General features: G+C 69.2%; 55 protein-coding genes (1 of these 55 running past the window's edge). 25 read left to right on the top strand and 30 right to left on the bottom strand.

The genetic code is table 11. From position 1 onward, the window contains the following. Positions 1-89: the 5' portion of an EamA family transporter gene (locus AC0685_RS25465; RefSeq protein WP_478227925.1), read on the bottom strand. It extends 706 nt beyond the left edge of the window; the window shows 89 of its 795 coding nt (coding positions 1-89); it begins with the start codon at positions 87-89; its stop codon lies beyond the left edge, outside the window. A 339-nt stretch (positions 90-428) separates the two neighbouring features. On the opposite strand from AC0685_RS25465, the gene AC0685_RS25460 reads away from it, so the two are divergent. From AC0685_RS25460 to AC0685_RS25450, 3 genes are all read left to right on the top strand, one after another. Further along, on the top strand, positions 429-608 hold the full coding sequence (locus tag AC0685_RS25460; protein WP_016332937.1) for a DUF7455 domain-containing protein: 180 nt from the start codon (positions 429-431) through the stop codon (positions 606-608). Positions 609-712: 104 nt separating this feature from the next. After that, the gene (locus AC0685_RS25455) at positions 713-1,576 is read left to right on the top strand and encodes an alpha/beta fold hydrolase (protein ID WP_478227808.1); all 864 of its coding nucleotides are present in this window, start codon (positions 713-715) and stop codon (positions 1,574-1,576) included. Further along, positions 1,557-2,162, top strand: a complete 606-nt coding sequence (locus AC0685_RS25450; RefSeq protein ID WP_478227807.1) for a TetR/AcrR family transcriptional regulator — start codon at positions 1,557-1,559, stop codon at positions 2,160-2,162. Before AC0685_RS25455 ends, AC0685_RS25450 begins: the two co-directional genes overlap by 20 nt. Before the next feature lie 57 nt (positions 2,163-2,219). Here the strand turns inward: AC0685_RS25450 and AC0685_RS25445 are convergent, their stop codons facing one another. From AC0685_RS25445 to AC0685_RS25425, 5 genes are all read right to left on the bottom strand, one after another. Continuing rightward, positions 2,220-3,401 (bottom strand): ROK family protein, encoded by a 1,182-nt coding sequence (locus tag AC0685_RS25445; protein ID WP_478227806.1) that lies wholly within the window; start codon positions 3,399-3,401, stop codon positions 2,220-2,222. An 11-nt stretch (positions 3,402-3,412) separates the two neighbouring features. After that, positions 3,413-4,873 carry a sugar ABC transporter permease gene (locus AC0685_RS25440; RefSeq protein WP_478227805.1) on the bottom strand — a complete coding sequence of 487 codons (1,461 nt, stop codon included), beginning with the start codon at positions 4,871-4,873 and terminating at the stop codon, positions 3,413-3,415. 23 nt (positions 4,874-4,896) lie between these two features. After that, positions 4,897-5,670 carry an ATP-binding cassette domain-containing protein gene (locus tag AC0685_RS25435; protein ID WP_005164482.1) on the bottom strand — a complete coding sequence of 258 codons (774 nt, stop codon included), beginning with the start codon at positions 5,668-5,670 and terminating at the stop codon, positions 4,897-4,899. 79 nt (positions 5,671-5,749) lie between these two features. Beyond that, positions 5,750-6,883: a sugar ABC transporter substrate-binding protein gene (locus AC0685_RS25430; RefSeq protein WP_192745403.1), complete on the bottom strand. Its 1,134-nt coding sequence runs from the start codon at positions 6,881-6,883 to the stop codon at positions 5,750-5,752. Positions 6,884-7,207: 324 nt separating this feature from the next. Next, positions 7,208-8,962, bottom strand: coding sequence for a DEAD/DEAH box helicase (locus AC0685_RS25425; RefSeq protein WP_478227804.1), 1,755 nt, complete (start codon positions 8,960-8,962; stop codon positions 7,208-7,210). Positions 8,963-9,226: 264 nt separating this feature from the next. Between AC0685_RS25425 and AC0685_RS25420 the strand changes: the two genes are divergently transcribed. After that, positions 9,227-10,351 (top strand): YihY/virulence factor BrkB family protein, encoded by a 1,125-nt coding sequence (locus tag AC0685_RS25420; RefSeq protein ID WP_478227803.1) that lies wholly within the window; start codon positions 9,227-9,229, stop codon positions 10,349-10,351. Between the two features lie 121 nt (positions 10,352-10,472). After that, the gene (locus AC0685_RS25415; protein WP_478227802.1) at positions 10,473-13,601 is read left to right on the top strand and encodes an efflux RND transporter permease subunit; all 3,129 of its coding nucleotides are present in this window, start codon (positions 10,473-10,475) and stop codon (positions 13,599-13,601) included. Between the two features lie 217 nt (positions 13,602-13,818). Here AC0685_RS25415 and AC0685_RS25410 read toward each other — a convergent pair whose 3' ends face one another. Both AC0685_RS25410 and AC0685_RS25405 read right to left on the bottom strand, forming a co-directional pair. Then, positions 13,819-14,655, bottom strand: a complete 837-nt coding sequence (locus AC0685_RS25410; protein WP_478227801.1) for a hypothetical protein — start codon at positions 14,653-14,655, stop codon at positions 13,819-13,821. Between the two features lie 120 nt (positions 14,656-14,775). After that, the gene (locus AC0685_RS25405) at positions 14,776-15,018 is read right to left on the bottom strand and encodes a DUF3039 domain-containing protein (RefSeq protein ID WP_007033595.1); all 243 of its coding nucleotides are present in this window, start codon (positions 15,016-15,018) and stop codon (positions 14,776-14,778) included. Between the two features lie 58 nt (positions 15,019-15,076). Here AC0685_RS25405 and AC0685_RS25400 point away from each other — a divergent pair, with 58 nt between their 5' ends. The 4 genes from AC0685_RS25400 to AC0685_RS25385 are packed head-to-tail and all read left to right on the top strand — an operon-like array spanning position 15,077 to position 18,323. Next, positions 15,077-15,883 carry a sporulation protein gene (locus AC0685_RS25400; protein WP_478227800.1) on the top strand — a complete coding sequence of 269 codons (807 nt, stop codon included), beginning with the start codon at positions 15,077-15,079 and terminating at the stop codon, positions 15,881-15,883. Then, entirely contained in the window at positions 15,883-16,527 is a 645-nt protein-coding gene (locus AC0685_RS25395) for an HD domain-containing protein (protein WP_478227799.1), read from the top strand. Before AC0685_RS25400 ends, AC0685_RS25395 begins: the two co-directional genes overlap by 1 nt. Before the next feature lie 9 nt (positions 16,528-16,536). After that, on the top strand, positions 16,537-17,454 hold the full coding sequence (locus tag AC0685_RS25390; RefSeq protein WP_478227798.1) for a pseudouridine-5'-phosphate glycosidase: 918 nt from the start codon (positions 16,537-16,539) through the stop codon (positions 17,452-17,454). Continuing rightward, on the top strand, positions 17,451-18,323 hold the full coding sequence (locus tag AC0685_RS25385; RefSeq protein ID WP_340685186.1) for a carbohydrate kinase family protein: 873 nt from the start codon (positions 17,451-17,453) through the stop codon (positions 18,321-18,323). The genes AC0685_RS25390 and AC0685_RS25385 overlap by 4 nt, the downstream gene beginning before the upstream one ends. Before the next feature lie 80 nt (positions 18,324-18,403). Here AC0685_RS25385 and AC0685_RS25380 read toward each other — a convergent pair whose 3' ends face one another. Then, on the bottom strand, positions 18,404-18,757 hold the full coding sequence (locus AC0685_RS25380) for a DUF3099 domain-containing protein (protein ID WP_340688462.1): 354 nt from the start codon (positions 18,755-18,757) through the stop codon (positions 18,404-18,406). Between the two features lie 17 nt (positions 18,758-18,774). After that, complete coding sequence (locus AC0685_RS25375) at positions 18,775-20,040, bottom strand: amidohydrolase (protein ID WP_478227797.1); 1,266 nt, start codon at positions 20,038-20,040, stop codon at positions 18,775-18,777. 27 nt (positions 20,041-20,067) lie between these two features. Here AC0685_RS25375 and AC0685_RS25370 point away from each other — a divergent pair, with 27 nt between their 5' ends. The 4 genes from AC0685_RS25370 to AC0685_RS25355 all read left to right on the top strand — a co-directional run bounded on the left by AC0685_RS25370 (position 20,068) and on the right by AC0685_RS25355 (position 25,515). Next, positions 20,068-21,564 (top strand): DUF7782 domain-containing protein, encoded by a 1,497-nt coding sequence (locus tag AC0685_RS25370; RefSeq protein WP_478227796.1) that lies wholly within the window; start codon positions 20,068-20,070, stop codon positions 21,562-21,564. Beyond that, positions 21,564-21,989, top strand: coding sequence for a D-aminoacyl-tRNA deacylase (gene dtd / locus AC0685_RS25365; RefSeq protein ID WP_340685184.1), 426 nt, complete (start codon positions 21,564-21,566; stop codon positions 21,987-21,989). Before AC0685_RS25370 ends, dtd begins: the two co-directional genes overlap by 1 nt. A 246-nt stretch (positions 21,990-22,235) precedes the next feature. Further along, complete coding sequence (locus AC0685_RS25360) at positions 22,236-23,267, top strand: sigma-70 family RNA polymerase sigma factor (RefSeq protein WP_255632714.1); 1,032 nt, start codon at positions 22,236-22,238, stop codon at positions 23,265-23,267. 589 nt (positions 23,268-23,856) lie between these two features. Beyond that, positions 23,857-25,515: a fumarate hydratase gene (locus AC0685_RS25355; protein WP_478227795.1), complete on the top strand. Its 1,659-nt coding sequence runs from the start codon at positions 23,857-23,859 to the stop codon at positions 25,513-25,515. A gap of 75 nt (positions 25,516-25,590) precedes the next feature. Here AC0685_RS25355 and AC0685_RS25350 read toward each other — a convergent pair whose 3' ends face one another. The 9 genes from AC0685_RS25350 to AC0685_RS25310 all read right to left on the bottom strand — a co-directional run bounded on the left by AC0685_RS25350 (position 25,591) and on the right by AC0685_RS25310 (position 33,140). Beyond that, complete coding sequence (locus AC0685_RS25350) at positions 25,591-26,001, bottom strand: hypothetical protein (RefSeq protein WP_478227794.1); 411 nt, start codon at positions 25,999-26,001, stop codon at positions 25,591-25,593. A 172-nt stretch (positions 26,002-26,173) separates the two neighbouring features. Next, on the bottom strand, positions 26,174-26,644 hold the full coding sequence (locus AC0685_RS25345) for a hypothetical protein (RefSeq protein WP_478227793.1): 471 nt from the start codon (positions 26,642-26,644) through the stop codon (positions 26,174-26,176). A 36-nt stretch (positions 26,645-26,680) separates the two neighbouring features. Further along, positions 26,681-27,478 carry an ABC transporter permease gene (locus AC0685_RS25340; protein WP_478227792.1) on the bottom strand — a complete coding sequence of 266 codons (798 nt, stop codon included), beginning with the start codon at positions 27,476-27,478 and terminating at the stop codon, positions 26,681-26,683. Beyond that, positions 27,456-28,310 carry a 2-aminoethylphosphonate ABC transporter permease subunit gene (locus AC0685_RS25335; RefSeq protein WP_125675330.1) on the bottom strand — a complete coding sequence of 285 codons (855 nt, stop codon included), beginning with the start codon at positions 28,308-28,310 and terminating at the stop codon, positions 27,456-27,458. The genes AC0685_RS25340 and AC0685_RS25335 overlap by 23 nt, the downstream gene beginning before the upstream one ends. After that, positions 28,307-29,368, bottom strand: coding sequence for an ABC transporter ATP-binding protein (locus AC0685_RS25330; protein WP_478227791.1), 1,062 nt, complete (start codon positions 29,366-29,368; stop codon positions 28,307-28,309). Before AC0685_RS25330 ends, AC0685_RS25335 begins: the two co-directional genes overlap by 4 nt. Continuing rightward, positions 29,365-30,384: a 2-aminoethylphosphonate ABC transporter substrate-binding protein gene (locus AC0685_RS25325; protein WP_478227790.1), complete on the bottom strand. Its 1,020-nt coding sequence runs from the start codon at positions 30,382-30,384 to the stop codon at positions 29,365-29,367. Before AC0685_RS25325 ends, AC0685_RS25330 begins: the two co-directional genes overlap by 4 nt. 16 nt (positions 30,385-30,400) lie before the next feature. Next, complete coding sequence (locus AC0685_RS25320) at positions 30,401-31,075, bottom strand: phosphonatase-like hydrolase (protein WP_478227924.1); 675 nt, start codon at positions 31,073-31,075, stop codon at positions 30,401-30,403. Continuing rightward, positions 31,069-32,181, bottom strand: a complete 1,113-nt coding sequence (locus tag AC0685_RS25315) for a TIGR03364 family FAD-dependent oxidoreductase (RefSeq protein ID WP_478227789.1) — start codon at positions 32,179-32,181, stop codon at positions 31,069-31,071. The genes AC0685_RS25320 and AC0685_RS25315 overlap by 7 nt, the downstream gene beginning before the upstream one ends. 182 nt (positions 32,182-32,363) lie before the next feature. Further along, complete coding sequence (locus tag AC0685_RS25310) at positions 32,364-33,140, bottom strand: GntR family transcriptional regulator (protein ID WP_007033614.1); 777 nt, start codon at positions 33,138-33,140, stop codon at positions 32,364-32,366. A gap of 349 nt (positions 33,141-33,489) precedes the next feature. On the opposite strand from AC0685_RS25310, the gene AC0685_RS25305 reads away from it, so the two are divergent. Continuing rightward, complete coding sequence (locus AC0685_RS25305; RefSeq protein ID WP_465452166.1) at positions 33,490-34,296, top strand: S1 family peptidase; 807 nt, start codon at positions 33,490-33,492, stop codon at positions 34,294-34,296. 229 nt (positions 34,297-34,525) lie between these two features. Here the strand turns inward: AC0685_RS25305 and AC0685_RS25300 are convergent, their stop codons facing one another. Both AC0685_RS25300 and AC0685_RS25295 read right to left on the bottom strand, forming a co-directional pair. Beyond that, a complete protein-coding gene (locus AC0685_RS25300) occupies positions 34,526-35,632 on the bottom strand; it encodes an NAD(P)H-dependent flavin oxidoreductase (RefSeq protein WP_340685176.1) in 1,107 nt (368 codons plus the stop codon). An 8-nt stretch (positions 35,633-35,640) separates the two neighbouring features. Further along, a complete protein-coding gene (locus AC0685_RS25295; protein ID WP_478227788.1) occupies positions 35,641-37,257 on the bottom strand; it encodes an acyl-CoA synthetase in 1,617 nt (538 codons plus the stop codon). A gap of 70 nt (positions 37,258-37,327) precedes the next feature. On the opposite strand from AC0685_RS25295, the gene AC0685_RS25290 reads away from it, so the two are divergent. Then, positions 37,328-38,116 carry a crotonase/enoyl-CoA hydratase family protein gene (locus tag AC0685_RS25290; protein ID WP_478227787.1) on the top strand — a complete coding sequence of 263 codons (789 nt, stop codon included), beginning with the start codon at positions 37,328-37,330 and terminating at the stop codon, positions 38,114-38,116. 68 nt (positions 38,117-38,184) lie between these two features. Here AC0685_RS25290 and AC0685_RS25285 read toward each other — a convergent pair whose 3' ends face one another. Beyond that, positions 38,185-39,744: an acyl-CoA synthetase gene (locus AC0685_RS25285; protein ID WP_478227786.1), complete on the bottom strand. Its 1,560-nt coding sequence runs from the start codon at positions 39,742-39,744 to the stop codon at positions 38,185-38,187. Positions 39,745-39,797: 53 nt separating this feature from the next. Between AC0685_RS25285 and AC0685_RS25280 the strand changes: the two genes are divergently transcribed. Genes AC0685_RS25280 through AC0685_RS25270 form a run of 3 tightly spaced genes read left to right on the top strand, consistent with a single transcriptional unit; the run spans position 39,798 to position 43,047 of the window. Beyond that, positions 39,798-40,826, top strand: a complete 1,029-nt coding sequence (locus AC0685_RS25280; RefSeq protein ID WP_478227785.1) for a Zn-ribbon domain-containing OB-fold protein — start codon at positions 39,798-39,800, stop codon at positions 40,824-40,826. 8 nt (positions 40,827-40,834) lie between these two features. Beyond that, entirely contained in the window at positions 40,835-41,890 is a 1,056-nt protein-coding gene (locus AC0685_RS25275) for a thiolase domain-containing protein (RefSeq protein ID WP_478227784.1), read from the top strand. Further along, entirely contained in the window at positions 41,887-43,047 is a 1,161-nt protein-coding gene (locus AC0685_RS25270) for a thiolase domain-containing protein (protein WP_478227783.1), read from the top strand. The genes AC0685_RS25275 and AC0685_RS25270 overlap by 4 nt, the downstream gene beginning before the upstream one ends. A 7-nt stretch (positions 43,048-43,054) precedes the next feature. Here the strand turns inward: AC0685_RS25270 and AC0685_RS25265 are convergent, their stop codons facing one another. The 4 genes from AC0685_RS25265 to AC0685_RS25250 form a co-directional block, all read right to left on the bottom strand. Further along, on the bottom strand, positions 43,055-43,261 hold the full coding sequence (locus tag AC0685_RS25265) for a hypothetical protein (protein WP_478227782.1): 207 nt from the start codon (positions 43,259-43,261) through the stop codon (positions 43,055-43,057). A gap of 15 nt (positions 43,262-43,276) precedes the next feature. Then, the gene (locus AC0685_RS25260; RefSeq protein WP_478227781.1) at positions 43,277-44,299 is read right to left on the bottom strand and encodes a YhjD/YihY/BrkB family envelope integrity protein; all 1,023 of its coding nucleotides are present in this window, start codon (positions 44,297-44,299) and stop codon (positions 43,277-43,279) included. A 223-nt stretch (positions 44,300-44,522) separates the two neighbouring features. Further along, positions 44,523-45,311: a transglutaminase-like domain-containing protein gene (locus AC0685_RS25255; protein ID WP_478227780.1), complete on the bottom strand. Its 789-nt coding sequence runs from the start codon at positions 45,309-45,311 to the stop codon at positions 44,523-44,525. 41 nt (positions 45,312-45,352) lie between these two features. Next, the gene (locus AC0685_RS25250; RefSeq protein ID WP_478227779.1) at positions 45,353-46,579 is read right to left on the bottom strand and encodes a cytochrome P450; all 1,227 of its coding nucleotides are present in this window, start codon (positions 46,577-46,579) and stop codon (positions 45,353-45,355) included. Between the two features lie 243 nt (positions 46,580-46,822). Between AC0685_RS25250 and AC0685_RS25245 the strand changes: the two genes are divergently transcribed. Beyond that, positions 46,823-47,986: a steroid 3-ketoacyl-CoA thiolase gene (locus tag AC0685_RS25245; RefSeq protein WP_478227778.1), complete on the top strand. Its 1,164-nt coding sequence runs from the start codon at positions 46,823-46,825 to the stop codon at positions 47,984-47,986. Here AC0685_RS25245 and AC0685_RS25240 read toward each other — a convergent pair. Together AC0685_RS25240 and AC0685_RS25235 are read right to left on the bottom strand one after the other, a co-directional pair. Further along, positions 47,983-48,468 carry a pyridoxamine 5'-phosphate oxidase family protein gene (locus AC0685_RS25240; protein WP_478227777.1) on the bottom strand — a complete coding sequence of 162 codons (486 nt, stop codon included), beginning with the start codon at positions 48,466-48,468 and terminating at the stop codon, positions 47,983-47,985. The genes AC0685_RS25245 and AC0685_RS25240 overlap by 4 nt on opposite strands. A 40-nt stretch (positions 48,469-48,508) precedes the next feature. After that, on the bottom strand, positions 48,509-49,354 hold the full coding sequence (locus AC0685_RS25235; RefSeq protein WP_478227776.1) for an SCO6745 family protein: 846 nt from the start codon (positions 49,352-49,354) through the stop codon (positions 48,509-48,511). A gap of 63 nt (positions 49,355-49,417) precedes the next feature. Here AC0685_RS25235 and AC0685_RS25230 point away from each other — a divergent pair, with 63 nt between their 5' ends. After that, complete coding sequence (locus AC0685_RS25230; protein ID WP_478227775.1) at positions 49,418-50,287, top strand: GNAT family N-acetyltransferase; 870 nt, start codon at positions 49,418-49,420, stop codon at positions 50,285-50,287. Positions 50,288-50,433: 146 nt separating this feature from the next. On the opposite strand, the gene AC0685_RS25225 is transcribed toward AC0685_RS25230, so the two are convergent. Both AC0685_RS25225 and AC0685_RS25220 read right to left on the bottom strand, forming a co-directional pair. Next, complete coding sequence (locus tag AC0685_RS25225; RefSeq protein WP_478227774.1) at positions 50,434-51,339, bottom strand: SDR family oxidoreductase; 906 nt, start codon at positions 51,337-51,339, stop codon at positions 50,434-50,436. Continuing rightward, positions 51,336-52,133 carry an SDR family oxidoreductase gene (locus AC0685_RS25220; protein ID WP_478227773.1) on the bottom strand — a complete coding sequence of 266 codons (798 nt, stop codon included), beginning with the start codon at positions 52,131-52,133 and terminating at the stop codon, positions 51,336-51,338. Before AC0685_RS25220 ends, AC0685_RS25225 begins: the two co-directional genes overlap by 4 nt. A gap of 91 nt (positions 52,134-52,224) precedes the next feature. Here AC0685_RS25220 and AC0685_RS25215 point away from each other — a divergent pair, with 91 nt between their 5' ends. Genes AC0685_RS25215 through AC0685_RS25195 form a run of 5 tightly spaced genes read left to right on the top strand, consistent with a single transcriptional unit; the run spans position 52,225 to position 56,422 of the window. Then, on the top strand, positions 52,225-52,974 hold the full coding sequence (locus AC0685_RS25215) for an enoyl-CoA hydratase family protein (protein WP_478227772.1): 750 nt from the start codon (positions 52,225-52,227) through the stop codon (positions 52,972-52,974). Next, on the top strand, positions 52,974-53,834 hold the full coding sequence (locus tag AC0685_RS25210; protein ID WP_478227771.1) for a CoA transferase subunit A: 861 nt from the start codon (positions 52,974-52,976) through the stop codon (positions 53,832-53,834). The genes AC0685_RS25215 and AC0685_RS25210 overlap by 1 nt, the downstream gene beginning before the upstream one ends. Further along, entirely contained in the window at positions 53,831-54,556 is a 726-nt protein-coding gene (locus tag AC0685_RS25205) for a CoA-transferase subunit beta (protein WP_478227770.1), read from the top strand. Before AC0685_RS25210 ends, AC0685_RS25205 begins: the two co-directional genes overlap by 4 nt. Further along, positions 54,553-55,599 carry an NAD(P)H-dependent flavin oxidoreductase gene (locus tag AC0685_RS25200; protein ID WP_478227769.1) on the top strand — a complete coding sequence of 349 codons (1,047 nt, stop codon included), beginning with the start codon at positions 54,553-54,555 and terminating at the stop codon, positions 55,597-55,599. The genes AC0685_RS25205 and AC0685_RS25200 overlap by 4 nt, the downstream gene beginning before the upstream one ends. 31 nt (positions 55,600-55,630) lie before the next feature. After that, the gene (locus AC0685_RS25195; RefSeq protein WP_478227768.1) at positions 55,631-56,422 is read left to right on the top strand and encodes an alpha/beta fold hydrolase; all 792 of its coding nucleotides are present in this window, start codon (positions 55,631-55,633) and stop codon (positions 56,420-56,422) included. Positions 56,423-56,618 lie beyond the last annotated feature (196 nt).

The following is a 56,618-nucleotide window of genomic DNA, read 5'->3' as shown; positions in this document are numbered from 1 at the left end:
ACCGCCGCCCCGAGACAGCGGAGCCAGGCCACCCCCGCGGGGGAGGCGACCGAAAAGAGACCTACGGCGATGGCCGCACCGGCGTACATGGAAATTCCGCTGAGAACGAACAAGACCGGCGACGGCACGCTCGGAAGACGGTTCCGGACGACTGCGATACCCACCCTCGCATGGTGCCTGACGTGGGAAAAGACGGTTCCACGGGGAGTCGTCTCCCACGTTGCGTGATTACGCTACGGCATCCGAGGTAATTACCAGTGACAAATGAGACACCCGCACGGGAACACTTGCGGGTCGCCAAACGTCTGGAAGAGTGGAAGCACGAACACGGCGGGGCCGGGAACGAACGTTGCCGGCATCAGTGCCGAAGTGGTCGTAGCTGGATCGATGGCACCGGGCCACCGGTGCCGGGACGGAGGGAGACTCCAATGACTTCACCGACGCTCACCCGCCCCGAACTGACCGCTGCCGACCGATGCGACCGGTGTGGAGCTGCAGCCCAGGTTCGAGCCATTCTCAGCACCGGTGGCGAGTTGCTCTTCTGTGGTCACCACGCCCGCGCACACGAAACGAAGCTCAAGGAAATGTCCGCGGACATTCAGCGGTAGCCCACCAGTCCACGACCACCGGCGGCCGGCTACTCCCCAGGGAGAGAGCCGGCCGCCCTTTTTTACGCTTCAAAAACATACAGACAGAATGTATGTTTATTGCCATGACGACCAGCGACCTTCTCGGCGAGGTGCACGAGGCAGACCTCGGCGGCGCCCGCATCCGCTACCGCGACCGCGGCGAAGGCCCTCCCGTGGTCTTCGTGCACGGACTGCTGACCAACGGCCTGCTCTGGCGCAAGGTGGCCCCGGCGGTCGCCGACGCCGGCTTCCGCTGCCTCACGCCGGACTGGCCGCTGGGGTCGCACGAGATCCCGGTCCCGAACGCCGATCTGAGCCCGCCCGGGGTCGCCGCGCTCATCGCGCGGTTCCTCGAAGTGCTCGACCTGGCCGACGTCACCGTGGTCGCGAACGACACCGGCGGCGCGCTCACGCAACTGCTCATGACCACGGACCCGGAACGGGTGGGCCGGGTCGTGCTGACCCCGTCGGACTCCTACGAGCGCTTCCTGCCGCCGCTGTTCGCGGGGCTGAGCCCGCTGGCCCGGATTCCCGGCGGCGTCGGGCTGATGATCCTGGCGCTGCGCTCGCGGTGGCTGCTGAAGACGACGGACTTCCTCTGGCTGGCCAAACACCCGGTCCCGGACCATATCCTCGACGCGTACCTCCTGCCCAGCCGCCGGAGCGCGGAGATCCGCGACGATCTGCGCCGGTTCACCGCGAGCATCGACAACCGGTACACGCTGACCGCCGCCGAGCGGCTGCCCGCGTTCACCAAGCCGGTGCTGCTGGCCTGGGCGCCCGAAGACCGGCATTTCCCGCTGTGGCTGGGCCGCAAACTCGCCGGGGTCCTGCCGAACGCCGAACTGAAGACGATCGAGGACTCCTACGCCTTCGTGCCGGAGGACCAGCCGGAGCGGCTGAGCGGCATGATGGTGGAATTCCTGCGTGCCCACGCCACGACGTAGCCAGACCGAACGATCGCACTCGACGCGGGCCGCGTTGATCGCGGCGGCGCGGACGCTGTTCGCCGAACAGGGTTACGCCGCCGTGCCCGCCGACGAGATCGTCCAGGCGGCGGGCGTCACCCGCGGCGCGCTGTACCACCACTTCGGGGACAAACAGGGCCTGTTCCGTGCCGTGATCGAGCAGATCGAAACGGAGATCACCGAGGAACTGAAGACCGTCCTGCGCGCCACGGACGACCCGTGGGCGGGGGCGCTCGGCGTGCTGAGCCGGTTCCTGGACCTGTGCCTGCGGCCGGAAGTGGTGCGGATCGCGCTCACGGACGCCGTCTCCGTCCTCGGCTGGCAGGAATGGCGGGAGCTGGAGAGCCGGTACGGGCTGGGCCTGATCACGGAGATCCTGGAGGCCGCCGCGGCGGACGGGCTGCTGATCGACGCGCCGATCCCGGAACTGGCGCAGCTGGCGCTGAGCGCCTGCGCGGAGGCGGCGCTGATGATCGCGCACGCTGAAGACCCCGCCGCCGCCAAGGAGAAGTCCCTCGCTGCCCTGGTGGCCCTGCTGTCCGGCCTCGCGCAAGAACGCATTTAGTCCTCTGGATGCGGTCCTTGCGTGTGCAACTACCGCATCCAGAGGACTAAATGCGAGCTAGACGGTGTCCATGATCATCTCGAAGGCGGCTTCGGCGGCACCCAGCAGCTTCACGTCCGCCCCGAGCGCGGAGCTCACGATCTGCGTCCCGCCCACGGCCCGGCTGACCAGGCTCCGCCGCCGGACCTCGGCCGCCACCGACTTCACGACCGAGTCGGGCAGCACGGTGAGCAGGTCGCCGAGCACGACCAACTGCGGGCCGAGCAGGTTGACCACGTTCACCAGGCCCAGCGTCAGCCATTCCGCGAACTCCGACAGCCGCTCCTCGGCCGCGTGCGGATCCCGGCCCAGTTCGCGCAGTTCGAACAGGATCGCCCCGCGCGGGGTGTCCTCCGGCAGGTCGAGCGCGCGGCACAACGCCGCCTCGCCGACCTCGGTCTCCCAGCAGCCGCTGGATCCGCAGTAGCAGGGACGGCCGCCCGGCCGGATCGCCATGTGCCCGATCTCGCCGACGTAGCCCGCGCCGCCGCGCAGCGACGAACCGTCCGCGATGATCCCTCCCCCGACACCGACGTCGGCGGAGACGTACACGGCGTCGGAAGAGCCCCGCGCGGCGCCGCGCAGGTGTTCGGCGATGGCGCCGAGTTCGGCGTCATTGCCGACCAGGACGGGGATGCGCAGCACACCGCCGAGCCGTTCCCCCAGCGCCACATCCGTCCAGCGCAGGTTGGGCGCTTCGTGGACGTGCCCGTCGGCCCGGCGGACGACGCCGGGCACGGACACCCCCGCGGCGATCGGCTGCACACCGAGGTCGCCCGCCAGCACGGTGGTCGACTCGATCACGTGCGTGATCACCTCGTCGGCTTCCCGCGTCCGGCCGTGGAGGTTCCAGCTGTTGCGCCCGAGGATCTGGCCGCCGAACCCGACCAGCGCGATCGCCACGTGTTCGACCTGGAGGTCGACCGCGAGCACCACCGCCGCGTGCGGCTGCGGCAGGACCAGGAGCGAGGGGCGGCCCGCCCCTCGACCCGGCCTCGGGACCCGCTCCTCGACGACACCCGCTTCCGCGAGGCCGTCGACGAGGGTCTTGATGGTGCTGCGGTTGAGCCCCAGCTCGGTGGCGAGGGTCGCCCTGGTGCTCGGGCCGCTGACGTGCAGCAACCGGAGCAAGGTCGTGCGGTTGTGCCTGCGCACCTCGTCTGGTCGTGCAACGGGTGTGCTGGTCACGGGCTTCATCATTCCATGCGGACTCAGCGCGGCGACGCAGCCGCGCGGCGCCGGGACAGCGCGTCGACCGTGGCCGCGAGAAGCAGCACCAGACCGGTGACGATGTTGACCACCGCCGCCGACTGCTTCAGCAGGCCGAGCGCGTTCTCCACGACCGCCAGCACGAGGCCACCGATCACCGCGTCGACGACCCGGCCCTTGCCGCCGAACAGCGACGTGCCACCGATGACGGCGGCGCCGACCGCGAACAGCAGCGTGTTGAGGCCACCGGCCTGCGGGTCGACCGAACCGACCTTCGACGAGTAGACGATCGCGCCGACCGCCGCCACCGCCGAGCAGATGACGAACACCGAAGCGCGGATCTTCTCGACGTTGATACCGGCGCGGCGGGCCGCCTCGCGGTTGCCGCCGACGGCGTAGATGTGACGGCCGTACTGGGTGCGGTTGAGCACGTACGTGCCGAGCACCAGCAGGCCGAGCACGATCGGCACGACGTACGGGACACCGGAGATGACGATGTTCGGGTTCGGCGCGCGGTTCAGCGTCAGCAGATAGGTCGCGATCGCGGCGACCACGGCGATAGCGCCGACCTTGAACAGCACCATCGGCGTCGGCTGCGTGACCAGGCCGCGTTTGAGCCGCGAGAAGTGCTGTCCCAGTGTCACCGCGGCGAACCCGCCCGCGGCGATCAGGAAGAGGACCCAGCTGCCCACAGTGGACAGATTGCCGTTGGCGACCTTGAACAGCACGTCCGAGGTGCTGATGCCGAGCGTGCCGCCCTCACCGATGAACTGGAGGATGACCCCTTGCCAGGCCAGGAAGAGCGCCAGCGTCACCACGAACGAGGGCATCCCGATCTTGGAGACGAGGAAACCGGTGAGGACACCGATCGCGCCACCGACGCTGATCGCGAGCAGCATCTCGATCCACGGGTTCGCCGCGGTTCCCGAGAGCACGAGCGCGATGGCGAGCACGGCGAATCCGACACCCGCCCAGATCCGCAGGACCACACCGAGCAACGCGGCGATCGCGAGTACCACGAGGAACGCGATGAACACGCCGTTCCCCATACCGCCCAACAGGTTTCCGTTGCGCACGTAGTGCATCGCCAGCACCGCGGCGGTGACCCCGGACGCGGTGCCCGCGGAAAGGTCGATCTCTCCGAGCAGCAGCACGAACACGATGCCCATCGCGATGATCGCCTTGCCCGCGCCTTGGGCCATCAGGTTCGCGATGTTGTTCATCGTCAGGAAGGTGTCCGACAGCGAGGCGAACACGATCACCAGCACGAGCAGGCCGAGCAGCGCCGGGAGCGACCCCAGCTGTCCCGCCTTGAGCCGGGAGAGGTAGTCGCCGACGGCCTCGCGTGTCGACATCGATGTCGTGTCGATGCCGAAGTCCGTGATGGCCGCCGACGGGTTGAGCGCGGCGGCCGTCGGCTTGCCCCCCTCCGGCGAGGCGGGCTTTGCAGGTGTCTCAGTCATTTCCGGTTCTTTCTCGCCTCGGATCAGAGGACGGCGGCTTCGGGGCGGGCAAGGCCGAGGTCGCCGGAGCGACCGGCGGTGATCAGTTCCACGACCTGGCCGTGGGTGACGTCCTTGGTGTGCACCTCGGCGACGAGACGGCCGAGGTAGAGCACCGCGATACGGTCGGCGACCTCGAAGACGTCGGCCATGTTGTGGCTGATCAGCACGACGCCGAGACCTTGTTCGGCGAGGCGGCGGACGAGGTCGAGCACCTGGCGGGTCTGCGCGACACCGAGCGCGGCGGTCGGCTCGTCGAGGAGGACGACCTTCGAGTCCCACAGGACGGATTTGGCGATCGCGACGGTCTGCCGCTGCCCGCCGGAGAGGGCCGAAACGGGCGTACGGACCGATTTCACGGTGCGGACCGACAGCGACGCGAGCGTCTCGCGGGCGGCCTTCTCCATGCTGGCCTCGTCGAGCAGCCATTTGCTGCCGCGTTCGCGGCCGAGGAACATGTTCTGCACGATGTCGAGGTTCTCGGCCAGCGCGAGGTCCTGGTAGACGACCTCGATCCCCAGATCCGCGGCGTCACGCGGGCCGTGGATGTTCACCTGCTTGCCCTGGAACGTCACCGTTCCCGAGTCGTAGCCGTGGATCCCGGCGATCGACTTGACCAAAGTGGACTTGCCGGCACCGTTGTCGCCGACCAGCGCGGTGACCTCGCCGGCGCGCACGTTGAAGTCCACGTCGTGGAGGACGTGGACCGGCCCGAAGCTCTTGTTCAGCTGCTTCAGTTCGAGGATGGGTTCACTCATGGGGGTTCTCCCGGCTGGGTACCGGGCCGGTGCGCGCTGTCGGGAGAACGCACCGGCCCGGTCGTCTGGATTGAACGGGTCAGGAGATACCGAGCTGCGTGCACGCCGCGGCCAGGTCGCCGCCGCAGATCTCGGCCGCCTTGACGTAGCCCTGCGTCACGACCTCCTTGACACCGTCCTTGGTGGTCATCTTCGGCTCGAGGAGCACGGACTTGACCTCGCGGTTGCCCTTCGGGTCCTTCGCCTTGCCGGTGGCCAGCGCGTCGGCACCCGCCTTGTCGCCCTTGGCCAGCAGCACGGCGAGCTTCGCCGCGGCTTCGGCCTCTTCCTTGATCGGCTTGAAGACGGTCATGTACTGGTCGCCGCGCAGGATCGCCATGAGGCCGTCCGCGGTGGCGTCCTGGCCGGTGACCGGGACCTTGCCGTTGAGGCCGTTCTTCTTCAGCACGGTGATGACCGCGCCGGCGAGACCGTCGTTCGCGGCGACGACGCCGTCGACCCTGCCCTTGTTGTCGGTCAGGATCTGCTCGAAGGTCTGGCCGCCCTTCTGGTTGTCCCAGTTGTCGATGGCCTGTTCCCGCACGAGCTTCAGGTCGCCGCTGGCGAACTTCGGCTGCAGCACGGACTTCTGGCCGTTGGCGAACAGCGTCGCGTTGTTGTCGGTCGGGGCACCCTCGATCATGACGACCTCGGCGCCCTTCTTGTCCTTCAACGCGTCGGCGAGGCCTTGGCCCTGCAGCTGGCCGACCTTCTCGTTGTCGAACGAGACGTAGTAGTCGGAGCTGCCGCCGAGGTTGAGGCGGTCGTAGTCGATCGTCGGGATGCCCGCGGCCTGCGCCTTGCGGGCGACCGCCGCGCCGACCTCGCCGTTGATGGCGGCGATGATCAGGACCTTGACGTTCTGCGCGATCATGCCGTCGGCCAGCGTGGTGAACTTCTGGACGTCGCCCTGGGCGTTCTGGACGTCGGCGTCGAAGCCCGCGTCCTTGAGCGCCTTGGTCAGGAACGGCTTGTCGAAGGACTCCCAGCGCGCCGAAGTGGCGGTCTCCGGCAGGATGACGCCGACCTTGCCACCGGCGGCGGCGCCGCCCGGGGCGGGGGCGGACTGCGAGGAGTTGCCGCTGCCCGAGTCTGCGGTGTTGGCACCACAGGCGGAGAGCACCAGGCCGGCGCCCACCGTCGCGGCGAGGAGGGTAAGGGTTCTGCTGCGCATCCTCGTTCCTTCCGGATCTTGCTCGCGGGCGGCGATCCTGAGGGACCGGTCGCACCATCGCGCATATGTTGTGGGCGACAACATATGCCGCCGAACGGGTTTCGCGGAAGACGGCTGAATCGATTAAGCCTCATCAAATGGACACGGTTTGGCAACGTGGCCGTAGCAAGACGTATGAAGTCTAGGTGCGCTGACGGTGTGACCGCCACCACTCACCCAGCGTGATCGGAGCGGCTCGGGTTCTCTGCCCCGAACGCTATGAAAGGTCCTTTCCTTGCAAATTTTGCAAGGAAAGGACCTTTCATAGCGCTTGCTACGGGACTACTACCAGGAACGCAGCGTGACGATCCGCTCTTCCAGCTGCTCCACCGAAGCCATCGCGGTCGGCGGCCCGCCGCAGACCCGGCGCAGTTCGTTGTGGATCGCGCCGTGTGGCTTCTTCGTCCGGTGGTGGTGCACGCCCACCAGGGCGTTCAGCTCCTTGCGCAAGCTGCCGAGCCGCTCGCTGACCGACTGCGGCCGCGCGACCGGCGCGGCCTCCTCGGCCTTGGGCTTGCGCCGCTTCTCGTCGGAGAGCTGCTCCTCCTGCCGCTTCCGCAGCAGGGCGCGGACCTGGTCCGGTTCGAGCAGCCCCGGCAGGCCGAGGTACTCCTGCTCCTCGTCGGAACCGGAGAACACCGCGGTGCCGAAGGAGTTGCCGTCGTAGATGACCTGGTCGAGCTCGGCGGAGGCGCCCAGCGAGGTGAACGCCTTCTCCTCCTCGCCCGGCTCGTCCTCGGTGCGGTTGGCCTGGGCCAGGAGCTCGTCGTCCCAGCCCTCCTTCTCACGGTGCGGCTTGCCGAGGACGTGGTCGCGCTGCGCCTCCAGCTCACTGGCCAGTTCCAGCAGCACCGGCACACTCGGCAGGAACACCGAAGCCGTCTCGCCGGGCTTGCGCGAACGCACGTACCGGCCGATGGCCTGCGCGAAGAACAGCGGGGTCGACGCGCTCGTGGCGTAGACGCCGACCGCCAGCCGCGGCACGTCGACGCCTTCGGACACCATCCGGACCGCGACCAGCCAGCGGTCGGTCGAATCGGAGAACTCCTTGATCCGGCCGGACGCCTTGGGGTCGTCGGAGAGGACGACCGTCGGGTTCTGGCCGGAGATGCGCTGCAGGATCTTGGCGTAGGCGCGCGCGGAGTCCTGGTCGGTGGCGATCACCAGACCTCCCGCGTCCGGGATGCCGTTGGCGCGAAGCTGCGTGAGGCGTGTGTCGGCGGCCTGCAGCACCGACGGGATCCACTCGCCCGCCGGGTCGAGCGCCGTGCGCCAGGCCCGCGCGTTCTGTTCCGCGGTCAGCGGCTCGCCGAGCCGCGCGGTGAACTCCTCCCCCGCGCTCGTGCGCCAGGAGGCCTCGCCGGAGTAGGCGAGGAAGACGACCGGCCGCACCACGCCGTCGGCGAGCGCGTCGGCGTAACCGTAGGAGTGGTCGGCCTTGCTGCGCTGGAAACCCGAGCCGTCGGGTTCGTAGGTGACGAACGGGATCGGCGAGTCGTCGCTGCGGAACGGCGTCCCGGTCAGCGCGAGACGGCGGACGGCGGGCGTGAACGCCTCCCGGACCGCGTCACCCCAGGACTTCGCGTCACCGCCGTGGTGGATCTCGTCCAGGATGACCAGGGTCTTGCGGTTCTCGGTGCGCACACGGTGCAGCGTCGGATGCGCGGCGACCTGCGCGTAGGTCACCGCTACACCTTGGTAGTCACGCGAGGTGACGCCGGTGCCGTTGCGGAAGTTCGAGTCGATCGCGATACCGGCGGCCGCGGCCGAGGCGGCCCACTGGTGCTTCAGGTGTTCCGTCGGCGCGACGATGGTGATCCGCTCGACGGTCCGGTCGCTCAGCAGCTCGGCGGCGATCCGGAGACCGAACACCGTCTTGCCCGCGCCCGGCGTCGCGACGGCCAGGAAGTCCTGCGGTTTCTTCGTGAGGTACTTCGTCAGCGCACGCCGCTGCCAGGCACGCAGCGGCCGGGCGGTGCTGTCCTTCGCCGCGGGAGGCGCGCCCAGCTCGCCCCGATCGCGTTCAACCGTTCCCGACATGCAGGTTCCCCTCCTCCCTCACCCGAAACGCCTGGTCATCCACCCTGACACAAGCGAAAACCCCCACTTGGGTATCCGGCCGCGACGCCGGCGCCTGAGGTGAGGGCACTCGGGGGAGCCTACCTCGCGGGCCACTGGAACGCCGGAAGCGCCACCCCCGTTGTCGGGTTACTCACCCGAAAACCCAGGGGTGGCGAGCCGAATGGCGCGGCATGGACCATGCTGGACACCGTCAAGGGCGCTCGGCGCCGTCGGAGGAGCTGCATGAGCGAGGAGAACGGCCGTCCGGACACGGCCGCCGAGGTCGCGAAGGGCCGCAGGGGTCCGTTGCGCCTGCTCAGCCGCACGCTCAGCAAGGCGTGGGACGGCAACATCTTCTCCGAGGCCGCCGAAGCCGCGTTCTGGCAGACGCTCTCCCTGCCGCCACTGCTGCTGGGACTCCTCGGTTGCCTCGGCTTCGTCGGCGACTGGTTCGGCCAGGAGGTCGTGACCGCGGTCCACGATCGGATCATCACCTTCAGCAAGACGATCTTCAGTGACAACGCCGTCCACGACATCATCGAGCCGACGGTCAACAGCATCCTGTTCGTCGGCAAGGGCGAAATCGTCTCCGTCGGCTTCCTGATCTCCCTGTGGGCGGGTTCGTCGGCGATGTCGTCGTTCGTCGACGCCATCACCGTGGCACACGACCAGTACGGCGTCCGCAACGACGTGTGGCAGCGGATCTTCGCGCTGCTGCTGTACCTGGCCGGGCTGGTCATCCTGGTGGTCGGGCTGCCGCTGCTGGCGATCGGGCCGGACCTGCTCCCCCAGTTCTTCCCCACCGACTGGCGCGACACGGTGTCGTACTGGGTCGGCACGCTGTACTACCCGGTGCTGGCCGTGATGATCGTGCTCGCGCTGACGACGCTGTACAAGCTCGCCCTGCCGCGCAGGCTGCCGTGGCACCGGGGGCTGCCGGGCGCGATGCTCGCCATGGTCGTGTTCCTGCTCTCCAGTATCGGGCTGCGGATCTACCTGAACTGGATCACCAAGACCGGCTACACCTACGGCGCGCTCGCCGCGCCGATCGCGTTCCTGTTGCTGATGTTCTTCATCGGGCTCGCGGTGGTCGGCGGCGCGTACTTCAACAGCGCGATCCAGGAACTGTGGCCCGCCAAGGCGACGAAACGGCAGCGCCGGAAATGGCGGCGGCTGGAAATGGAACGCGCGAACGAACGGATCCGCGCCGAAGAGGGCCGCAAACTGTGGGAACGGACGACGGTCCCGCTCCGCCGTCCCCGCCAGAACGGCGATTCCCCGGACAGTGACGCCGAACACGTGCGGGAACAATCGGTGAACGAAGAAACGCAGAGCGAAGCCGATCAGGTGACGGAACGGCGAAATTGAGCGGGACCTTATCCCGAAGTCGTACTCCGATTCCACCCGTGGTGTGAATCCACTCCACCCCCCGCCATGAAAGGCTCGCGGTAACCCGCCCGTCCCGAGCCATTTCCTGGGGGATACCGCCATGTCCACGCTGGCCAGACTCAGCCTGCGCAACCGAAGTCTCATCGGGCTGCTCGCCCTGGTGGTGATCGGCTTCGGCGCCTTCGCCCTGCCACAGCTGAAGCAGCAGCTGTTCCCGTCACTGCAGTTCCCGCAGGCGCAGATCATCACGCCGTACGCGGGCGCGTCACCGGACGCGGTGGACCGTCAGGTCACCGAGCCGCTCGAAGGCGGGCTGCAGGGGTTGAAGGGGCTCGAAGAGCTGAGCTCGACGTCGTCGGAGGGGCTGTCGCGGATCACCGCGCAGTTCGAGTTCGGCACGGACATCGACGCGGCGGTCGGGCAGATCCAGCGCGTCGTCGACGGGCTGAAGGCACGGCTGCCGCAGAACAGCGAGCCCTCGGTGTCGGCGGGATCCACCGACGATCTCCCGGTCGTGCTGCTCGCCGCCGGGACCACCGGTGACCCGCAGGCGCTCGCGCCCGCGCTGACCGGGGAGGTCGCGCCGGAACTGCGGAAGATCGACGGTGTCCGCGAGGTCGAGGTGACCGGTGCGCGGCAGCCGCGGGTCACCATCGCGCTGGACTACGCGAAACTGGCCGCCGCGGGGGTGGACCCGTCGTCGATCGCCACCACGCTGCAGACCGCCGGTGCGGCCGTCCCGGCCGGGACGCTGACCGAAGGCGACAAGACGCTCACCGTCCAGGTCGGCGGCGGACCGACCACAGTGGACACGATCAAGAACCTTTACCTGACGCCGTCGCAGCCGTCGCGTCCCGGGGCGCCGGCGGGCAAGCCGGTGAAGCTCGGTGATGTCGCGGACGTCCAGGCCGGCTTCGCGCCGCCGACCTCGATCACGCGCACCAACGGCAAGCCGAGCCTCGGGCTCTCGATCACGATGGTGGAGAACGGGAACGCGGTCGCGATCTCGGAATCGGTGCGGGACAGGCTGCCCGAGCTGTCGAAGAAGATCGGCGCCGAGATGAGCGTCGTGTTCGACCAGGGCACCCCGGTCAAGGACGCGATCAGCGGCCTGACCACCGAAGGGCTGCTCGGGCTGGCGTTCGCGGTCGTGGTCATCCTGCTGTTCCTGATGTCGGTGCGCTCCACCCTGGTGACGGCGGTGTCGATCCCGCTTTCGGTGGTCGTGGCGCTGCTGGCGTTGTGGACCGGCGATCTCTCGCTGAACCTGCTCACCCTCGGCGCGCTCACCATCGCCATCGGACGGGTGGTCGACGACTCGATCGTGGTGCTGGAGAACATCAAACGACATCTGGCGTACGGCGAGGAGAAGCAGCGCGCGGTCCTCGACGGCGTGCGCGAGGTCGCGGGCGCGGTGACGTCGTCCACCCTCACCACGGTCGCGGTGTTCCTGCCGATCGCCTTCGTGGGCGGGTTCGTCGGCGAGCTGTTCTCGCCGTTCGCGATCACGGTCACCGTGGCGCTGCTGGCGTCCCTCCTGGTGTCGCTGACGATCGTGCCGGTGCTCGCGTACTGGTTCCTCAAGCCGCCCAAGGCGCCGGCGGACGAACGCGAGGCCGAGCTCACGCGCCAGGCCGCCGAGGACAAGGAACGCCGCGGGCTGCTGCAGCGCGGGTACGTTCCGGTGATCCGGTTCGCCACCAGGCGCCGCGTCACCGTGGTCCTGTTGGCATTGATCATCTTCGGGGGCACGGTCGGGCTGGCCTCGCAGCTGAACACCAACTTCCTCGACCAGTCCGGTTCGACGACGCTGAGCCTTTCGCAGAAGCTCCCGCCCGGCACCAGTTCCGAGGCCAAGGAGAAGGCCGCCGGCGCGGTGGAGCAGGCGCTCGCCGCCGAACCCGCCGTCGAGACCTACCAGGTGAGCATCGGCGGAGGCGGCTTCTTCGGTGGCGGCGGGACGGCGACCGGCATCCAGGTCACCGTCGCCAAGGACACCGACCTCGACGCGCTCTCCGAGCGGTTGCGAGGCAAGCTCGACAAGCCGGAGCTCGGCGAGGTCAAGATCGGTGCGGAGGCGAGCGGGTTCAACTCGGACCAGGTCTCGATCACCGTCACCGCTCCCGACGAGGCCGCCTTGAAACCGGCCGCCGAGCAGGTCCGCCAGGCGCTGTCCGGCGTTCCGGACCTGACCGAGGTGACCAGTGACCTCGCGCAGGGTTCGCCGCGCGTGCAGGTCGAGGTCGACGCCGCCAAGGCCGCCGCGAGCGGGCTTTCGGCGACCACGATCGGCCAGATCGCGAACCAGGCCATCGCCGGCCGCACGGTGACCCAGCTGCCGGTCGACGGTCAGCGCACGGACATCGTGCTGCGAGCGGGCACGGCCCCGGTGTCGGTCGACGCGGTCAAGGCGCTGCCCATCCCGAGCGCGACCGGCGTGGTGCGGCTGGACTCCGTCGCCACCGTGTCCACAGTGGACGGGCCGGCCGCGGTGCACCGCACCTCGGGCGAGCTGAGCACCACGGTCACCGCCAAGAACACCGGCGCGGACCTGGCCGCCACCACGCGGGCCATCCAGTCCAAATTGGACGGACTGACCTTCACCGGCGGCGCGGCGTACAAGCTCGGCGGGGTCAGCGAAGACCAGCAGGAGGCCTTCGGGAACCTGTTCCTCGCGCTGCTGGCCGCGGTCGCGATCGTCTATCTGATCATGGTGGCGACGTTCCGCAGCCTGATCCAGCCGCTGATCCTGCTGGTGTCGATCCCGTTCGCGGCGACCGGCGCGATCGGGCTGCTGCTGGCCACCGGGACCGCGCTGGGGCTGCCCGCGCTGATCGGGATGCTGATGCTCGTCGGCATCGTGGTGACCAACGCGATCGTGCTGATCGACCTGATCAACCAGTACCGGGCTTCGGGGATGAGCGTCGCCGACGCCGTCGTCGAAGGCGGCAGGCGACGGCTGCGGCCGATCCTGATGACCGCGGCGGCGACCATCTTCGCGCTGGTCCCGATGGCGCTCGGGCTGACCGGACAGGGCGGGTTCATCGGGCAGCCGCTGGCGATCGTGGTCATCGGCGGGCTGGTCAGCTCGACCCTGCTGACGCTGATCCTGGTGCCGACGCTGTACACGATGGTCGAGACGCGGAAAGAGAAGCGCCGCGCGAAGAAGGACGCCCGGCGGTCCTCGGCCCCGGCCACCGAGACGCTGACCCCGGAGCCGGCTTCGTAGACCTGGGGGGTGGGGGGAGGAAGGCACGCCGGGGCCTGGGTGGGCGCCCGGCGTGCCTTTCGCCGCTTCGCACTTAGCCGGCTAAATGCCACCGGTCACGTGCTTGGAGCCGGAACTCGCGTGCTTGGGGACGTGACTCGCGTGCTTGGAGCCGGTACGCGTCCAAGCACGCGAGTTCCGCCTTCAAGCACGCGAGTTCCGGCTCCGAGCACGGGTGTCACGCCTTCCGGAACCGCCACGTCTTGCTGTCGAAGGCCACGCACCACGAGGGCGAAAGCATGACGACCCGCAGGGTGCCGTCGGCGGCGACGTCGATGCCCTCGGTCTCGAAGTTCCCGCTGCACATGCTCTTCAGCGGGAGCTGCCCCAGCGACGTGACCCGCCCGGTCACATCCGAACCGGACAGCGCGCCGGAAAGGTCGACCTGCAGCAGCGGCTTCGTGGTCCCGAACAGTGCGCCCTCGGGGTCGTCGGACGCACACAGCAGCCGGGTCGCGGTGACGAAGTCGCAGCCCTGGATGTCCCGCACCGGCTTGTCGAGCCGGATCGCGGACGCGTACGGCAGGTTCGCCGACGGGTTCGTATGCGCGACGCCGGGCATCGGGTGCACGAGGAGCCGGTCCATCGTGCCCCACTCACCGGCCACCATCCAGCGGGCGTCAGGGGTCACGGCGGCGAACGAGTTGTTGTTCGCCTCCCACGACTCCAGCGTGTGCGTGTAGTTCGCCCAGGTCCCGTCGGGCGACTCGACGCGGAAGAGTTTCGCTCCCCTGTCGTCGCGCTGGTACGGCTCGACGTACCAGCCCCGCGCGGAGCCAGGGTCTCCGACGTGGTTCCAGCCCTGGGACGACAGGTTCACGGGAACGGTCGCGATCCCGGTGTAGCGGTAGATCGTCCCGGACGGCCGTTCGATGGTGGCCAGGCCCTGGCCCTCGTCGAGCGGGCGGGCGTTGTCCGAGCCGACAGTGGTCCAGCCTGTGACGGCTTGGGCGGCGGCGGGTGAGAACACCGCGACCAACGCGGCGATGGCGAGCACGATCCCGGTTCTACGCATGAAGGCTCCGTCCCGGCGGGTTTTCGCTGGCGCGTACTGATTACCAGCGAAGACCGGGACGGGCAGCCACCATGTGAAGGATTTTCAGATTTTGTCCGGTTTCGGACACCGGACGGACACTCAGTCGCCCGGCTTGAGACCGTCGTAGATCTTCTTGCAGTCCGGGCAGACCGGCGAACCGGGCTTCGCCGACTTCGTCACCGGGAAGACCTCACCGCACAGCGCCACCACGTGCGTGCCCATGACCGCGCTTTCGGCGATCTTGTTCTTGCGCACGTAGTGGAACATCTTCGGCGAATCGTCGTCGGTGCCGTCGGTGCCCTCGGGACGGGTATCCGGCTTCGGAAGGGTCTGTGTACTCACCCCTCCATAATGCCCCAAATCCTCCTGCGCACACCGACGACCTGGCAGGATCTCGCCCATGTTCCAGAAGGTGCTCGCGACGTTCGGCTCGGGCGGGGCGAAGATCGACGCCCGGCTGCTCGACCGCACGGTCTCCCCCGGCCGCCCGTTGCGCGGCGAGGTCCTGCTGCTCGGCGGCGAAGTCGATCAAGAGATCAACGGCCTCTCGGTGAAGCTGCTCGCCAGGGTCACCCTCCCGGACGAACGCCGCCCTGGCGTCGAGGACCTCGAGTTCGGCACTCAGCAGCTGGCGGGCAACGAGCGGATCGGGCCTGGGCAGCAGGTCCGCATCCCGTTCGAGGTGGCCCTGCCCTGGGAGACACCGATCTCCAGCGTCTTCGGCAAGCCACTGAACGGGATGGCCGTCGGCCTCCAGACCTGCCTCGACATCGCCAACTCCGTGACCGACCCGGTCGACGTCGACGGCGCCGCGATCGAGCCGCTGCCCGCGCAGAAACGGATCTTGGACGCCTTCAGCCGGATCGGCTTCGTCTTCCGCGAGGCCGTGCTGGAACGCGGCCGGATCAACGGCGCCGTCCAGCAGCTCCCGTTCTTCCAGGAGATCCGCTTCACCCCTTCGCCGCGGTTCGCGCCCGTCTTCACCTCGGTGGCGGTGACCTTCCTGTCCTCGCCGTCGGAGACGCAGGTCGTGCTGGAGGTGACCAAACGGGTCCGGGTGTCCAAGAGCGGCGGGTTCGGCGGACGCGGCCAGGAGTTCCTCGGCCTGTTCAAGGTCGACCACGCGGCGCTCGACCGGGTCAACTGGGAGCCACAGCTCGAAGGATGGCTGCACGAGGTGGCCAAGGCGCGCGGGATCTTCGACTGATGGACTGGCCCACCGCGATCACGAGGCTCGGCGGCGATCACCGGATCGCCGCCGTCGCGTGGAACGACCTCGAAACCCGCTACGCCGAACCGCATCGCCGATACCACGATCTCCGGCACGTCACGGCCGTCGCCCACGACAGCGGCGACCTCGCCGTCGCCTTCGGCCTGGGCGCCCGCGAACGCGCCCTCGTCGCCATCGCCGCCTGGACGCACGATGTCGTGTACGACGCCCGTCCCGGCGAGGACGAACGGGCGAGCGCGGCCTGGACGCGGGACGAACTCACCAACGCCGGCGTCCCCGAAGCGGATGTCGAGCGCGCCGGAGAGCTGGTCCTGAGCACGATCCATCACGCCGCCCCGGACGACGACCTCCTCGCCACGGCGCTGCTCGACGCCGACCTCGCGATCCTCGGCGCCACACCGGAGCGTTACGAGGAGTACGCGAGCGGTGTCCGAGAGGAGTACTCGATCTACTCCGACGAGGACTGGCGGGCGGGACGCGCGACGGTGCTGGAGAACCTGCTGGCCAGGCCGCGGCTGTATCGCAGCGACATCGCGCGGGCACGCTGGGAGAGCAAGGCGCGCGAGAACCTCGCGAACGAACTGACCCGATGGCGTGACGCGGACCCACATCACCGATGATGTTCGTTCGTGACTCCGCAACTGTCCCTTCACGAAGAGGTCGCCTCCGCCCTCGCCGCCGGTGACCCCGTCGTCGCGCTGGAGAGCACCATCCTCTCCCACGGTCTCCCGCCCGGCCGCAACCTCGACGTCGCCCGGCGGCTGGAGAACATCGTGCGCGACGGCGGCGCCGTCCCCGCGACCATCGCCGTCCTCGACGGCGTCCCGCTGATCGGCCTCACCGGCGAGCAGCTTGAACGCGTCTGCGCGCCCGGCGCGGACCTGGACAAGCTCTCCCTGCGCGACATCGGCCCGGCCGTCGGCCTCGGGCGCTCCGGGGCCACGACGGTCGCGAGCACCGCGGCGCTGGCCGCCGCGGCCGGAATCGGCATGTTCGCCACCGGCGGGCTGGGCGGCGTGCACCAGGGCGCGGCGCGGAGCTGGGACGTCTCGGCGGATCTCGGCGTCCTCGCGAAGGTGCCGACCACGGTCGTCTGCTCCGGGGTGAAGTCGGTGCTCGACATCGCCGCGACACTCGAAGTGCTGGAGACCAACTCCGTACCGGTGCTGGGCTACCGCACCGGCGAGTTCCCCGCGTTCTACCTCCGCTCGTCCGGCTTCGAGGTGCCGTGGCGGGTCGACGACACCGCGCAGGCCGCCTCGGTCATCGCCGCCCACCGGGCGCACGCGGATTCCGGTGTCCTGCTCGCGAACCCGATCCCGGAAGCGTCCGAAATGGACAAGGAACTGCACGACCGGCTGCTCGCCGAAGGGCTGGAACTGCTGAAATCGCGAGGGGTGCACGGCAAGGACGTCACCCCGGTGCTGCTGGAGCACTTCCACACCGCCAGCGAAGGCGTGAGCCTCGACGCGAACGAGGCGCTGGTGCTGTCCAACGCGGAACTGGCCACCGAAGTGGCCGTCGCGCTCGCCGGGAACGGCGCGTGAGCGGCATCGTCGTCGTCGGCGACGTCGGCCTCGACGTGGTCGCGCGGCACGAAGGCCCCATCCCGCACGGCGGCGACATCCGTGCGAAGGTCCACTTCACCAGTGGCGGCGCGGGCGCGAACACCGCGCTGTGGCTGCGGGCCGAGGGCACGGAGACCACGCTGGTCGCGCGGATCGGGGACGATTCCGGCGGCCGCATGGTGAAGAGCGAACTGGAAGCGGCGGGCGTCCGCTGCGAGTTCGCGGTGGACCCCGAGGAACCGACGTTCTGCGTCGTGGTGCTCGTCGACGGCGCCGGTGAGCGGAGCATGCTCGCCGACCGCGCCGCCAACGCGAAGTTCAGTCCCTCAGACATCACCGAGGCGGCCCTGAGCGGGGCGAGCCACCTGCACCTCTCGGGTTACGTCCTGCTGTACCCGTCGTCACGGCCGGCCGCGCTCGCCTCCCTGGCGGCGGCGAAGAAGGCCGGGCTGACGACGTCGGTCGACCCGCAGGCGGCGACGCTGATCACCGATCCCGCGGCCTTCCTCGACGACGTGCGCGGCGTCGACCTGCTGATGCCGAACACCAGCGAACTGGTCGCGCTGACCGGGTCGAGCGATCCCGAGGCGGCGAAGGAACTGCTGGACTACGTCGGCGAGGTCGTGGTCACCGCCGGTCTCGACGGCGCCAGCTGGGTGGACGCGAGCGGCACCATCACCTCGGTGCCGTCCCAGCCCGCGGAGTGCGTCGACTCCACCGGCGCCGGCGACGCGTTCGACGCCGGTGTGCTCGCGGCGTGGCTGCGCGGCGAGTCCACCGTGGAGGTGCTCCGGGCGGGGACGCGGCTGGGTGCCCGCGCGGTTTCGAAGGTCGGGCCGCAGCCGTAGCCCCTCACCGAACGCTATGAAAGGTCCTTTCCTTGCAAAATTTGCAAGGAAAGGACCTTTCATAGCACGCGCGAAACGGGTCAGCCGCCGTCGATGACGCGATGGCCGCCGCTTTCGATGCGGGTCGGTTCGGCCTGGTAGCGGTTGACCTTCTCGCTCTTGCGCGGCGGCCGGTCGTTGGCGATCAGGACGGCGACCCAGGGCAGCGGGATCGAGATCGCGATCAGTGCCAGCGCGAGCCACCAGGTCTGGTAGAAGATCCCGGCCAGGATCAGGCACGGGATGCGGAACGACATCATGATGATGTACTTCCGCTTCCGCTTGGCCAGCTGGTCTTCGTAGGACGGGGCGGCTTCGGTGATCAGCACCGGAGCGGGTTCCCTCGGCTCGGGACCGTGGGCGGGCGCGTTCACAGCACCACCTCCGGCTTCCATGCTCCCACTCGCCCGGCTCATCCGACAGCCGGGTGGGTGAGCCGGTGCAGAGCCGCGACCACGAGCGTCTCGACGCCGGCCGAAAGCGTCGGATGCGGGATCGGCGCGAAGAGCGGCGAATGGTTCGACGGGATGTCCTGTTCGAAGCGCCCGGCGGTCATCGCGGCGATCACCTTGCCCTCGTCCAGGCCGCCGACCAGCCAGAACACCGACGGGACGCCGGCCGCGCGGCCGAACTCGCTGAAGTCCTCACTGCCGGTGACCAGCGGCGCGGGCATCACCCGGCTTTCGCCGAAGTGGTCACGGAAGGCGGCGGTGAGCCCCTCGGTGGCTGCGTCGTCGTTCTCGGTGACCGGGAACGCGCCGATCCGCTCGATCTCCGGCGGTTTCGGCGCACCCGCGGTGGCCGCCTCACCTTGGACGATCCGCTCGACCGCCGCGACGACCTTCTCTCGCACGGCCTGGTCGAACGACCGGATGTTGACCTCGAGGACGGCGTGGTCGGCGATGATGTTGTGCGCCGTGCCGACGTGCAGCGACCCGACGGTCACCACCGCCGACTCGGTCGCCGAGATCTCCCGCGACACGATGGTCTGGAGCTTGAGCACCACGGACGCGGCGAGTACCGCGGGGTCCACCGTGGTCTCGGGGCGCGAGCCGTGCCCGCCGCGGCCGTGCAGGGTGATCCGGAGCGCGTCGGTGGCCGCCATGATCACGCCCGGCCTGGTCAGCACCCAGCCCGCCGGACCGGGCACGACGTGCTGGCCGAACACGACGTCGGGTTTGCCGGCGGGCCCGAAGACCCCGTCGCGGACCATGCCGACGGCGCCATCCCCGGCCTCCTCCCCCGGCTGGAACACGACCATCAACGTGCCGGACCAGTGCTCGCGTCCGGCCGCGAGCAGCGAAGCGGCACCGGAGAGCCAGGTGGCGTGCATGTCGTGGCCGCAAGCGTGCATCACCGGGACTTCGCGGCCGTCGGCGTCGACACCGCGCGCGGTGCTCGCGTACGGCAGGCCGGTCTTCTCCTCGACCGGCAGCGCGTCGATGTCGGCGCGCAACATCACCTTCGGGCCGGGGCCGTTGCGCAGCACGCCCAGGACACCGGTGCGCCCGATCCCGGTGTGCACCTCGTAACCGTCGGCCTCCAGGCGCTTCGCCAGTTCGGCGGCGGTGCGGGTTTCGGCGAACGACAGCTCCGGATGCCGGTGGAGGTCGGTGTACAGGTCTTCCAATCCGGGCAGCGCCGCCTGCAGCGGTGCCAGGACACTCTCAAGGCTCACAACCTAATCCTGGCAGTATTACCGAACGTGAGCACACGAGTGGCCCTCCCCGACCTGTCCGACGACGTCTGCGCGAGGTTGCGGGACGCCTTCCGCCGGACGGGATACGACACCGACGGCGTGGTCGGCGCCCTCGGCTCCGCGCACGCCGCCCTCGGCCGCGGCGAACCGGAACTCGCCTACCGCGCGACCCGCGACGCGGGTGAGCTCGGCACGCTGATCCGCCTTTTCCTGCTGGGGTCGACCGAACCGGAGAAGGACGTCGAGGCCGCTTTCGCGCCACTGTCTGTCGATGACGCGGTCGCCGCCACGCTGCTCGTGCCCGCCGCCGACGGCTACCGGGCCGGCCTCGACGTCCGCCCGCACGGCGACGACGAAGGCTCGTGGTGGGTCGTCTCCGACCTCGACGCCGACGTCCTGGGCACGACCGTGCCCGAAGACCACGTGCTCGGCGTCGGGCACGCCTCGCTCAGCCTGATCCGGGCCACCAGCCGCCGCGAGGTCGGCAGCCTGCTCGACGTCGGCACCGGCAACGGTGTCCAGGCGCTGCACGCCACCCGGCACGCGAAGAAGGTCACCGCGACCGACGTCTCGGCCCGCGCGCTGGCACTGGCGGCGGCGACGTTCCGGCTCAACGAACTGGACGTCGAACTCGTCCGTGGCGAGTGGTTCGCGCCGGTCGCGCGGCGCCGGTTCGACCAGATCGTGTGCAATCCGCCGTTCGTGGTCGGCCCGCCGCGGGTCGACTACACCTACCGCGACTCCGGGCTCGCGGGTGACGACGCCAGCGCGCTCGTGGTGCGCCAGCTGCCCGGGTTCCTCAACGACGGCGGCACGGGTCAGCTCCTGGCGTCCTGGCTGCACGTGAAGGGTGAGGACTGGGGCGATCGGGTGACCCGCTGGCTGCCCGCCGAGACCGACGCGTGGTTCGTCCAGCGGGACATCGCGGACCCGGGCCTGTACGTCGGCACGTGGCTGCGGGACGCGGGCATCGATCCCCGTTCCCCCGAAGGCCGCGCGAAATCCGGAGCGTGGCTCGACTGGTTCGACGAAAACGACGTCCAGGGGATCGGGTTCGGCTTCGTCACCCTCCGGCGGGCGGACGGCGCGACTCCGACGATCGTGTGCGAAGACCTGCGCCAGGCTTACGACGATCCGCTGGGCGCCGAGGCCGCGAACTGGCTGGATCGGGTGGAATGGCTTCGCGCCAATGGTGATTCGCTCCTCGATGTCCGGTTCCGGGTGCCGGAGACGGTGCTCCTGGAGAGCGTCGCCGAGCCGGGCGAGGAGGGCTGGGCCACGACCGTCCAGCGGCTGCACCGCACCGACGGTCCCGGATGGTCGCACGAAGTGGACGAACTCGCGACACGGCTGCTCGCGGGCTGCCAGGGCGCGCTTCCCCTGGAGGACCTGATCGTGCTCCTGGCGGCCGCTCAGGGTCTCGAACCGGAGGAGCTGGCCGAAGCCGCGCTGCCCGTCGTCCGGGAACTGGTCCGGCACGGCATGCTCCTCCCCGCCGTCTGATGCGGGCGGTGGTGGCGAGGGTCACGGAAGCGAGCGTGACCGTCGGCGACGAGGTGACCGGCGCCATCGACGAGCCGGGTTTGCTGGTGCTGCTGGGAATCCACGTCGACGACGACGTGTCCAAGGTGGCGACGATGGCCCGCAAACTGCACGAAGCTCGCATACTTCGCGACGAGGAATCCTGCGCCACCACCGGCGCTCCCCTGCTCGTCGTAAGCCAGTTCACTCTTTACGGCGACACCCGCAAAGGCCGCCGTCCGTCCTGGACGGCGGCCGCCCGGCCCGAGGTCGCCGAGCCCCTCGTGACAGCCGTCGTCGACGCGCTGCGCGAACGCGGCGCGCGGGTCGAAACCGGCCGCTTCGGGGCCATGATGGCGGTCCGGAGCGTGAACGACGGTCCGTTCACCGTCCTCCTAGAGGTCTAGACCACGATTCTTTCTCCTCGGCACGAGCATTCTCAGGAAAAGCTCAGGGTTGGTGGAGCAACGCCCCAGGTCAGCCGCCCGTCTCCTCTGTAGCCGCCGGGAACGTTTTCGGACCTCCCGGCGTTGAGCCAAGTGTCCAGCCAAGCTGGGCCGACGAGGAGTAGCCGGTTTTCCACAGGGCCTGCTACGCCGAGACGGACCCGGCGGACAACCGCAGCACGTTCAGCCCGTGACCGGGGAGGCAGAATGTCAGTCCAGACTCTCGAACGCGAAGCGCGCGGGATTCGCGAGCGCCGTATCCCGGCGCAATCCACCCAGGAGCCGGTGAGCACGGGGGCGCTCACCGACGCCGACCTCGACGCCCAGAGCCCGGCCGCGGACCTCGTTCGCGTGTACCTCAACGGAATCGGCAAGACGGCACTGCTGTCCGCCGCCGACGAGGTCGAGCTGGCCAAGCGCATCGAAGCGGGCGTGTTCGCCCAGCACATGCTCGACACGGCCGAGGGGCTCACGCCGAAGCGGCGTTCGGAGATGTCCGCTCTCGTGCGTGACGGCCACGTCGCGAAGAACCACCTGCTGGAGGCCAACCTCCGCCTCGTGGTCTCGCTCGCGAAGCGTTACACCGGCCGGGGGATGCCGCTGCTCGACCTGATCCAGGAGGGGAACCTGGGTCTGATCCGCGCGGTGGAGAAGTTCGACTACTCCAAGGGGTTCAAGTTCTCGACCTACGCCACCTGGTGGATCCGCCAGGCCATCACCAGGGGGATGGCCGACCAGGGACGCACCATCCGGCTGCCGGTCCACCTGGTGGAACAGGTGAACAAGCTGGCGCGCATCAAGCGTGACCTGCACCAGCAGCTCGGCCGGGACGCCACCCACGAGGAGCTGGCCGCCGAGTCGGGTATCCCGGCGCACAAGATCTCCGACCTGCTCGACCACTCGCGTGACCCGGTGAGCCTCGACATGCCGGTCGGCACCGAGGAGGACGCCCCGCTCGGTGACTTCATCGAGGACTCGGAGGCGACCGACGCCGAGAGCGCCGTGATCTCCGGTCTGCTCCAGGACGACCTGCGCCGCGTGCTCGCGACGCTGGACGACCGCGAGTCCCAGGTGATCCGCCTGCGCTACGGCCTCGACGACGGCCAGCCGCGCACGCTCGACCAGATCGGCAAGCACTTCGGGCTCTCCCGTGAGCGCGTTCGGCAGATCGAGCGAGAGGTCATGTCGAAGCTGCGTCAGGGTGAGCGGGCGGACCGCCTGCGCGCCTACGCTTCGTAATGCCACGACACCTTTCGGCGCGGAAAAAGCAACACCCGTTCGGCAGCGTTGACTTATGACCTGCGTCACGAGACCGTCGAGCAGGCAATAAGTCTTCGCGGTCGGGCGTTCGCGCCCGGATCGCTTTCCCCGGGAGGTCGGGTCCGTCGGGGTGGGCCCGGCCTCCCGAACTAATTTGTGGGGCCCGGCGACAAAATGCGGAGTGCGAATTGCAGCCGGCCCGGTGGGTCGTGAGTGGGATTTCGTGTTCTCACCGTCCTTGCCACTCACGAGGTCCAGCACCGGCGATGTCACGTGACCGACCGGACGACACGCGTGACTGGATGGACGACACGACCGCGGCCGGGGGTTCCGCCGAGAGTCGTCCGCCCGAACACGCGTGTCGTCCCTCTAAGCACGCGTGTCGTCCGTCCAGTCACGCGAAACCGCCACCCACGCACCGGCAGTACGTACCTAAGACACCCTCGGCCCGCCGGCGTCGGCGCCCACCGGCAGTGGCCTCGGTTACGTCAGCCGTGGCCTCGCGGACGCCTTGGCCGGGCTTGGGTACCGTGAGCGGGTTCCCGATGCCGGCAAAGGAGCCCGCGCAGTGGCGCCCACCACGTTCCAGTACACCGAAGTCCTTCCGCTCGCCAAGGACACCCACACCGAGTACCGGCTGATCGGCACCGAAGGTGTCGAGGTCGTCGAAGCCGCGGGCCGGAAGTTCCTCAAGGTCGAGCCCGAGGCGCTGACCAAACTCGCCAAGACCGCGATCACCGACATCCAGCATCTGTTGCGCTCGTCACACCTGGCGCAGCTGCGCGCGATCGTCGACGACCCCGAGGCCAGCGGCAACGACCGCTTCGTCGCGATGGACCTGCTGCGCAACGCGGCGATCTCCGCCGGCGGCGTCCTCCCGATGTGCCAGGACACCGGCACCGCGATCGTGATCGGCAAACGCGGCGAGGGCGTGCTCACCGGCGCCGACGACGAGCGTGCGCTGTCGCGCGGTATTTTCGACGCCTATCAGGAGTTGAATCTGCGCTATTCACAGATGGCGCCGGTGAATTTCTGGGATGAGCGCAATACGGGCACCAACTTGCCCGCACAGATCGAGCTCTATCACAAAGATGGCCAAGGCGACCCGAGCTATGAATTCCTGTTCATGGCCAAGGGCGGCGGCAGCGCGAACAAGACGTTCCTCTATCAGGAAACGAAAGCCGTCCTGAACCCGAAGCGGCTCGCGAAGTTCCTCGACGAGAAGCTGCGCAGCCTCGGCACCGCGGCCTGCCCGCCGTACCACCTCGCGATCGTCGTCGGCGGCACGTCGGCGGAGTTCAACCTGAAGGTCGCGAAGCTCGCTTCCGCCCGCTATCTCGACGACCTGCCCACTGAGGGTTCCGAGCTGGGCCACGGTTTCCGCGACGTCGACCTCGAACAGCAGGTGCTGGAGATGACGCGCCAGTTCGGGATCGGCGCGCAGTTCGGCGGAAAGTACTTCTGCCACGACGTCCGGGTGATCCGCCTGCCGCGTCACGGCGCGTCCTGCCCGGTCGGTGTCGCTGTCTCGTGCTCGGCCGACCGCCAGGCGAAGGCGAAGATCACCGCCGACGGCGTGTTCCTGGAGCAGCTGGAGCGCGACCCGGCGCAGTTCCTGCCGGACGTCACCGAGGACGATCTGTCCGACGAGGTGGTGACCGTCGACCTGAACCGGCCGATGGCCGAGATCCGCGCGCAGCTCTCGCAGCTGCCGGTGAAGACCCGCCTGTCGCTGACCGGTCCGCTCGTCGTCGCCCGCGACATCGCGCACGCGAAGATCGCCGAGCGGCTCGACGCGGGTGAAGAGATGCCTCGGTACCTTCGCGACCACCCCGTGTACTACGCGGGCCCGGCGAAGACGCCCGAGGGTTACGCGTCGGGCTCGTTCGGGCCGACCACCGCGGGCCGCATGGACTCCTACGTCGAGCAGTTCCAGGCCGCCGGCGGCTCGCTGGTGATGCTGGCGAAGGGCAACCGGTCCAAGAAGGTGACCGCCGCGTGCAACGAGCACGGCGGGTTCTACCTCGGCTCGATCGGCGGCCCGGCCGCGCGGCTCGCGCAGGACTGCATCAAGAAGGTCGACGTCCTCGAGTACGCCGAGCTGGGGATGGAAGCGGTCTGGAAGATCGAGGTCGAGGACTTCCCCGCGTTCATCGTCATCGACGACAAGGGCAACGACTTCTTCGAGGCCACCTCGGAACCGGTGCTGCAGATCAGCTTCCGCTGACGTCCGTGAAGGCCTCCTTCCCTACCCTGAAGGTAGGGAAGGAGGCCTTCACGGACCTCATGGCACGTCCTGGCGTTATCGCATCTGCTTCAGGACCACGGTCCGCTCCCCCAGCGGCGCCGACAGCGCCACCGAGATCACCGGATGCCGGATGTCCATCGTGCACATCTGGCCGGTCTGGCCCTTCAGTTCGGTCAGGTTGACGGTGACCCTGGTCCCGTCCTGCTGCGCGGCCTCCGCCGTCGCGTGCCCGCAGCCGCCTTCCTGGCCGCGGATGTTCAGGATCGTCCCGCCGTTGCTGGTGTACACCTCGCGCGGGTAGTCCGCGGGCAGCGCCGACGCGTCGAGCTGCTTGTCCGGCAGCTTGGTGCTGCCTTCCGGAACCTCCTGGCGAGGCGCGCCCGGCACACCCGGCTGGCTCCCCGGCGCGGGCGTCGGGGACGAGGACGGCGGCGCGGTCGACGGTGCGGTCGGCGACGGCGGCACGGTACTCAGGGTTCCGCTCCCGGGTCCGGCCGCGGGTTCCGCTGCCTGGTTCTGCGCCCCGCAAGCGGATACCGCAACGACGATCAGGCCAAGGCCGATGACATTCGTTAAGTACCTCATGTGGCTAGGACGGAACGAGGCCGCGGTGGGGTTGCACATGATCTCAACCCGCTTACAAGACGACGGTCCGGGCCCCGACCGGCTCGGCGAGTTTCACCGGCAGGACGGCGTAGCGGATCACCTGCGGGCACATCTGCCCCGGCTTCCCGTGGTCGATGGTCACGTGGACCACGACCCGCTGCGCGTTCTCTTCGGCGAGGTTCGCCCTCGCCTGGTCGCAGCCGCTCAGTTCGAGGTGCACGTTCAGGCCGCCGTTCTCGGCGCTGACCTGCGCGGGCAGTTCGGTGTCGACCTGGGACGGCGGCAGCATCTTGTCCGAGGGCGGCGGGCCGACGGTCGGCCGTGACATCGGCGGTTTCGCCGCCGGCGGGCTCGCCGGGAGCGAGGTGGGCAGATCCGAAGATGTGGTGACGACCGGAGGGGTGCTCGTGTTCGCCGGCGCTCCGGGGCCGCCCGCGCCGCAGGCCGCCGTCGTCGCGGCGAGCACGAGCCCCGCGCCCAGCGTCTTCGCTGCGTTCATCATGGTGTCAAGACGGAACGAACCTCGCGAACGGTTGCATCACCGCTGGGCCGCGCGGCCCCGGGCCAGCCCGAGCAGCACCACCCCGGCGAGCGTGACGGCCAGCAGCAGCACGGTGCTCGCCGACGCGAGGAACACCTGGCCCCGGTCGGTGAGCGCGAAGATGCTCGCGGGCAGCGTGCGCCAGTCCGGCGGGTACAGCATCATCGTCGCGCCCAGTTCGCCCATCGACATCGCCAGCGCGAGGCTCGCGGACGCCGAGATCGACGGCAGCAGCACCGGCAGCCGCACCCGCAGCAGCACCCGGACCGGCGAGGCGCCGAGGCTCGCGGCGGCCTGTGCCAGCAGCGGATCCATCCGCGCGATCGCGGCGGAGACCGTGCTGTAGGAGAACGGCAGCAGGATCATCACGTGCCCCAGCAGCACGATCCAGCGCGTGCCGTTGAAGGCGAGCGGCGGACGGCTGAACGCGACGAGCAGCGCCAGCCCCAGCACCACCGACGGCACCGCGATCGGCAGGTGGAACAGGGTGTCGACGGCCTTCCGCAGCTTCGGCGGCACCGACTGCGACGCGAGCGCGGCCCACGTGCCGAGCAGTACCGACACCAGCGACGCGATGACACCGGTCTGGATGCTCACGGAGAGGCTCGCGAACGTCTCCCCGGACAGCGCCTGCGCGAAATGCGAGCCGGTGAGCGCCCCCGGCAGCAGTCCTGTCCAGTTCCCGGCGACCGACGCCAGCGCGATCATCAACAGCGGCGCCAGCACGATCGCGGTGAACAACACCCCGAACACCGCCCACAGCAGGACACGGCTACGCCTGGTCCACAGCAGCACGACGGCCTCCCTTCGTCAGTCGCCGGTAGGTTCCGTACAGGGCGAGGGAGAAGACCACGTTGACCACCGCGATGACACAGGCCTGCGGGAAGTCGAAGGTGACGATCCCCTTGCCGTAGACCAGCATCGGCAACGTCGTGACGTCCTTCGCGCCGAGGAAGAGCACGATGCCGAACTCGTTCATCGCCAGCAGCATGGTCAGGCAGGCGCCGGATGCCAGTGACGGCAAGGCTTCCGGGAGAATGACCTGGCGCAGCACGCGGCCGGGTTTGGCGCCGAGGCTGGCCGCGACCTCCATCTGCGCCGACGAGACCTGGCCGAACGCGGCGAGCGCCGGCCGCATCACGAACGGCGTGTAGAAGGTGATCTCCGCCAGCAGGATCCCGAACGGCGAGTACAGGAACCCGCCCGCGCCCAGGATGCCCGCGCTGCCGTAGATGAAGGTGAACGCGAGCGCGATGAGAAACGACGGGAACGCGAGCACGGTGTCCACCAGCCGCGAAAGCGTTCGCGCGCCGGGGAACGGCACGAAAGCGATCACCAGCGCGAGGAACGTCCCCAGCACCACACAGCCCGCGGTGGCGCCGAGCGCGAGCGCGACGGTCTTCCAGGCGGCGTCCCGGAATTCCGCCGAGCCCAGCACGTCCAGCCAGACCGACAACCCGACCTCGCCGGTCTTCGACTCCAGTGATTGGAGAACGACCAGTACGAGCGGATAGCCGAAGAACCCGAGCAGGACGAGCACCGGCGGCAGCAGGAGCCAGCCGCGTCCGGGCTGTTTCTCCCGCCGCCGCGCCGGTGCGGCCGTCGCGGCCAGTGCGAGGCCGGTCATCCGACGCCCACCAGCGGGCAACCGTCCGGAATGGACACTCCGACCCGCTCCCCCACACTCGGAAGTCCCTCGATGTCCGGCACTTCGGCGCGGACCTCGTTCCCGTTGTGCGCGAGCTCGAGGTCGAGCCGGAAGCCCGTGCCGCGCCATTGGACACCGCGCAGCACCGCGGGCAGCGCGCCGGGGGCGTCCACCGCGGTGATCCCGATCCGGTGCGGCCGCACGCCGAGCGCGACGGACTGCCCCGTCCGGATCGTGCCTGCCGGATCCGCGGCCAGCTCGCGGTCGCCGAGCCGGACCCTGGTGCCGTCGGGGTGGATCAGCTCGACCGGGATGAGATTGGAAGCGCCGAGGAAGCTCGCGGTGAATTCCGTCGAGGGACGCTGGTAGAGCTCGCGGCTCCGGCCGAGTTCGACCAGCTTCGAGTCGCGCATGACGGCGATCCGGTCGGCCAGCGCCAGTGCCTCGCCCTGGTCATGGGTGACGTAGATCAGCGTGGTGTCGGGGAGCTCGGCCCGCAGCCGCAGGAGTTCCGCGACCATGTCCTCGCGCAGGGCGGCGTCCAAAGCGGACAGTGGTTCGTCGAGCAGCAGCACACGGGGCCGGATCGCCAGCGCCCGCGCGAGCGCGACCCGCTGCTGCTGCCCGCCCGAAAGCTCACGCGGGTAGCGACGGGCGTACTCGCCCATCCCGACCAGCTCCAGCGCTTCGGCGACCCGGCTCGCCGTCTCGGCGCGAGGCGTTTTCCGCGCCTTGAGGCCGAAAGCGACGTTGGCCTCGACCCGCATGTGCGGGAACAGCGCGTAACTCTGGACGACGACGCCGAGGCCGCGCCGGTGCGGCGGCAGATCGGTGACGTCCTCGCCATCGAGCAGGACCCGGCCGGTGCTCGGCACGACGAAACCCGCGAGTGCCTTCAGGGCCGTCGACTTGCCGGAGCCCGACGGGCCGAGCATCGCCAGCGTCTCCCCTCTCGCCACGGTGAGATCCAGTGGTGAGAGGGCCGTCGTCTGGCCGAAGCGGACGGAAACGCCGCGGAATTCGACCGCCGGGGTCATCGGCCCACGGCCTTCTTGTACGCGGCCAGGTCGGCGTCGAGCTTCGCGAGGACGGCGTCCCAATCCGGCTGCCAGATCTCGACGCCGTCGAGAGCGGCCTTCACCTTGTCCGCCCGCGGGCCGGACGGCGTGACGTCGGTCCGCGACGGGGCACCGAAGGCGTCGACGACCTTGCCCTGCACCTCGGCTGAGAGCAGGAAGTCCAGGAACTTCTTGGCGTTTTCGGCGTGCGGCGCGTTGTTGACCAGGCCCGCGTAGTACGGGAGGGCGAAGGTGGAGCGCTTGCCTCGCGCGTCGGCCGGGAAGAAGACCTCGAAGCCGCCGCTCTTCTCGATCGCGGCCAGGTTCATTTGGACGTCGCCGTTGGCCACCAGGATCTCGGCCTTCGCCACCTTTGGCTGCAGCTTGCCGGTGGAGGACGACGGGCCGACGTTGTTGGCTTCGAGCTTCGCGAGGTAGTCGAGTGCGCCCTGGTCACCGAGTACGTGCTGGAGTTGCAGCAGGACCGCGGTGCCGTCGCCCGCCTCGCCGGGGGTCGAGTACTGGAGCTTGCCCTTGAGCGACGGGGACAGGAGGTCGTCCCAGGTCTTGGGCGAGACCTGCGGGTTGCGGATGAAGCTGAGGTAGTTGTTCATGATCGCGAAGTAGCGGCCCTGGCCGTCCTTCTGCCCGGCGGCGACCTGGTCGATACCGGCGGGGGCCGTGGTGGCGAGCAAGCCCTGCGACGCGGCCCGCTGGATGAACGGCGGGAGCGTGACCAGGATGTCGGCCTGGGTGTTGGCCTTCTCCTTCTCCACCCGCGAGGCGACCTCGCCCGATCCGGCGGTCACCGCCTGGACGGTGATCCCGGTCTTGGCCTTGAACTCCTCGAAGCGCTGGGCGTACCAGTCTTCCAGACCGTCCACTGTGTACAGCGTGACGGTCTGGTCGCCGGAAGCGCCACCGGCGGTTCCGCCACAGGCGCCCAGGGTGAGGGCGAGCAGCCCGGCGAGGGCGGTGGCCGCGAGTTTCTTCATGTCGTCAAAGCTCCTTTTAGGACAGCAGGGCGGGGAGGTCGCGGACGGATTCGAGGACGTGGGTAGCGCCGGCGGCTTCGAGCTCCGGCTTCTTCGCCGATCCGGTGAGCACGCCGGCGACGATCGAGGCGCCGGACCGCAGCCCGGTCTGGACGTCCGAAGCGGTGTCACCGGCGACGGCGATCCTGCGGACGTCGGTGATTTCGAGCCGCAACGCGGCCGCGAGGACCAGGTCGGGGTACGGGCGGCCTCGGACACCCTCGCCCGGGGCCAGCACGGCGTCGGCGAGGCCGCGCCAGCCCAGCGCGTCCAGGATCGCGTTCTGCGTGGCCGGTGCGAAGCCGGTGGTGAGCGCGACCTTCACCCCTTGGGCGCGCAGTTCCTGGATCGTCTGCTCGGCGCCGGGAATCTGCTCGCAGTGGCCGTCGGCGACGAGTTTCTCGTAGGCGTCCTGGAAGGCGATGTTCGCGCGCCGGGCGAGTTCTTCGTCTCCGTCGAGCAGTGCGCGGAAGACGACGATCTTGGACTGCCCCATCGTTTCGACGACGTAGTCGAGCATTCCGGGAAAGCGACTGTCCTCTTCGGACACTCCGGCGGCGGCGATCGCCGCGGTGAAGGCGCGGATCACGAGGCCGTCGTCGGCGACGGTGGTCCCGGCCATGTCCAGGACGACGAGTTCGGTGTTCACCAGGACAGCTCCTCTGCGGTGTCTTCGGCGATGGCGGGGGAACAGGTCATCCCCCGGCCGCCCGGTCCGGTGACGAGCCACGCGTTGTCCGCGACGCGGGCGCGATGCACGATCCGGGTGGTGTCGGCGGTCTGGGCGTAGACGCCGGCCCAACGGCGGGCGATGCGCGGGAGCGGCCGTCCGAGCAGCTCGCCGGCGACCTCGGCCAGGTGGTCGTACGGGTCTTCGGTGGTGTCGAACGAGAACGGCTCGTCGTATTCGTGGGTGTCGCCGATGGTCAGCGACCCGTCGAGGCGCTGGACCATGAGCAGCTGCATGGCGTTGGCCGCGGCGATCTCTCCCTGGGGCTGGCTCGCGTTGAGACCGTCGAGCGCCTCGCCGCGATACGCCGGGTAGTACCGGAAGCTGTCCGCGTCGGCGACCGTGGTGGTGAGGGTTTCCCCGAGCGGCTCGGTCTGCGCCATCTGCAACCGCACCCGGCGGACCGGGGGCTGCCCGGCGAGTTCCTTGACCAGGCCACCGGTCCAGGCACCGGTGCACAGCACCACGACGTCGCCTTCGTGGGTTTCGCCCGCGTCGTCGACGACGCCGCGATCGGCCAGGTCGCGGATCTCACGGCCGGGCATCCAGGTGTATCGGCCGGATTTCGCCAGCTCGGCGCGCAGGGCGGGCTGGGCGACGCGCGGTTCGACGGCGGCGTCGCGGTCACACCAGAGCGCGCCGAGGAAGTCACCGCGCAGGGCCGGGTTCAGCTCCCTGGTCTCGGCTGCGTCGAGCAGCTTGAAGCCGCGGTCCTCCGTGCTCGCGGCCGAGGCCTCGGCGACGGCGAGTTCGGCCTCCGTGCGGACGACGGTGAGTGAGCCGTTCGGCCGGAAGCCGATCCCTTCGACCCGTTCCCCGATGCGCTCCCACAGCACTCGCGCCCGCGCGGCCGTCTCCAGTTCGGGGCCACTGGCGCGGCCGCCGACCCAGACCAGGCCGAAGTTGCGCACGGACGCGCCCCTGGCCTCGGGTTCCCGTTCGATCTGGACGACGTCGTGGCCGCGTTCGACGGCCTGCCAGGCGTGCTGGGTGCCGAGCACTCCGCCGCCGATGATGAGGATTCGCACACCGCAGACGCTCGCCTGCGCGCACCAACGCTCCGTGACACCCGCCCTAACCGCAGGTGAAGTGCCTCCGAAATGTGGACCAGACCTGTTATCTTCGCGTTACATTACCTCGCGTTTCGTCCTCTCGATGCGGTCGTTGAATCCGCAAATACCGCGTTCAGAGGACCAAATGCGGCAGGTGGCTACTCCACGCGGCCCAGTCGGGTCTCGAAGGAGAGCCGGTCGCCTCGGAACAGCGACCGGACGCGCTCGAACGGGATCCCGTCGGGCCCCCACGACGTCCGGTGCATCAGCAGCATCGGCAGCGCCGGGTTCGTCCCGATCAGCAGGGCCTCCCGGGGCGTGGCGAGCACGGTCTCGACCCGCTCCTCGGCGCCGTCGAAGACGACCCCGAGCCGCTCCCGCAAACAGGCGTAGAGCGACTGTGTGGGATCGAACACATCCATCAGCGTCGGGAATCGCGCGGCGGTGAGATAGGTCGATTCCAGCCCGACCCGCTCGTCGTCGGCGAGCAGCACCCGTTCGATGTGGATGACGTCGTCTTCGGGGTCGATTTCCAGTTCCGAAGCCAGCGACGGGCCCGCTTCCCGGCGTTCCAAAGAGATCAGATTCCGCCCTGGTTGAATGCCCTGCCTCCTGAGTCCTTCGGTGTAACTCACCAAGGCGAGCGGCTGGACGAGCTTGGGGCCCGCGACGTACGTGCCGCTCCCCTGCCGCCTGCTCAGCCGCCCTTCGAGCACGAGTTCACCGACGGCCTGGCGGACCGTCGCGCGGGAAACCTCGAATCGTTCGGACAGTTCCCTTTCGGTGGGAAGTACCGCTCCTTGCCCTAATTCGGAGATCACGTCGAGCAGATCGACTTTGACCGCGTAATAGCGGGGAATACGGCCGTGCTCGGGAATTCCGTCCCGAACCGGGCCGTCGGCGGGTGGATGAAGTCTTGGCGAACGCGCTTTCACGATCCAGATCCTAGGCCCGTTTCCCCATGCCTGTACTGACCCGAACGAAGTGTTCATGCCACGCTCACACTCGTGGACGAAACGGGCACCTCGTTCGGCGGATCGGGCAGGTGTGACGGAGCGTTCAGCCTTCCGGCGGTTCCGGCGCTCGCCGGTCCAGGAGTAGAGGCGTTGGGCGCTCCGGACCACGCCATTCGTCGGCAGTCAGGCCCGGACGTCCGTTAATCACCACCATCGGCCGAAAGATCCGAAGAAAGTTGGTTGTCCCGGCGTATGCCCACCTGCTGTAGTCAGTTGGCCGCAGTCAGTCTCCCTGCCTCCACTGTGGACAGCCGGAAGGAATGAACCCTTGAACATCAAGCGTCGGTTCAGCCTGCTCAAAAAGACCCTGATCGCCGTCGCGGCGGCCGGAACCCTGGCGGGTCTCGCCACGGCTCCGCAAGCCGCGGCCGCGCAGCCGCCGTCCACCGACGTGGTCGGTGGCACCCGCGCCGCTCAGGGCGAATTTCCTTGGATGGTAAGGCTTTCCATGGGCTGCGGTGGTGCGCTCTACACCCCGCAGATCGTGCTGACGGCCGCGCACTGCGTGTCGCGGACCGGGGCCAACACGGGGATCACCGCCACCCTCGGCGTCGTGGACCTGCAGAGCACGGCGGCCAAGAAGGTCAAGTCGACCTACGTGTACCGGTCGCCGACCTATCCCACCTCCACCGGCGGTGACTGGGCGCTGATCAAGCTCGCCAGCCCGGTCAGCGGCATCCCGACGCTGCCGATCGCCACCACGACCGCCAACAACAGCGGCACGTTCACCGTCGCCGGCTGGGGCGCCGCGACCGAGGGCGGGGCGCAGCAGCGTTACCTCCTCAAGGCCAACGTTCCGTTCGTCTCCGACTCGACCTGCAAGGCGCAGGGCGGCAGCTACGCCGACCTGATCGACAGCGCCGAGATCTGCGCGGGCAACGTCAACTCCGGCGGCGTCGACACCTGCCAGGGTGACTCGGGCGGCCCGATGTTCCGTCGCGACAGCGCCGGTGCCTGGATCCAGGTCGGCATCACCAGCTGGGGCGAGGGTTGCGCGCGGGCGCACGCTCCCGGCGTCTACACCGAGGTGAGCACCTTCGCGACCGCGATCAAGAACGCGGCCGCCGGTCTCTAGTCTCTCGCACGGCATGCCCTGAAGGTCCCCTTCACCACAGCGACGAGGTGAAGGGGACCTTCTCGTTTCAAGGGGCTGCCGTGTCGCGGCGAGGGCAGTTCTCGGCCGCCCTGCCACCGTGTCGCGAAAGCCACTGTGACCCAGCCTCACCTCACCGGCGAAGTCCGTGAAGGCCTCCTTCCCTACCCTGAAGGTAGGCAAGGAGGCCTTCACGGACTTCGCGGCAACCTCAGCGGGTCTTGTCCAAACGCGACAGTGTCTCTTCGTACCCCGACACCAGCTCCGAGATCACGTCGGCGACCGGGCGCACCCGGTCCATCCGCCCGACGATCTGCCCCACCGGCATCGAGACCACGCTCGGATCGGCCGCGTGGTGGATCCGGTTGTGCGCGTGGGAAACGAGCAGGTTCTGCAGCGGCATCGGCAGCGGTTCGGGCGCGTCCGGCGCGGCCCACGCCTCGGTCCACCGCGTCTTGAGCAGCCGCGCCGGTTTACCGGTGTAGATCCGCGTCCGGACGGTGTCGGACGAACCCGCCGCGACCAGCGCCCGCTGCATCGCCTCGGACTCCCCCATGGTCTGGAGGTATTCCTCGGTGGCGAGCCAGAAGGAACCCATCCACACCCCGGACGCGCCCAGCGCGAGCGCCGCCGCGACCTGCCTGCCCGAGCCGATCCCGCCGGCGGCGAGCACCGGGACGCGGTCGCCGACGGCGTCCACCACCTCGGGCAGCAGGACCATCGACGCGATCTCGCCGGTGTGCCCGCCCGCCTCATAGCCTTGCGCCACAACGATGTCGACACCGTTGTCGACGTGCCGCACGGCATGTTCGGCCTTGCCCGCCAAGGCCGCGACCGGCACGCCCTTCGCGTGACACTGCTCGATGACGTCCACCGGCGGCGACCCCAGCGCGTTGGCGATCAGCCGGATGGGGTGTTTCAGCGCGACCTCGACATGGGACCGGGCGACCGAATGCAGCCAGCCCAGCACTCCCGCGCGTTCGTCGGTGTCGTCGGGCAGCGGCGGCACCGCGAGATCGCGCAGCGTCCGCTCCACGAAGTCGCGATGCCCCTGCGGGATGTGTTTCGCGAGATCGATCGACGTCCCTTCGGCCGGGATCTTCGCGGGCATCACGATGTCGACGCCGTAGGGCTTTCCGCCGGTGTTCTCGTCCATCCAGGACAGGACGGCGTCGAGCTCGGCGGCGTCGTTGAACCGCACGCAGCCCAGCACGCCGAGACCGCCCGCCCGGCTGATCGCCGCGGCGACGTGCTCGGACGGGGTGAACCCGACGATCGGCAGTTCGATCCCGAGCCGGTCGCACAGAGACGTCCGCATGAAACTCCTTACGCCGGTTGAATGGTGATGGGCTCGTGCTCGGCGGCGTAGCGCTGCGCCCAGGGATAGTCCGGTTTCCCGCTGGGTGACCGCCCGATCTCCTCGGCGAGCCAGAGACTGCGCGGCACCTTGTAGCCGGCGATCTCGGTCCGTACGTGCGCTTCGAGCGCGGCGACGTCGAGATCCTTGCCGGAGCGCGGCTGGATGACCGCGGCCACCCGCTGGCCGAGCCGGTCGTCGGGGATGCCGATGACGAGCGCGTCGAAGACGTCCGGATGCGACTTGAGCGCGCCCTCCACTTCCTCCGGGTACACCTTCTCGCCGCCGGTGTTCACGCACTGCGACCCCCGTCCGAGCAGGGTCACCGTGAGGTCTTCCTCGTAACGCGCGTAGTCACCCGGGACGACGTACCGCTTGCCGTCGACCTCGACGAAGATCTTCTCGGTCTTCGCGGGATCCTTGTAGTACCCGAGCGGGACGTGCCCGCGCCGGGCGATCAGGCCGATCGCGCCCGGTTTCGGTTCGACGAGCGCGCCGTCGTCGTCCACCAGGATCGCGTCCTTGCCGAAGTTGACCCGAGGACCGGCGGAATGATCGCTGTCCTTGCTGACCATGCCGATGCCGGTGAACCCGCTTTCGGACGAACCGATCGCGTCGGTGATCACCACATGCGGGAGCAGGGACAGGAATTCCTGCTTCACCGACTGGGAGAACAAGGCGGCGTGACTCGACACCGCCACGATCGACGACGCGTCGTAGCCGCCCTCGCGATAGGCGTCGATCAGCGGCCGCGCCATCGCGTCACCGACGATGGTGAGCACCTGGACCTTGTTGTCCTGCACGGCTTTCCAGACCTCGTGCGCGTCGAACCGCGGGACGAACACGACCGGGCTGCCGGTGAACAGCGCGCCGAACGCGGCCCACTGCGCGGCGCCGTGGATCAGCGGCGCGGCCGGGAGCCGGACCAGGCTGCCCGACTTGCCCTGCTCAGCGAGCGTCCACTCGTCCGGGACGTACTCGCCGGTGACAAAGTTGATGCCGCCACCGAGCGCCCGCCAGATGTCCTCGTGGCGCCACAGGACGCCCTTGGGATAGCCGGTGGTGCCGCCGGTGTAGAGGATGTAGATGTCGTCGGCGCTGCGCTCGGCGAAGTCCCGCTCGGGGGAGCCTTCGGCGAGCGCGGCTTCGTAATCCACGCCTCCATAGGACGAGTAGTCGCCGTCGCTTCCGTCGTCGATAACGACAACGTGTTTCAGTTTCGGCGTCTCCGGCAGGACGGCCGCCACCTTGTCCGAATACTGGCGCTCGTGGACCAGCGCCACGAGGTCGGCGTTGTCGAACAGGTACCGCAGTTCGCCGTGGACGTAGCGGTAGTTGACGTTGACCGCGATCGCGCGCAGCTTGTACGCGGCGATCATCGATTCCAGGGCCTCGATCGAGTTCCGGGAATAGACACCGATGTGGGATCCGGGTCCCACGCCGTGTGCGGCGAGATGGTGCGCCAGCCGGTTGGCGCGCTCTTCCAATTCGGCGAAGGTGACCCGCCGATCGCCGCAGACGACCGCGATGCGCTCCGGCACGGCGTCGACGGCGTGCTCGAGTAGATCCGCGATGTTGAGTGCCACTCCCACAAAGTAGAACATGTTATCGTTCTGGGCAATGGCCGCTCTTTCAGTGAAGTCAGTGGAGGTCCCGGTGGGCGAACCGCACGCGCTGGTGGAAAAGATCGAACACACCCTCGTGGTCACGATGAACCGGCCGGAGGCCCGCAACGCGCTCAGCGGCGAGATGCTCGGGATCATGGTCGAGGCGTGGAACAGGGTCGACGAGGACGACGACATCCGGTGCTGCGTGCTCACCGGCGCGGGTGGCGCGTTCTGCGCGGGCGCGGATCTGAAGTCGATGTCGAAGAACTCGCCGTCGGACTCGTTCGAGAAGGGCACGTTCGATCCCAGCCGGATCGAGGGCCTGCTCAAGGGCCGCCGGCTGACGAAGCCGTTGATCGCCGCCGTCGAAGGCGCCGCGATCGCCGGCGGCACGGAGATCCTGCAAGGTACGGACATCCGCGTCGCGGGTGAGAGCGCGAAGTTCGGTGTGTCCGAGGCGCGGTGGAGCCTGTTCCCGATGGGCGGTTCGGCCGTGCGGCTCCCCCGCCAGATCCCGTACACCGTCGCCGCCGACCTCCTGCTGACCGGACGGCATATCACCGCGGCCGAGGCGCTGGAGATCGGCCTGATCGGCCACGTCGTCCCGGACGGGAAGGCGTTGGACAAGGCACTCGAACTCGCGGGCCTCATCTCCGCGAACGGTCCCTTGGCGGTCCGCGCGATCCTCAAGACCATGCGGGACACCGAAGGCATGCACGAGGAAGAGGCCTTCAAGCTCGACGCCCAGTACGGCATCGAGGTCTTCGCGAGCGAAGACGCGAAGGAAGGCCCCCGCGCCTTCGCCGAGAAGCGCAAGCCCGTCTTTCGGGGCCGCTGACCCCTGCGTTTAGTCCTCTGAATGCGGTAGTTCGTCGGCGAACTACCGCATTCAGAGGACGAAATGCGTCAGGGGACGCGGTGACCGGCCCAGTAGGGGTCGCGGAGCTTGCGCTTGTAGAGCTTTCCGTTCGGGTCGCGCGGGAGTTCGGGCAAGTAGTCGACGGAACGCGGGAGTTTGAACTTCGCGAGACGCGACGCCGCGTACTCGAGGATCTCCGCGGTCAACTCCTCGGAGGGCTCGACACCGTCCGCGGGCTGGACGACGGCCTTGATCGCCTCGCCCCAGTCCTCGTGCGGGACGCCGAACACCGCGACGTCGGCGATCTTCGGGTGCATCACCAGTTCGCCCTCGATCTCCGCCGGGTAGATGTTGACCCCGCCCGAGATGATCAGGTCCGCCTTGCGGTCGTGCAGGAAGAGGTAGCCGTCCTCGTCGAGATGCCCGACGTCGCCGAGGGTGAACAGGTCCCCGACCCGCGCCTTGTCCGTCTTGGCCCGGTCCTTGTGGTACTCGAACTTCGAGTCGCCCATCTTCATGTACACCGTGCCGGTCTCGCCGGCGGGCAGTTCCGTGCCCTCGTCGTCGAGGATCTTGATCGTCGAACCCGGCCACGGCAGCCCGACCGAACCCGGCTTCTTGAGCCATTCCTCCCCCGAGATCGCCGTCCCGCCGCCTTCGGTGGCCGCGTAGTACTCGGTGACGACCGGGCCCCACCAGTCGAGCATCCGGCGTTTGACCTCAAGCGGACAGGGCGCGGCGCCGTGGATCATCACGCGCAGCGAACCCAGGTCGTAGGCCGCGCGGACGTCGTCCGGCAGCGCGAGCAGACGGCGGAACTGCGTCGGGACCATGTGGCTGTGCGTGACGCGATGCCGCTCGATCAGCCGCAGCATGTCCTCGGCGTCCCAGCGGTCCATCAGCACCGCGGTATGCCCCAGCTGCAGGGAAATCGCGACGAAGTTCAGTACCGCCGTGTGATAGAGCGGCGACCCGCACAGGTGCACGTGGTCGTCGTGCGGCGCGAGCCCGAAGATACCGAAGAACCACGCCGACGCGCCCGGGACGGAGTCGGGGTCGGCGCCGGTCAGTGGCCGCCGGACACCCTTGGGCCGCCCCGTGCTTCCCGACGTGTAGAGCATCGGCGAGCCCGCCGTGCGCCGCTCCGGACGTCCGTCGCCCTCGCCGGAGCCGAGTTCCTCGATCCGGCGGAAGCCCTCGACGTCGCCGACGGCGAACCGCCCGCGCTCCGGGATGCCCGCCTCGTCCGCGGCCGCGATCGCGACGTCGGCGAAGCGTTCGTGCGCGAGGAAAGCCTTGGCACCGCTGTCAGAGAGGATGTAGGCGACCTCCGGCCCGACAAGATGCCAGTTGACCACCACGATGTACAGGCCGGACTGGATGGCGGCGAAATAGGCCGCGACGAGTTCGTCGCCGTTGGGCTGCAGGACGACGACCACGTCACCGGCTTCGAGCCCGAGGGCTTGCAGCCCCCGCGCGTAAGCGTTCGCTTTCGCGGCGAGCTCTCCGTATCCGATGGAGCGGCCGTCCGGATCGACGAGTGCGACCCGCTCCGGCTCCTGCGCGGCGATGTTCCAGACCCCTAGTGTCCCGGTGGCAGTCGGCATACCCGCAAATCTAGAACGCGTTCCACTCAAGAGCAACCGTCAGCGAAGCCCAGATGAGCTGTCTTGCCGGAAAATCGAGAACGTGTTTCACTCAGAATGTGAGCGCACCTGAACTCCCGCTGTCGGCCCCGCTCAACGTGGGCTTCGACTACACGCGTTCGGTCGGCCCGGTGCTCGGCCGGTTCGTCAACGCCCTGCGCGAGCGCCGAGTCGAAGGCGTCCGGGGCAGCGACGGCCGCGTCCACGTGCCGCCGCTGGAGTACGATCCCGTGACCGCCGAAGCGCTGTCCGAATTCGTGCCGGTGGCTTCCGAGGGCGTGATCGTCTCCTGGTCCTGGATCGCCGAACCCGTCGACGGCCAGCCGTTGTCGCGGCCGTTCGCGTGGGCGCTGATCCGGCTCGACGGCGCCGACAGCTCGATCCTGCACGCGGTCGACGCCGGCTCTCCCGCAAGTGTCCACACCGGACAACGGGTCCGGATCCGCTGGGCGGACGAGACCGTCGGCCACATCCGCGACATCGCCTACTTCGTCCCCGCCGACGGCCCCGGCACAGAAGCCACCGAGGCGCCTCCGCCGGTCGCGAAACGCGAAGAGGGCGCGCCGGTCAGCGTGGTGATCACACCGATCCACCTGCGCTACGAACATTCCGCGTCACCGGAGGAAAGCCGGTACCTGCGCGGGCTCGCCGAGGGAAAACTGATCGGCCAGCGCTGCCCGTCCTGCGAGAAGGTCTACATCCCGCCGCGTGGCGCCTGCCCGACCGACGGCATCCCGACCACCGATGAGGTCGAACTGCCCGACACCGGCATCGTCACGACGTTCTGCATCGTGAACGTGCCGTTCCTCGGCCAGAAGATCAAACCGCCCTACGTGGCCGCGTACATCCTGCTCGACGGCGCGGACATCGCGTTCCTGCATCTGGTCCTCGGCTGCGACGCCGCCGACGTCCGGATGGGCATGCGGGTCCGGGCCGCCTGGAAACCGCGGGACGAATGGTGGACGTCGCTGGAGAACATCGGCCATTTCGAGCCGACCGGCGAGCCCGACGCACCGTACGAATCCTTCGCCCACCATCTGTGAGGACCACAGTGCCAGATGTAGCAGTCGCGGGCTTCGCGCAGGCCCCCAACGTCCGCAGCACCCCGGGCACCACCAACGGCGTGGAAATGCTGGTGCCGATCTTCGCCGAGGTCTTCGAGCGGACCGGTCTGTCCAAAGAGGACATCGGGTTCTGGTGCTCGGGTTCGTCGGACTACCTCGCCGGCCGCGCGTTCTCGTTCATCGCCGCGGTCGACGCCATCGGCGCCTTCCCGCCGATCCACGAATCGCACGTCGAGATGGACGCCGCCTGGGCGTTGTACGAGGCTTGGCTGAAGATCCGGATGGGCGAGGTCGACACGGCGCTCGTCTACGGCTTCGGCAAGTCTTCCGCCGGGCAACTGCGCCGGGTGCTGGCCCTGCAAATGGACCCGTACGTCGTCGCGCCGCTCTGGCCGGACTCGGTGAGCGTCGCCGGGATCCAGGCGAGGCTGGGGCTCGAATCCGGCCTTTGGTCCGAAAAGGATCTCGCCGAGGTCGCCGCGCGCAGCCGCGCGGACGCCGCCGGGAACCCGGCCGCGCAGCTCTCCGGAACGGTCGAGGTCGCCGAGCTCCTGGACGCCCCTTACTTCGCGGATCCCTTACGGGCCCACGACATCGCTCCCATCACCGACGGCGCCGCCGTGCTCGTGCTCGCGTCGGCCGAGCGGGCCGCGGACCTCGTCGACAGCCCGGCGGTGATCACCGGGATCGAACACCGCGTCGACTCCCCCGCGCTCGGCGTCCGAGACCTCACCAAGTCGCCTTCGACGGCGGCCGCCGGGCGGGCGCTCGACCTCGACGGCGTCGAAGTCGCGGAACTGCACGCGCCGTTCACGCATCAGGAACTGATCCTGCGCGACGCGCTGGGCCTCGGCGACCAGGTGCGGATCAACCCCTCCGGCGGCGTCCTGACCGGCAATCCGATGTTCTCGGCGGGGCTGGCGCGGATCGGCGAGGCGGCGAACCGCGTCCTCGACGGCAGCGCGCGCAAGACCCTCGCCCACGCGACCAGCGGCCCCGCCCTCCAGCAGAACCTGGTCGCGACCTTGGAGGTCCTTTCGTGAAGCACCTCGCCGCCGTACTGGGAACGGGCCAGACCCACCACAAGGCCAAACGCACCGACGTGTCCATGCCCGGACTGCTCCGGGAGGCCATCGACCGGGCGATGCTCGACGCGCGGACCGGCTGGGACGACATCGACGCCGTCGTCCTCGGCAAGGCGCCGGATCTGTTCGAGGGCGTGATGATGCCCGAACTGTTCCTCGCGGACGCGCTCGGCGCGACCGGGAAACCGTTGCTGCGCGTGCACACCGCCGGTTCGGTCGGCGGCTCGACCGCGCTCGTGGCGGCGTCGCTCGTGCAGGCAGGCGTGCACAAGCGGGTGCTGACCGTGGCCTTCGAGAAGCAGTCCGAATCGAACGCCATGTGGGGCCTGTCGATCCTGCCGCCGTTCCAGATGCCGGTGGGCGCCGGGGCGGGCGGCTACTTCGCACCGCACGTGCGCTCGTACATCCGGCGATCCGGCGCGCCCGACCACGTCGGCGCGATCGTCGCGGCCAAGGATCGCCGCAACGGCGCCCTCAATCCGTACGCCCATCTGCGGCAGTCCGACATCACGGTGGAGTCGGTGCAGGCCTCGCAGATGCTGTGGGATCCGATCCGCTACGACGAGACGTGCCCGTCTTCGGACGGCGCGTGCGCGATGGTGATCGGTGACGAAGCCTCGGGCGACGCCGTTCCCGGTGGCGCGGCGTGGATCCACGCGACCGCGATGCGCACCGAGCCGACCACGTTCGCCGGACGCGACCAGGTGAACCCTCAGGCCGGACGGGACGCCGCGGCCGCGTTGTGGCGGGACGCGGGCATCACCGACCCACTGTCCGAAGTGGACGCCGCGGAGATCTATGTGCCGTTCTCGTGGTTCGAGCCGATGTGGCTGGAGAACCTGGGGTTCACCGACGAGGGCCAGGGCTGGAAGCTCACCGAAGCCGGCGAAACCGCGCTCGGCGGACGCCTGCCGGTCAACCCTTCGGGCGGCGTGCTCTCGTCGAACCCGATCGGGGCTTCCGGGATGCTCCGGTTCTCCGAAGCGGCCAAGCAGGTGATGGGCCGGGCCGGGGACTACCAGGTCGACGGCGCGCGGATCGCGCTCGGGCACGCGTACGGCGGCGGTTCGCAGTTCTTCTCGATGTGGGTGGTGGGATCGGCCAAACCGAGCTGACCGCGATTCAGCCGCGTTTGGCTTCCTCGACCTTCCCTCGCCGGGTGTACAGGCGGATTCTGTTCGGCCGGTAGTCCAGTGTCACGGCTCCGTGTCCTTCCAGGTCGACGACCTGAACCTCGAAGCCGTCGGCCTCACATCGCGAGCGCGCCTCGTCCGCCCGGGAACCCACGAGTTCGGTCAGCGTGAACGACGGTGCTCGATCACCGGACATCGCCTTCTCCTTTGGTCAGGGGCGCCGGCGCGGCCGGAGGCGTTGCGCGGCCAGGGTCGCGACCACCCCGGTCACCGCGCCCACCAGCATCGGCTTGAGACCATGCCGATCGGGCTGGGCCACCACCGGCCGGACCACCACGGGAGGTGGCGGCCGGACCGGGTCCGGCGGCGCGTCCCGCGCGGTCGCCGTCCAGGCCGTGACGAACACCAGCATACGAGCCACCAGCGAGATGAAGAAGATCAGACCGATGATGGAGCCGAACGCGACCCCGGTCGGCGAGTTCCCGATCAAGCGCAGGTAGATCCCACCGGCCTGCTTCAGCAGTTCGAAACCCAGTGCCAGCGCGACGGCACCGCGCATCGCGCTACGGACCCCGACCGGTTTCCGCGGCAGCCGGGTGAGCACCCAGAGGAAGACGAGCCAGTTGGCCAGCAGCGCCAACGGAATCGAGATCGCCGACAGCACGTTGTGCCCCCAGGCGGTGTCGTCCACCCCAGCCAGCCCCAGCAGATACCGGCCGAGCGCCGACCCGGAAATGGTGATGGCGAACGAGACCAGCAGCGCGCTGGCGAGGCCGAGCAGCGCGAGCAGGTCCGCGGCGATCGTGCGCAGCAGCGGGAGATCCGACCGGTTCTGACCCCACATCGCGGTCAGCGCGTCGCGTAGCGAGTTCATCCAGTTCCAGCCGGAGTACAACCCGATGATCAGACCGATGACCCCGACGCTGGTGCGCTGCTCCACGAACCCGGTGAGCAGCTCCCCGGCCTTGTCACCGAGTCCCCCGGGCAGGGTGCCGGTGATCGCGCCCAGCATCGACTCGAGCAGCTGCGGCTGGCTCGCCAGCACGAAACCGGCCACCGACACCGCGACCATGAGGATGGGCACCAGCGAGAACAGGCTGAAGTAGGTGATCGACGCGACGTAGTGGTAACCGGCGTACTCGATGTAGCGGTTCACCGCCCGGGCCACGTGGTCCAGCCAGCGGTAGCGGGCACGCAGCCGCTGCCATTTCGTCGGTGCTTGCTTCTCCCTCACACGCCCATGTCTACCTCAGAGCCTGTTGGCGGAGCTGAAGGCTCACCTCAAAAGCGGCCGAACGCGTGAACCCGCCCCGGCCGAAGGCCCCGCTATCGCGGTGGCAGGGCACCCGTTCACCCATCGTGACGTGACCACCCAGCCGTGCCCTGCCGACGTCGATCGCGGACGCGGGTTCACCACCAGACACTCAGCGAGGTCACGGCTCGTGGTCAACACGCGATCAAGCGAGCGCGATCAGCTCCGAGCCGTCGTCCTCCGGCAGCGACGGGCCCGCGGTCGCCAGCACGGTGTTGCCGAGAAAGTCCAGCTCACAGCCGAGGGTGGAGAGGAACGCGGTGTCGGCGGCGTCCCGCCCGGTCGCGATCCGGCACAGGCTCTGCCTCGGCGCGAGGCCGGTGGCGTCGAACACGTACCAGCGGCCGTCGATCGCGGCCTCGAACACGGCGTGGAAGTCCATTGGGGACAGTCCGGGCGCGTAGACCGCCGCGAACCGGGCGGGGATGTCGAGCACGCGGCACAGCGAGATGCAGACGTGCGCGTAGTCGCGGCAAACCCCTTCCCCGGCGAGGTAGGTGTCGACGGCGTCATCGGTCGGCGAGCCAGAACCGACCACATAGGACAGGTGCTCGCGCACATGCCGGACGATCGCCTCCACCTTGGCGCGCGCGCCGGGCAAACCACCGAAGCGGGACAACGCGAGCCCGCCCATCCGGTCCGAGGGGCAGTACCGGCTGGGCCTGGTGTAGCGGATCAGATCGTCTTGGCCGACCGGCTCGGCGTCGGCCGGATCGAGTGCGCGTTCGGCCCGGTATCGCACGACGTGCTCCCCGGACGGCAGGTCGACGACCTGAGCACGGGTCCGGTGTTCGAACGCCACCTGGCGCGGCGGCGCGGGGTAGGCGAACTCCTCATGAGCGGCCCCGCCCGCGAGCGCGACCACGAACGCGGCGGGGCCGGATTTCGTGACCCGGAAGGACATTTCGACATCGACCTGAACGTGGGGACCCATGGCCCCATGGTGCCCCACGGGGTCGCGTCCGGCCGATCAGGTCAGGCGTAGCGGACCTGGTAGTGCTTGATCCCGTTGAGCCAGCTCGACCGGAGCCGGTCCGGCGGGGAGACTTCGGCGATGTCCGGCATGACATCGGCGATGGCGTTGAAGATCAGGTCGATCTCCAGCCGCGCGAGGTTGGCGCCGATGCAGTAGTGCGAACCCGTGCCGCCGAAGCCGACGTGCGGGTTGTCCTCGCGGAGGATGTCGAACTTCTCCGGCTCGTCGAAATGGTCCGGGTCGAAGTTCGCGGAACTGTAGAACATCCCGACCCGGTCGCCCTTGCGGATGTGCTGCCCGCCGAGTTCGGTGTCCCGGGTCGCGGTGCGCTGGAAGGCGACCACCGGGGTGGCCCAGCGGACGATCTCGTCCGGGGCGGTCTTCGGCCGCTCCTTCTTGTACAGCTCCCATTGATCGGGGTGATCGAGGAACGCCTTCATCCCGTGGGTGATCGCGTTGCGCGTGGTCTCGTTGCCCGCGACGGCGAGCAGGATGACGAAGAACCCGAACTCGTCAGAGGCCAGCGACTCGCCGTCGACGTCGGCCTGCACCAGCTTCGTGACGATGTCGTCCATCGGGCACTTGCGCCGTTCTTCGGCCATGTTCCAGGCGTAACCGACGATCTCCGCGGACGCGGCCAGCGGTTCGACTTCGTACTCGGGGTCGTCGTAGGCGACCATCTGGTTGGACCAGTCGAAGACCTTGAGCCGGTCTTCCTGCGGGATGCCGATCAGTTCGGCGATGGCCTGCAAGGGAAGTTCGCACGCGACGTCGACGACGAAATCGCCGGAGCCCTTCTTCTTGGCCTCGCCGACGATGCGCTCCGCGCGATCACGCAGGGTGTCCTCGAGCTTCGCGATCGACCTCGGCGTGAAGCCCTTCGACACGATCCGCCGCAGCTTCGTGTGCTGCGGGGCGTCCATGTTGAGCAGGACCAGACGGTTGGCTTCGAGACTGTCGTCGGTCATGTTCTCGTCGAACCGGATGATCGCGGTCTTCTCCCGGGAGGAGAACAGCTCGCTGTCCCTCGACACCGCCTTGACGTCTTCGAGCCGGCTGACCACCCAATAGCCGTCGTCGCGGAAGCCCGCGGTGTTGTGCGGCTGCGGGTTCCACCAGACCGGTGCCGTGCGGCGGAGTTCGGCGAACTCCTCCAGAGGCAGTCTGGTGGCGTAAAGATCCGGATCGGTGAAATCGAAACCGGCGGGGATCAGGGGAGCGGCCACGGGCTACCTCCTACGCGGTTCGCCAATGAAACACGTTCTAGAGCCGATTGAAGCATACGGCGTTTACCAAGTGAAGAGTTTCAGTGAAACCTGTTAACTCGGCTGCCGCGGATCGCGCGACCGCAGCATGGAGCAGGAACGGCGACCAGTGATCAAAATCGAGACGATCCTGCGGCGACTTGCCCAAATCAAGAACGTGTTCTACTTTTTGAGGCAGTGAACGGTGTTTCCCAGGAGGCGAACGTGGGTAGTCCGGTGATCGTCGAGGCGGTCCGCACCCCTATCGGCAAGCGCAGGGGTCACCTCGCGGGGCTGCACGCCGCCGAGATCCTCGGCGCGGCACAGCGCGCCCTGCTCGAACGCGCGGGACTGGATCCCGCGCTGGTCGAGCAGGCGATCGGCGGCGCCGTGACCCAGGCCGGCGAGCAGGCGGGCAACGTCACGCGCACCGCGTGGCTGCACGCCGGGCTTCCCGAGACCACGGGCGCGACCACCATCGACGCCCAGTGCGGCTCGGCGCAGCAGGCGACGCACCTGATCGCCGGGCTCATCGCGGCCGGTGCCATCGACGCCGGCGTCTCCTGCGGAGTCGAGGCGATGAGCCGCGTCCCGCTGGGCGCGAACCGCGGTGAGGGCATCGGTACGCCCCGTCCGGAATCGTGGTCGATCGACATGCCCAACCAGTACGGCGCGGCCGAGCGGATCGCGGAACGCCGCGGGATCACCCGCCACGACGTCGACCGGTTCGGCACCGAGTCCCAGGCCAAGGCCGCCGCCGCGTGGGCCGCGGGCCATTTCGACCGCGAGGTCGTCGCGGTGAAGGCCCCCGTGCTCGGCGAAGACGGCGCGCCGACCGGCGAGACACGGCTGGTGTCCCGCGACCAAGGACTCCGTGAGACGACCGTCGAAGGCCTCGCCAGGCTCAAGCCCGTCCTCGAAGGCGGCGTGCACACGGCCGGGACTTCGTCGCAGATCTCCGACGGCGCGGCCGCGCTCCTCCTGATGGACTCGGACCGGGCCAAGGCACTGGGCCTCAAGCCGCGAGCGCGGATCGTCTCGCAGGCGTTGGTCGGCGCGGAACCGTACTACCACCTCGACGGCCCTGTGCAGGCGACCGAACGTGTCCTGGCCAAGGCGGGGATGTCGATCGGCGACCTCGACCTCTTCGAAGTCAACGAGGCGTTCGCTTCGGTTGTGTTGTCGTGGCAGCGGGTGCACCGGCCCGACGAGGACAAGGTCAACGTGAACGGTGGCGCGATCGCGCTCGGGCATCCCGTCGGCAGCACCGGCGCCCGCCTGCTGACCACGGCGTTGCACGAACTGGAACGCCGGGACGCGAGCACCGCGCTGGTGACGATGTGCGCCGGCGGCGCGCTTTCCGCCGGCACGATCATCGAACGGATCTAGCCCAAGCCGACCTCGACCACCGGACCGTTGTCCGGCCTCGCGAGCCGTTTGCTCCCCTGACCCTCCTTCCAGAAGTCGAAATAGACGGTGTCGCCCTCGACCCAGGTCAGCACCGCCTCGGTGAGGTCGAGCCGGAAGACGTGCGCCTCCCCGTCATCGCCCTGCAGGCGGGCGACCTCCGCCGGATCGGTGATCTCGACGGCCTTTCCCGACACCTTCGCGTCCGCGCCGCCCTCGTCGATCGCCGAGGCGGCGTGGATCGCGAACCTGCCGTCGCGCTGCAGGTCTTTCGCCTTCATCGCGCCGATCAACGAACCGATCAGCAGGTCCCGCTCACGGAAATCGACCTCACTGCCGCTGACCCGGGGCGAGCCGTCCCGCCGGACCGTCGCCAGCACATGCGACTTCGCCGCGGTGAACCGCTCTTTGATCTTCCCCGCCAGCGCGGGTGCCTCTTCACTGAACTGCTGCCACGTCGCCATGCGGAACAGCGTCCCACCGGGGTCCGACACTTTCGAGCGATCAGGGCCGCGGCGCCCCCATCGGGTTCGGCAGCGGAATCGCCCCGGCGTCGAAGATGCGGCGGCTCAGCGGGACGGCGATCCGCACGGTTCCGGCGACCCCGTCGTCGCCGAGTGCTTCGAGCGGGCCGGCGGCGAGACGGTCGGTCTCGTCCTCGATCCGTTGGCGCAGCGCGATTCCCAGGCCGGTGAGCCTCAGGTCGCTGTCGAGGATGCCCCGTTCGGACAACCGCGCGACGCTCTCGTCCCACTCGTCGTCGGACCAGCCGCGGTTGATCTGGACGACCTCGCGGGTCACCGCTCCGCTGCCGATATGGGTCAGCGTGGTGTCGAGCCCGCGCAGCCCGGCGGCGACAGCGGAGAGCACATGACCGTCCCCGCGATGCTCGCGCAACACTGTCGCCGCGAGCCACACCCGGCCGGCCGCCGTGGCGGGCCTGGTGACCGAGGACCAGCCCGCGGCCAGCGGCCTGGCCGCGTAGTCGGCACCGGCGACGGCCTTTTCCAGGAGGTCGGCGAGCTCAGCGAAAGGCGCGTCGGCGGGCAAGATCCGGTTCAGGGCTTCCTCGACGGCGTCCATCCGGCTCCGGAGCACGGCCGCGGGCTCCGCGTATTTCCACGCGTCGGGCAAGGACCGCGCGACCATTCTCGGGGCGAACCCGAAGAGCATCGCGGTCGCGGGCGGTTCCGGCAGCGGCCCGAGCGGCGCGACCCGGCCGGCGAAGTAGCCCATCCACCAGCTCGGCAGGCCCACCGCTTTGGCCGCGGCCGCCGTTTCCGGGGCGAAGTAGACGACGGCGTGCAGCGGCTCGACCGCTTCCCAGAGACGGCGCTGAAGTGACTTCACGGCTCCATCTTGCCGTGGCGAAAACCGGATGCGGCCGAGCGCGGCGTGGTGTGTGATCACGGCATGGCGATCACCGTGGAGAAGCCGGGACCCGACGGACTGCCCGAGGCCGTGGACGCGCTGCGGGAGTGGCAAGCCGAGGGCGTGGCCTGGCAGCTGCATCCCGGTGACCTCGGCTGGTTCTGGCGCTCGGGGGCGGAGGCGACGGCCGCGGCGGTCCGGATCTGGCGCCGGGACGGGCGGATTCTCGCCGTCGGGCTCCTGGACGGGGCCGATCTGCTGCGCCTGACGACCGCACCCGGCGTCCGCCGGGACGAAGACCTGGCGCGGCGGATGGCCGAAGACATCGTCGCGCCGGAACGCGGTGTGCTGCCGGTGGGGAAGGTGGCCGTCGAGGCCCCGATGGACGCGCTGCTCCAGGACGTCCTGCCCGAGCACGGCTGGCGCGCCGACGAACCGTGGACCCCGCTGCGCCGCGATCTCACCGAACCGGTGAAGGCCCCGGACCTGCGGATCGAGACCATCGGGCCGGACGAGTGCCACGTATGGGCCGACGTGATGCGAGGGGCGTTCGACGGTTCGAAGTTCACCCCCGAGAAGTGGCGCACGATGGCGGCGAGTGCGCCGTACGCCGATGGCCGGTGCCTGGTCGGGTACGACGAGCGGGGCGACGCCGTCGCGGCGGTCGCGGTGTGGTCGGCAGGCCCGGGTAAGCCCGGGATACTCGAGCCGATGGGCGTGCACCGGGACCATCGCGGGCACGGTCATGGCAGGGCGATCACCGTCGCCGCGGCGGCCGCGCTCCGGGAGCTCGGCTCGTCGAGCGCGGGCGTGAACACGCCGAGTTCCAACGTCGCCGCCGTCGCGACGTACGAATCGGGTGGGTTCCAGCGGCTTCCCGAGGTCCGGGACCTGGCACGGGACGCCTCGTGAGCGGCAAGGACGGTTGAGACTGTCCGTGAAGGCCTCCTTGCCTACCCTCAGGGTTGGTAAGGAGGCCTTCACTAACTGCCGACCGGGTCTTAGGCACCAGCGGCGGTTAGAACGGTCTTTACCACTCACGAGACAGGACCGAAACCCTAAGCCCCGTAAACGGGTTCAGGCACCGGAGCCTCCGCCAGCAGCTCCGCCACCACCGGGCCGAGTTCACCCGGCGACCACCGGGAACCCTTGTCCCGTACCGCGCCGTGCCGCCAGCCCTGCGCGATCGAGACGCGTCCGCCGTCGACCTCGAACACCCGGCCGGTGACCCCGGACGATTCCTCGCTGCCGAGCCACACCACCAGCGGCGACACGTTTTCCGGTGCCATGGCGTCGAAACCGTCCTCCGGCGCGGCCATGTCGTCGGCGAAGGCGACTTCGGTCATCCGGGTGCGGGCGGCCGGGGCGATCGCGTTCACGGTGACGCCGTAGCGCGCGAATTCGGTGGCGGCGACCAGCGTGAGCCCCAGGATCCCGGACTTCGCGGCCGCGTAGTTCCCCTGTCCGACGCTGCCGAGCAGACCCGCGCCCGAACTGGTGTTGATCACCCGTGCGGCCCGCGTCCGGCGTGCCTTCGCCTCGGCTCGCCAGTACTCGGCGGCGTGCCGCGTCGGCGCGAAATGCCCTTTCAGGTGGACGCGGATGACCGCGTCCCATTCGTCCTCGCCGAGGTTCACCAGCATCCGGTCGCGCAGGAAACCCGCGTTGTTGACCAGGACGTCCAGCCCGCCGAAGGTTTCGACAGCCGTCCGCACCAGCGCCGCGGCGCCGTCCCACGAGGCGATGTCGTCGGTGTTCGCGACCGCTTTGCCGCCGAGCGCCTCGATCTCGTCGACGACGTCCTGCGCCGGCCCGGCCGATCCTCCGCTTCCGTCGATCCCGGCGCCGAGGTCGTTCACCACCACCCGCGCGCCCTCGGCGGCGAACGCGAGCGCGTGCGCCCGCCCGATGCCGCGACCGGCTCCGGTCACCACCACGATCCGGCCGTCGGCGATCCCGCTCACACCGGCTCCTTTCGTTCTTTCACCAGGGAATTGGAAGCGGCGAGGAAGGCAGGCACCTCTCCCCCGCCGTGTACGGTCAGGCAGGCGCCGCTGACGTAGGAAGCCAGCGAAGAAGCAAGGAACACCGCGCAGGAACCGATCTCGTCCGGGTCGGCCAACCGTCCTAACGGGACAGTCGCGCCCACCGCGGCGAGACCCGCCTCGTCGCCGTAGTGCAGATACGAGTGCTCCGTCCGCACCATGCCGACGTCGAGCCCGTTGACCCGCACCTTCGGCGCCCACTCGACGGCGAGCGACGCGGTCAGGTTGTCGAGTCCCGCTTTCGCCGCGCCGTAGGACGCCGTGCCCGGCGACGGTCTCGTCGCGCTGACGCTGCTGATGTTCACGATGACGCCGCCGCTTTCCTGCTGCTGCATGATCGCGTTCGCCGCACGGGCGACATTCAACGGTGCCAGCAGGTTCAGCGCGACGATCTTTTCGTGGAACCGCGGCGACGCGTTCGCCGCCTCGGCGTACGGCGCGCCGCCCGCGTTGTTGACCACGACGTCGAGCCCGCCGTGCCGCCGGACGACCTCTTCGACGAGCGCGTCGACCTCTTTCGGGTCGCGGACGTCGCAGGAGATGAACGTCGACGCCCTGTCCCCGGCGCGGACGGGCCGCTCGGGTTCGGTGCGCGCACAGGTGACCACTTCGGCTCCGGCGCGCAGAAAAGTCCTGGTGACACCGGCGCCGACGCCGCGTACCCCGCCGGTCACCAGCACCACGGCGCCGTCGAGCCGGAGTTCGAGTGCCATGCCGGGCCTCCTTCACGTCGCTGTACCCAGGCCGGACGTCCTGCTAACGTACCAAGCAAGTGCTAGGTTTGGTAGCGGCGAAGGGTGCACGATGGCCATTTCCACCCACTCACCGGAGCCCGGCATCGCCGTGGTCACGGTCGACGCGCCCCCGGTGAACGCGCTGAGAGTGAAGGGATGGTTCGCCCTCGCCTCCGCCGTCACCGAAGCCGGACGCGATCCGGCGACCCACGTGGTGGTGCTGCGCGCGGAGGGCCGCGGGTTCAACGCCGGGGTCGACATCAAGGAGATCCAGCGCGACCCGGGGTACGGCGCGCTGATCGGCGCGAACGAGGGCTGCGCGGCGGCGTTCTCCGCCGTGTACGACTGCGCCGTCCCGGTGATCGCCGCGGTGCAGGGCTTCTGCCTCGGCGGCGGGGTCGGCCTGGTCGGCAACGCGGACGTGGTGATCGCCAGTGAGGACGCGACCTTCGGGCTCCCGGAGGTCGATCGCGGCGCGCTGGGCGCGGCGACCCATCTCGCGCGTCTGGTCCCCCAGCATCTGATGCGGGCCTTGTACTACACGGCTTCGACGATCACCGCGGCTCAGTTGCACCACCACGGTTCGGTCTACGCCGTCGTCCCGCGAGAGGAACTCGACGAAACCGCGCTCGGCGTCGCGCGGCAGATCGCGGCGAAGGACACCCGCGTGATCCGCGCCGCGAAACAGGCCATCAACGGAATCGACGTCCAGCCCGTGCACCGCAGCTACCGCTTCGAGCAGGGATTCACCTTCGAACTCAACCTGGCGGGCGTCTCGGACGGCGCGCGCCAGGAGTTCTTGGACGGTAAGGGGAAGTGATGGCCGACAAGCGGATGACGCCGGACGAGATCGCCGCCGAACTGAAGGACGGCATGACGATCGGGATCGGCGGCTGGGGTTCGCGGCGCAAGCCCATGGCGCTGGTGCGCGCGATCCTGCGTTCTCCGGTCAAGGATCTCACCGTGGTCTCCTACGGCGGCCCGGACGTCGGCCTGCTGGCGTCGGCGGGCAAGATCAAGCATCTCGTCTTCGGCTTCGTCACGCTGGACTCGATCCCCTACGACCCGTGGTTCTCCCGGGCGCGGGAATCCGGGTCGATCACCGTCACGGAATACGACGAAGGCGTTTTCGGCACCGGGCTTTCCGCTGCCGCGCAACGGCTTCCATTCCTTCCGACGCGGGCGGGCCTCGGCTCCGGCGTGATGGATCTGAACCCGTCGTTGCGCACCGTCCGCTCGCCGTACGACGATGCCGAAGAGCTGCTGGCCGTGCCCGCGTTGAGGCTCGATGCGGCCTTTGTCCACCTCAACCGCGCCGACGCCCGGGGCAACGCGCAGTACCTCGGGCCCGATCCCTACTTCGACGAGCTGTTCGCCCTCGCCGCCGAAAAATGTTACGTGTCCACGGAAAAGATCGTGGAGACGGCCGAACTCACCGAAGCGGGGCCGGTGCAGAGCCTGCTGCTGAGCCGGATGCTCGTCACCGGGGTGGCCGAGACGCCGAACGGCGCGCATTTCACCACCGCCGTCCCGGACTACGGGCGCGACGAACGTTTCCAGCGTCACTACGCCGAAGCGGCCAAGGATCTCGACGCGTGGCCCGAATTCGTCGACAGGTTCCTGTCCGGCGACGAGGCGCACTACCAGAAGGCCGTCGCCGAATTCGGGGAGTCCGCATGAGTGACATCAGTCGTGCCGAAGTGGCCGTCGTGGCCTGTGCCGAACTGTTCCGCGGCGACGGCGAAATCGTGGTGAGCCCCATGGGTTTCATCCCGTCGCTGGGCGCCCGGCTCGCCAGGCTGACGTTCGAGCCGGACATCCTGCTGTCCGACGGCGAGGCGTACCTGATGACCCCGGACGCCGTCGTCGAAGGCTGGCAACCGTTCCGCAAGGTCCTCGACACCGTGGTACCGCGCGGAAAACGGCATGTGGTGATGGGTGCCAACCAGATCGACGGCGAGGGCAACCAGAACATCTCGGCGATCGGCGACCATTCCCAGCCCAAGAAACAACTTCTCGGCGTGCGCGGCGGACCGGGAAACACGGCCAACCACCGGACGAGTTACTGGGTCCCGCGGCACAGCAAGCGGGTCTTCGTCGATCAGGTCGACGTCGTGTCCGGCGTCGGCTACGCCAGGGCACGCGAGGCAGGGCTGCGGCACCACGACGTCCACCGCGTCGTCACCAACCTCGGCGTCCTCGATTTCGGCGGCGAAGACCACGCGCCAAGGCTGCTTTCCGTGCATCCGGGCGTTTCGGTGGACGAGGTCGTCGAGGCGACGTCGTTCCCGCTGATCACCGACGGAGTCACCGAGTCCCGGCTGCCGACCGAGACCGAACTGCTCCTGATCCGCACCAGCCTGGATCCGAAGTCTCTGCGGGACAAGGAAGTTCCGTCATGAAGACGGCACTGACCGAACTGGCCGGGATCCGGCACCCGATCGTGCAGACCGGGATGGGCTGGGTCGCCGGGCCGCGGCTGGTGTCCGCGACGGCGGAAGCGGGCGGCCTCGGCATCCTCGCGTCCGCGACGATGACCTACGACGAACTGGCGGCGGCGATTAAGGAGGTCAAGAGCCGCACGTCCGAACCGTTCGGGGTCAACCTCCGCGCGGACGCCGACGATGCCGCGCGCCGGGTCGAACTGCTCATCAGCGAAGAGGTTCGCGTCGCGTCCTTCGCGCTCGCGCCGAAGAAGGACATGATCGCGCGGCTCAAGGACAACGGCGTCCTCGTCGTGCCTTCGGTCGGCGCGGCCAGGCACGCGGAGAAGGTCGCGGGCTGGGGTGCCGACGCCGTCATCGTGCAGGGTGGTGAGGGCGGCGGGCACACCGGCGGGGTCGCGACGACGCTGCTGCTGCCGTCGGTGCTGGACGCGGTCGATATCCCAGTGGTCGCGGCCGGCGGCTTCTTCGACGGCCGGGGGCTGGCCGCCGCGCTCGCCTACGGGGCGGCTGGGGTCGCCATGGGCACCCGGTTCCTCCTGACGAGGGAAAGCACCGTCCCGGAGGAGATCAAGCAGGCGTACCTCGCCCATGATCTCAACGGCACCGTCGTCACCCGGAAGGTGGACGGGATGCCGCATCGCGTGCTCCGGACGGAACTGGTCGACGCGCTCGAGTCCGCCGGTCCGGTGAGCGGCCTCGCCCGCGCCGCCCGCAACGCCGCGAAGTTCCGGAAACTGACCGGGCTGTCGTGGCGCTCGCTGGCCACCGAGGGGCTGCGGATGAAACGCGGCGGCGACCGGACCTGGTCGCAGGTCCTGATGGCCGCCAACACGCCGATGCTGTTGCGAGCCGGGCTCGTCGAGGGCGATCGGAGCGCCGGGGTACTGGCGTCCGGGCAGGTCGTCGGCCTGCTCGGCGACCTGCCCGCGGTCGGCGACCTGATCGAGACGATCGTCGACGACGCAACCGGCATCCTGCGGCGGCTGGCCTCGGAGTGAAGGTCCGGGCACGCTGTGCTTGACTTCGGCCATGATCTCGGAGAGTCGTTGTCCGGTCGAGGACGGTGAGCTGTACGTCCGCAGCACCGGCGAAGGGCCGCTTCTGCTCCTGATCGCGGGCGGGCTGGGCTCGGCGGACACCTTCCGGGCGATGACGAAGCTGCTCGCGGACGACTACACCGTCGTCACCTACGACCGGCGCGGCCACTTCCGCAGCACGGACACCAGCACCGGCCCGGTCAGCGTGCCGAAGCAGGCCGACGACGCCCACGCGGTGCTCCAGCACGTCGGGGGTGCCCCCGCGAGCGTGTTCGGCACCAGCGCGGGCGCCATGATCGGTCTCGACCTCGTGGCCCGTTACCCGGACGCGGCGACCGTGCTGGTCGCGCACGAACCGCCGGCCATCCAGCTGCTGCCCGACGCGCTCGGCTGGCTCGACGAAGCCAACGCGCAGGTCCGGCTCGCGCAAGCGGGCGACCTGATGGGGGCGTTCAAGCGGTTCACCGACGGTATCGCCGGCGCCGCGCTGCCCGAACTGCGCGCGATCCGGCTGCCGAACGAGGAGGACTGGAAGCGGCTGTTCGGCCGCGAACTGGCCGAAATCCTCGACTACCTTCCCGATCTGCGGGCACTGCGGCGGAGCAGGACCGAGATCGTCCCCGTCGCCGGTGTCGGCAGCCGAGGGCACTACCACTACCAGCCCGCGAAGATCCTCGCGCTCGAACTGGGGTTGCCGTTCACGGAGATGCCCGGCGCGCATCTTGCGCCCCAGCGGAATCCCGCCCAGTTCACCGAAGCGCTGCGCGATCTGCTCGAGGCCTGAAGCGGCGGGGTCGGGGTGGTCGTGGGGGGGGGGTTGGGGTTTTCCCCCCACCCCCCCCCCCCCCCCCCCCCCCCCCACCCACCCCCCCCCCCCCCCACCCCCCCCCCCCCCCCCCTCCTTCCCCCCCCCCCCCCCCCCACCCACCAGCTCCGAGGCCGGTCCCCCGTCGGCGCCGTCCTTTTCGCTATCGCAAACG

This window comes from Amycolatopsis sp. NPDC043889, assembly GCF_056435645.1.
Note: the sequence above shows the minus strand (reverse complement) of the source record. Positions and strands in the feature narration are given on the sequence as shown.

Bases quoted from the DNA above. Each gene is read 5' to 3' on its own strand.
- AC0685_RS25460 (WP_016332937.1), top strand. From the start codon at position 429: ATGACTTCACCGACGCTCACCCGCCCCGAACTGACCGCTGCCGACCGA.
- AC0685_RS25455 (WP_478227808.1), top strand. From the start codon at position 713: ATGACGACCAGCGACCTTCTCGGCGAGGTGCACGAGGCAGACCTCGGC.
- AC0685_RS25445 (WP_478227806.1), bottom strand. From the start codon at position 3,401: ATGATGAAGCCCGTGACCAGCACACCCGTTGCACGACCAGACGAGGTG.
- AC0685_RS25440 (WP_478227805.1), bottom strand. From the start codon at position 4,873: ATGACTGAGACACCTGCAAAGCCCGCCTCGCCGGAGGGGGGCAAGCCG.
- AC0685_RS25435 (WP_005164482.1), bottom strand. From the start codon at position 5,670: ATGAGTGAACCCATCCTCGAACTGAAGCAGCTGAACAAGAGCTTCGGG.
- AC0685_RS25430 (WP_192745403.1), bottom strand. From the start codon at position 6,883: ATGCGCAGCAGAACCCTTACCCTCCTCGCCGCGACGGTGGGCGCCGGC.
- AC0685_RS25425 (WP_478227804.1), bottom strand. From the start codon at position 8,962: ATGTCGGGAACGGTTGAACGCGATCGGGGCGAGCTGGGCGCGCCTCCC.
- AC0685_RS25420 (WP_478227803.1), top strand. From the start codon at position 9,227: ATGAGCGAGGAGAACGGCCGTCCGGACACGGCCGCCGAGGTCGCGAAG.
- AC0685_RS25415 (WP_478227802.1), top strand. From the start codon at position 10,473: ATGTCCACGCTGGCCAGACTCAGCCTGCGCAACCGAAGTCTCATCGGG.
- AC0685_RS25410 (WP_478227801.1), bottom strand. From the start codon at position 14,655: ATGCGTAGAACCGGGATCGTGCTCGCCATCGCCGCGTTGGTCGCGGTG.
- AC0685_RS25400 (WP_478227800.1), top strand. From the start codon at position 15,077: ATGTTCCAGAAGGTGCTCGCGACGTTCGGCTCGGGCGGGGCGAAGATC.
- AC0685_RS25395 (WP_478227799.1), top strand. From the start codon at position 15,883: ATGGACTGGCCCACCGCGATCACGAGGCTCGGCGGCGATCACCGGATC.
- AC0685_RS25380 (WP_340688462.1), bottom strand. From the start codon at position 18,757: ATGGAAGCCGGAGGTGGTGCTGTGAACGCGCCCGCCCACGGTCCCGAG.
- dtd (WP_340685184.1), top strand. From the start codon at position 21,564: ATGCGGGCGGTGGTGGCGAGGGTCACGGAAGCGAGCGTGACCGTCGGC.
- AC0685_RS25360 (WP_255632714.1), top strand. From the start codon at position 22,236: ATGTCAGTCCAGACTCTCGAACGCGAAGCGCGCGGGATTCGCGAGCGC.
- AC0685_RS25345 (WP_478227793.1), bottom strand. From the start codon at position 26,644: ATGATGAACGCAGCGAAGACGCTGGGCGCGGGGCTCGTGCTCGCCGCG.
- AC0685_RS25335 (WP_125675330.1), bottom strand. From the start codon at position 28,310: ATGACCGGCCTCGCACTGGCCGCGACGGCCGCACCGGCGCGGCGGCGG.
- AC0685_RS25330 (WP_478227791.1), bottom strand. From the start codon at position 29,368: ATGACCCCGGCGGTCGAATTCCGCGGCGTTTCCGTCCGCTTCGGCCAG.
- AC0685_RS25325 (WP_478227790.1), bottom strand. From the start codon at position 30,384: ATGAAGAAACTCGCGGCCACCGCCCTCGCCGGGCTGCTCGCCCTCACC.
- AC0685_RS25300 (WP_340685176.1), bottom strand. From the start codon at position 35,632: ATGCGGACGTCTCTGTGCGACCGGCTCGGGATCGAACTGCCGATCGTC.
- AC0685_RS25285 (WP_478227786.1), bottom strand. From the start codon at position 39,744: ATGCCGACTGCCACCGGGACACTAGGGGTCTGGAACATCGCCGCGCAG.
- AC0685_RS25280 (WP_478227785.1), top strand. From the start codon at position 39,798: ATGAGCTGTCTTGCCGGAAAATCGAGAACGTGTTTCACTCAGAATGTG.
- AC0685_RS25265 (WP_478227782.1), bottom strand. From the start codon at position 43,261: ATGTCCGGTGATCGAGCACCGTCGTTCACGCTGACCGAACTCGTGGGT.
- AC0685_RS25255 (WP_478227780.1), bottom strand. From the start codon at position 45,311: ATGGGTCCCCACGTTCAGGTCGATGTCGAAATGTCCTTCCGGGTCACG.
- AC0685_RS25240 (WP_478227777.1), bottom strand. From the start codon at position 48,468: ATGGCGACGTGGCAGCAGTTCAGTGAAGAGGCACCCGCGCTGGCGGGG.
- AC0685_RS25230 (WP_478227775.1), top strand. From the start codon at position 49,418: ATGGCGATCACCGTGGAGAAGCCGGGACCCGACGGACTGCCCGAGGCC.
- AC0685_RS25220 (WP_478227773.1), bottom strand. From the start codon at position 52,133: ATGGCACTCGAACTCCGGCTCGACGGCGCCGTGGTGCTGGTGACCGGC.
- AC0685_RS25215 (WP_478227772.1), top strand. From the start codon at position 52,225: ATGGCCATTTCCACCCACTCACCGGAGCCCGGCATCGCCGTGGTCACG.
- AC0685_RS25210 (WP_478227771.1), top strand. From the start codon at position 52,974: ATGGCCGACAAGCGGATGACGCCGGACGAGATCGCCGCCGAACTGAAG.
- AC0685_RS25205 (WP_478227770.1), top strand. From the start codon at position 53,831: ATGAGTGACATCAGTCGTGCCGAAGTGGCCGTCGTGGCCTGTGCCGAA.
- AC0685_RS25200 (WP_478227769.1), top strand. From the start codon at position 54,553: ATGAAGACGGCACTGACCGAACTGGCCGGGATCCGGCACCCGATCGTG.
- AC0685_RS25195 (WP_478227768.1), top strand. From the start codon at position 55,631: ATGATCTCGGAGAGTCGTTGTCCGGTCGAGGACGGTGAGCTGTACGTC.